General features: G+C 64.6%; 53 protein-coding genes, 1 tRNA gene and 1 pseudogene (2 of these 55 only partly in view). 26 read left to right on the top strand and 29 right to left on the bottom strand.

Annotated features, from left to right (window positions below; translation table 11 throughout):
* The 5 genes from AC1MH0_RS16755 to AC1MH0_RS16735 all read left to right on the top strand — a co-directional run.
* Positions 1-1269 carry the 3' portion of a class I adenylate-forming enzyme family protein gene (locus AC1MH0_RS16755; protein ID WP_480963701.1) on the top strand. Its footprint begins 309 nt before the window's first position, so only the last 1269 of its 1578 coding nucleotides appear in the window; its start codon lies off the left edge, out of view; its stop codon occupies positions 1267-1269.
* On the top strand, positions 1266-2042 hold the full coding sequence (locus AC1MH0_RS16750) for a thioesterase family protein (protein ID WP_480963700.1): 777 nt from the start codon (positions 1266-1268) through the stop codon (positions 2040-2042). Before AC1MH0_RS16755 ends, AC1MH0_RS16750 begins: the two co-directional genes overlap by 4 nt.
* A gap of 112 nt (positions 2043-2154) precedes the next feature.
* Positions 2155-2679 (top strand): EF-hand domain-containing protein, encoded by a 525-nt coding sequence (locus AC1MH0_RS16745; RefSeq protein WP_480963699.1) that lies wholly within the window; start codon positions 2155-2157, stop codon positions 2677-2679.
* 72 nt (positions 2680-2751) lie between these two features.
* Positions 2752-3471: a response regulator gene (locus tag AC1MH0_RS16740; protein ID WP_056062218.1), complete on the top strand. Its 720-nt coding sequence runs from the start codon at positions 2752-2754 to the stop codon at positions 3469-3471.
* A gap of 60 nt (positions 3472-3531) precedes the next feature.
* On the top strand, positions 3532-4836 hold the full coding sequence (locus AC1MH0_RS16735; protein ID WP_480965776.1) for a sensor histidine kinase: 1305 nt from the start codon (positions 3532-3534) through the stop codon (positions 4834-4836).
* A gap of 118 nt (positions 4837-4954) precedes the next feature.
* Here AC1MH0_RS16735 and AC1MH0_RS16730 read toward each other — a convergent pair whose 3' ends face one another.
* From AC1MH0_RS16730 to AC1MH0_RS16715, 4 genes are all read right to left on the bottom strand, one after another.
* Positions 4955-6250: an MFS transporter gene (locus AC1MH0_RS16730; protein ID WP_480963698.1), complete on the bottom strand. Its 1296-nt coding sequence runs from the start codon at positions 6248-6250 to the stop codon at positions 4955-4957.
* Positions 6250-8385: a M3 family metallopeptidase gene (locus AC1MH0_RS16725; RefSeq protein ID WP_480963697.1), complete on the bottom strand. Its 2136-nt coding sequence runs from the start codon at positions 8383-8385 to the stop codon at positions 6250-6252. Before AC1MH0_RS16725 ends, AC1MH0_RS16730 begins: the two co-directional genes overlap by 1 nt.
* A 103-nt stretch (positions 8386-8488) precedes the next feature.
* On the bottom strand, positions 8489-8668 hold the full coding sequence (locus AC1MH0_RS16720; protein ID WP_480963696.1) for a hypothetical protein: 180 nt from the start codon (positions 8666-8668) through the stop codon (positions 8489-8491).
* Between the two features lie 56 nt (positions 8669-8724).
* Entirely contained in the window at positions 8725-9441 is a 717-nt protein-coding gene (locus AC1MH0_RS16715; protein ID WP_480963695.1) for a Crp/Fnr family transcriptional regulator, read from the bottom strand.
* A 131-nt stretch (positions 9442-9572) separates the two neighbouring features.
* On the opposite strand from AC1MH0_RS16715, the gene gntA reads away from it, so the two are divergent.
* Together gntA and AC1MH0_RS16705 are read left to right on the top strand one after the other, a co-directional pair.
* Complete coding sequence (gene gntA, locus AC1MH0_RS16710; RefSeq protein WP_056051135.1) at positions 9573-10259, top strand: guanitoxin biosynthesis heme-dependent pre-guanitoxin N-hydroxylase GntA; 687 nt, start codon at positions 9573-9575, stop codon at positions 10257-10259.
* The gene (locus AC1MH0_RS16705) at positions 10252-10839 is read left to right on the top strand and encodes a DUF1989 domain-containing protein (protein ID WP_480963694.1); all 588 of its coding nucleotides are present in this window, start codon (positions 10252-10254) and stop codon (positions 10837-10839) included. The genes gntA and AC1MH0_RS16705 overlap by 8 nt, the downstream gene beginning before the upstream one ends.
* A gap of 8 nt (positions 10840-10847) precedes the next feature.
* On the opposite strand, the gene AC1MH0_RS16700 is transcribed toward AC1MH0_RS16705, so the two are convergent.
* The 8 genes from AC1MH0_RS16700 to AC1MH0_RS16665 form a co-directional block, all read right to left on the bottom strand.
* Complete coding sequence (locus AC1MH0_RS16700; RefSeq protein WP_480963693.1) at positions 10848-11522, bottom strand: cell wall hydrolase; 675 nt, start codon at positions 11520-11522, stop codon at positions 10848-10850.
* A 232-nt stretch (positions 11523-11754) separates the two neighbouring features.
* Positions 11755-11997 carry a helix-turn-helix transcriptional regulator gene (locus AC1MH0_RS16695; RefSeq protein ID WP_480963692.1) on the bottom strand — a complete coding sequence of 81 codons (243 nt, stop codon included), beginning with the start codon at positions 11995-11997 and terminating at the stop codon, positions 11755-11757.
* On the bottom strand, positions 11994-12383 hold the full coding sequence (locus AC1MH0_RS16690) for a hypothetical protein (RefSeq protein WP_480963691.1): 390 nt from the start codon (positions 12381-12383) through the stop codon (positions 11994-11996). The genes AC1MH0_RS16695 and AC1MH0_RS16690 overlap by 4 nt, the downstream gene beginning before the upstream one ends.
* A gap of 299 nt (positions 12384-12682) precedes the next feature.
* On the bottom strand, positions 12683-12868 hold the full coding sequence (locus tag AC1MH0_RS16685) for a hypothetical protein (RefSeq protein ID WP_480963690.1): 186 nt from the start codon (positions 12866-12868) through the stop codon (positions 12683-12685).
* Entirely contained in the window at positions 12865-13197 is a 333-nt protein-coding gene (locus AC1MH0_RS16680; RefSeq protein ID WP_480963689.1) for a hypothetical protein, read from the bottom strand. The genes AC1MH0_RS16685 and AC1MH0_RS16680 overlap by 4 nt, the downstream gene beginning before the upstream one ends.
* Entirely contained in the window at positions 13164-13355 is a 192-nt protein-coding gene (locus tag AC1MH0_RS16675) for a hypothetical protein (protein ID WP_480963688.1), read from the bottom strand. The genes AC1MH0_RS16680 and AC1MH0_RS16675 overlap by 34 nt, the downstream gene beginning before the upstream one ends.
* Positions 13356-13730: 375 nt before the next feature.
* Positions 13731-15137 carry an alkaline phosphatase gene (gene phoA, locus AC1MH0_RS16670; protein WP_480963687.1) on the bottom strand — a complete coding sequence of 469 codons (1407 nt, stop codon included), beginning with the start codon at positions 15135-15137 and terminating at the stop codon, positions 13731-13733.
* 64 nt (positions 15138-15201) lie between these two features.
* Positions 15202-17952, bottom strand: a complete 2751-nt coding sequence (locus AC1MH0_RS16665) for a TonB-dependent receptor (RefSeq protein WP_480963686.1) — start codon at positions 17950-17952, stop codon at positions 15202-15204.
* Between the two features lie 950 nt (positions 17953-18902).
* Between AC1MH0_RS16665 and AC1MH0_RS16660 the strand changes: the two are divergent.
* The 5 genes and pseudogenes from AC1MH0_RS16660 to AC1MH0_RS16640 form a co-directional block, all read left to right on the top strand.
* A pseudogene (locus AC1MH0_RS16660) lies at positions 18903-19160 on the top strand (TonB-dependent receptor plug domain-containing protein); the annotation flags it as partial.
* Between the two features lie 256 nt (positions 19161-19416).
* Complete coding sequence (locus tag AC1MH0_RS16655; protein WP_480963685.1) at positions 19417-20730, top strand: TonB-dependent receptor domain-containing protein; 1314 nt, start codon at positions 19417-19419, stop codon at positions 20728-20730.
* Positions 20721-21134 carry a TonB-dependent receptor domain-containing protein gene (locus tag AC1MH0_RS16650; protein ID WP_480963684.1) on the top strand — a complete coding sequence of 138 codons (414 nt, stop codon included), beginning with the start codon at positions 20721-20723 and terminating at the stop codon, positions 21132-21134. The genes AC1MH0_RS16655 and AC1MH0_RS16650 overlap by 10 nt, the downstream gene beginning before the upstream one ends.
* Positions 21134-22240, top strand: a complete 1107-nt coding sequence (locus AC1MH0_RS16645) for an esterase-like activity of phytase family protein (RefSeq protein ID WP_480963683.1) — start codon at positions 21134-21136, stop codon at positions 22238-22240. Before AC1MH0_RS16650 ends, AC1MH0_RS16645 begins: the two co-directional genes overlap by 1 nt.
* Positions 22241-22243: 3 nt before the next feature.
* Positions 22244-23257 carry a LacI family DNA-binding transcriptional regulator gene (locus tag AC1MH0_RS16640; RefSeq protein ID WP_480963682.1) on the top strand — a complete coding sequence of 338 codons (1014 nt, stop codon included), beginning with the start codon at positions 22244-22246 and terminating at the stop codon, positions 23255-23257.
* A 251-nt stretch (positions 23258-23508) separates the two neighbouring features.
* Here AC1MH0_RS16640 and AC1MH0_RS16635 read toward each other — a convergent pair whose 3' ends face one another.
* From AC1MH0_RS16635 to AC1MH0_RS16625, 3 genes are all read right to left on the bottom strand, one after another.
* Positions 23509-23700 (bottom strand): S1/P1 nuclease, encoded by a 192-nt coding sequence (locus AC1MH0_RS16635; RefSeq protein WP_480965775.1) that lies wholly within the window; start codon positions 23698-23700, stop codon positions 23509-23511.
* A 120-nt stretch (positions 23701-23820) separates the two neighbouring features.
* A complete protein-coding gene (locus tag AC1MH0_RS16630; protein WP_480963681.1) occupies positions 23821-23964 on the bottom strand; it encodes a S1/P1 nuclease in 144 nt (47 codons plus the stop codon).
* A gap of 151 nt (positions 23965-24115) precedes the next feature.
* Positions 24116-24652, bottom strand: a complete 537-nt coding sequence (locus AC1MH0_RS16625) for a J domain-containing protein (protein ID WP_480963680.1) — start codon at positions 24650-24652, stop codon at positions 24116-24118.
* A 427-nt stretch (positions 24653-25079) separates the two neighbouring features.
* Here AC1MH0_RS16625 and AC1MH0_RS16620 point away from each other — a divergent pair, with 427 nt between their 5' ends.
* From AC1MH0_RS16620 to AC1MH0_RS16610, 3 genes are read left to right on the top strand one after another with little or no spacing between them, the layout of a single operon-like run.
* The gene (locus AC1MH0_RS16620) at positions 25080-29048 is read left to right on the top strand and encodes a Pls/PosA family non-ribosomal peptide synthetase (RefSeq protein WP_480963679.1); all 3969 of its coding nucleotides are present in this window, start codon (positions 25080-25082) and stop codon (positions 29046-29048) included.
* Complete coding sequence (locus tag AC1MH0_RS16615) at positions 29045-29644, top strand: 4'-phosphopantetheinyl transferase family protein (protein WP_480963678.1); 600 nt, start codon at positions 29045-29047, stop codon at positions 29642-29644. Before AC1MH0_RS16620 ends, AC1MH0_RS16615 begins: the two co-directional genes overlap by 4 nt.
* Complete coding sequence (locus tag AC1MH0_RS16610; protein WP_480963677.1) at positions 29641-30159, top strand: GNAT family N-acetyltransferase; 519 nt, start codon at positions 29641-29643, stop codon at positions 30157-30159. The genes AC1MH0_RS16615 and AC1MH0_RS16610 overlap by 4 nt, the downstream gene beginning before the upstream one ends.
* A gap of 98 nt (positions 30160-30257) precedes the next feature.
* Here AC1MH0_RS16610 and AC1MH0_RS16605 read toward each other — a convergent pair whose 3' ends face one another.
* The 6 genes from AC1MH0_RS16605 to AC1MH0_RS16580 form a co-directional block, all read right to left on the bottom strand.
* Positions 30258-31355, bottom strand: coding sequence for a LacI family DNA-binding transcriptional regulator (locus tag AC1MH0_RS16605; RefSeq protein ID WP_480963676.1), 1098 nt, complete (start codon positions 31353-31355; stop codon positions 30258-30260).
* The gene (locus AC1MH0_RS16600; RefSeq protein ID WP_480963675.1) at positions 31330-32808 is read right to left on the bottom strand and encodes a tryptophan halogenase family protein; all 1479 of its coding nucleotides are present in this window, start codon (positions 32806-32808) and stop codon (positions 31330-31332) included. The genes AC1MH0_RS16605 and AC1MH0_RS16600 overlap by 26 nt, the downstream gene beginning before the upstream one ends.
* A complete protein-coding gene (locus tag AC1MH0_RS16595) occupies positions 32805-33836 on the bottom strand; it encodes a cupin-like domain-containing protein (protein ID WP_480963674.1) in 1032 nt (343 codons plus the stop codon). Before AC1MH0_RS16595 ends, AC1MH0_RS16600 begins: the two co-directional genes overlap by 4 nt.
* Entirely contained in the window at positions 33829-34551 is a 723-nt protein-coding gene (locus AC1MH0_RS16590; protein WP_480963673.1) for a SapC family protein, read from the bottom strand. The genes AC1MH0_RS16595 and AC1MH0_RS16590 overlap by 8 nt, the downstream gene beginning before the upstream one ends.
* A gap of 26 nt (positions 34552-34577) precedes the next feature.
* The gene (locus AC1MH0_RS16585) at positions 34578-36074 is read right to left on the bottom strand and encodes a tryptophan halogenase family protein (RefSeq protein WP_480963672.1); all 1497 of its coding nucleotides are present in this window, start codon (positions 36072-36074) and stop codon (positions 34578-34580) included.
* Positions 36075-36182: 108 nt separating this feature from the next.
* On the bottom strand, positions 36183-39263 hold the full coding sequence (locus AC1MH0_RS16580; protein ID WP_480963671.1) for a TonB-dependent receptor: 3081 nt from the start codon (positions 39261-39263) through the stop codon (positions 36183-36185).
* A gap of 204 nt (positions 39264-39467) precedes the next feature.
* On the opposite strand from AC1MH0_RS16580, the gene AC1MH0_RS16575 reads away from it, so the two are divergent.
* A complete protein-coding gene (locus AC1MH0_RS16575; protein ID WP_480963670.1) occupies positions 39468-41714 on the top strand; it encodes a beta-glucosidase in 2247 nt (748 codons plus the stop codon).
* Positions 41715-41772: 58 nt separating this feature from the next.
* On the opposite strand, the gene AC1MH0_RS16570 is transcribed toward AC1MH0_RS16575, so the two are convergent.
* Positions 41773-42456: a DUF6445 family protein gene (locus tag AC1MH0_RS16570; RefSeq protein WP_480963669.1), complete on the bottom strand. Its 684-nt coding sequence runs from the start codon at positions 42454-42456 to the stop codon at positions 41773-41775.
* 205 nt (positions 42457-42661) lie between these two features.
* Between AC1MH0_RS16570 and AC1MH0_RS16565 the strand changes: the two genes are divergently transcribed.
* Together AC1MH0_RS16565 and AC1MH0_RS16560 are read left to right on the top strand one after the other, a co-directional pair.
* Positions 42662-44416 (top strand): adenylyl cyclase, encoded by a 1755-nt coding sequence (locus tag AC1MH0_RS16565; protein ID WP_480963668.1) that lies wholly within the window; start codon positions 42662-42664, stop codon positions 44414-44416.
* A gap of 16 nt (positions 44417-44432) precedes the next feature.
* Positions 44433-45251, top strand: coding sequence for a glycoside hydrolase family 16 protein (locus tag AC1MH0_RS16560; protein ID WP_480963667.1), 819 nt, complete (start codon positions 44433-44435; stop codon positions 45249-45251).
* On the opposite strand, the gene AC1MH0_RS16555 is transcribed toward AC1MH0_RS16560, so the two are convergent.
* From AC1MH0_RS16555 to AC1MH0_RS16535, 5 genes are all read right to left on the bottom strand, one after another.
* Positions 45248-46471 carry an MFS transporter gene (locus AC1MH0_RS16555; RefSeq protein ID WP_480963666.1) on the bottom strand — a complete coding sequence of 408 codons (1224 nt, stop codon included), beginning with the start codon at positions 46469-46471 and terminating at the stop codon, positions 45248-45250. The two genes, AC1MH0_RS16560 and AC1MH0_RS16555, sit on opposite strands and share 4 nt — an antisense overlap.
* Positions 46472-47037: 566 nt before the next feature.
* Positions 47038-47637, bottom strand: a complete 600-nt coding sequence (locus AC1MH0_RS16550; RefSeq protein WP_480963665.1) for a hypothetical protein — start codon at positions 47635-47637, stop codon at positions 47038-47040.
* Between the two features lie 185 nt (positions 47638-47822).
* Entirely contained in the window at positions 47823-48077 is a 255-nt protein-coding gene (locus tag AC1MH0_RS16545; protein WP_480963664.1) for a hypothetical protein, read from the bottom strand.
* Positions 48078-48181: 104 nt separating this feature from the next.
* A tRNA-Leu gene (locus tag AC1MH0_RS16540) sits at positions 48182-48266 on the bottom strand.
* 66 nt (positions 48267-48332) lie between these two features.
* Complete coding sequence (locus tag AC1MH0_RS16535; protein WP_480963663.1) at positions 48333-49841, bottom strand: YifB family Mg chelatase-like AAA ATPase; 1509 nt, start codon at positions 49839-49841, stop codon at positions 48333-48335.
* 130 nt (positions 49842-49971) lie between these two features.
* Here AC1MH0_RS16535 and AC1MH0_RS16530 point away from each other — a divergent pair, with 130 nt between their 5' ends.
* The 6 genes from AC1MH0_RS16530 (at position 49972) to yihA (ending at position 53752) form a co-directional block, all read left to right on the top strand.
* On the top strand, positions 49972-50274 hold the full coding sequence (locus AC1MH0_RS16530) for a hypothetical protein (protein ID WP_480963662.1): 303 nt from the start codon (positions 49972-49974) through the stop codon (positions 50272-50274).
* Positions 50275-50361: 87 nt separating this feature from the next.
* Positions 50362-50496, top strand: a complete 135-nt coding sequence (rpmH, locus tag AC1MH0_RS16525; RefSeq protein WP_031393806.1) for a 50S ribosomal protein L34 — start codon at positions 50362-50364, stop codon at positions 50494-50496.
* A 56-nt stretch (positions 50497-50552) separates the two neighbouring features.
* On the top strand, positions 50553-50909 hold the full coding sequence (gene rnpA, locus AC1MH0_RS16520; protein ID WP_480963661.1) for a ribonuclease P protein component: 357 nt from the start codon (positions 50553-50555) through the stop codon (positions 50907-50909).
* 202 nt (positions 50910-51111) lie between these two features.
* Positions 51112-51357 (top strand): membrane protein insertion efficiency factor YidD, encoded by a 246-nt coding sequence (yidD, locus tag AC1MH0_RS16515; RefSeq protein WP_480963660.1) that lies wholly within the window; start codon positions 51112-51114, stop codon positions 51355-51357.
* Positions 51354-53063 (top strand): membrane protein insertase YidC, encoded by a 1710-nt coding sequence (yidC, locus tag AC1MH0_RS16510; protein ID WP_480963659.1) that lies wholly within the window; start codon positions 51354-51356, stop codon positions 53061-53063. The genes yidD and yidC overlap by 4 nt, the downstream gene beginning before the upstream one ends.
* A 71-nt stretch (positions 53064-53134) precedes the next feature.
* On the top strand, positions 53135-53752 hold the full coding sequence (gene yihA / locus AC1MH0_RS16505) for a ribosome biogenesis GTP-binding protein YihA/YsxC (RefSeq protein ID WP_056487036.1): 618 nt from the start codon (positions 53135-53137) through the stop codon (positions 53750-53752).
* Here the strand turns inward: yihA and AC1MH0_RS16500 are convergent.
* Complete coding sequence (locus AC1MH0_RS16500) at positions 53745-54086, bottom strand: hypothetical protein (protein WP_480965809.1); 342 nt, start codon at positions 54084-54086, stop codon at positions 53745-53747. The genes yihA and AC1MH0_RS16500 overlap by 8 nt on opposite strands.
* Between AC1MH0_RS16500 and AC1MH0_RS16495 the strand changes: the two genes are divergently transcribed.
* Positions 54076-55494, top strand: coding sequence for a S41 family peptidase (locus AC1MH0_RS16495; RefSeq protein ID WP_480965774.1), 1419 nt, complete (start codon positions 54076-54078; stop codon positions 55492-55494). The genes AC1MH0_RS16500 and AC1MH0_RS16495 overlap by 11 nt on opposite strands.
* A gap of 329 nt (positions 55495-55823) precedes the next feature.
* Here the strand turns inward: AC1MH0_RS16495 and AC1MH0_RS16490 are convergent, their stop codons facing one another.
* Complete coding sequence (locus tag AC1MH0_RS16490; protein WP_480963658.1) at positions 55824-56063, bottom strand: hypothetical protein; 240 nt, start codon at positions 56061-56063, stop codon at positions 55824-55826.
* A 234-nt stretch (positions 56064-56297) separates the two neighbouring features.
* On the opposite strand from AC1MH0_RS16490, the gene AC1MH0_RS16485 reads away from it, so the two are divergent.
* A protein-coding gene (locus AC1MH0_RS16485) for a phosphatase PAP2 family protein (protein WP_480963657.1) crosses the window boundary here: on the top strand, positions 56298-56748 show its 5' portion. Its footprint extends 563 nt past the window's final position; only the first 451 of its 1014 coding nucleotides appear in the window; the start codon lies at positions 56298-56300; its stop codon lies off the right edge, out of view.

Here is a 56748-nt window from a genome sequence, read left to right as displayed (position 1 = left end):
GCAATGATTGCCGACAGTGGCGCGCCGTTGGTGTTTCTCGATGCGGAGAATGCGCAGGTATTGGAACAGCAAACGCTTTCAGCCCGCCCCATCTTGTTCTCCCGCGAAGGCTGGAGCCCAGACTGGGCTCCAGCCTTCGCGGGAGAACAATCTTTTGATGCGTGGCTAGCTGCTCCAGAGATTAAGCCAAGTCCCGTCGCAATCGCCCCCGAAGACCCGTTCAACATCATCTACTCCTCCGGCACCACCGGCACGCCGAAGGGCATCGTCCAGAGCCACGCGATGCGCTGGGCGCATATCTCTCGTAACACCGCCGCCGGGTTCGACACTGCGGTCACGATGATCGCCACGCCGCTCTATTCGAACACCACGCTGGTCAGCTTCCTGCCGACGCTGGGCTGGGGCGGCACCGCTGTGTTGATGGGTAAGTTCGACGCGCGCGCGTATCTCGAACTCGCCGAACGCTACCGTGCAACGCACACGATGCTGGTGCCCGTCCAGTATCAGCGGATCATGGCGCTGCCCGACTTCGACGCATTCGACTTGTCGGCGTTCCGGTTCAAGACCAGCACCAGCGCGCCCTTCTCCGCTGCGCTCAAGGCCGACGTCGTCGCGCGCTGGCCGGGCGTGCTCGTCGAATTCTACGGCATGACCGAGGGCGGCGCGAGCTGTGCGCTCAACGCCACGGCCTATCCGACCAAGCTGCATACCGTCGGCCAACCGATGCCCGGCCACCAAATTCGCCTGATCGACGACGACGGCGTCGAGGTTGCGCCCGGCGAGATGGGCGAAGTCGTCGGCCGCAGCCCCGCGATGATGAACGGTTATCACGGCCGTTCCGAGGCAACGCGCGATGCCGAGTGGCATGATTCAGACGGCAACCGCTACATCCGCCACGGCGATGTCGGGCGCTTCGACGAGGACGGCTTTCTCATGCTGATGGACCGGAAGAAGGACCTGATCATCTCGGGCGGGTTCAACATCTATCCGTCGGATCTGGAGGCGGTGTTGGCGCAGCACCCCGCGGTCGCGGACTGCGCGGTGATCGGCGTCCCGTCGGAGGCCTGGGGCGAGACGCCGGTCGGCTTCTACGTGCCGCGTGACGGCGCGACCGAAGACGCGGCCGCGATCCTCGCCTGGGTGAACGACCAGCTCGGCAAGACGCAACGGCTGTCGGCGTTGCACGTCGCCGACGAACTGCCCCGCAGTGCGATCGGCAAAGTCCTCAAGCGCGAACTCCGCGACCGGCTTGCGGGCGCGATCGCATGACCAGTCTCAAACACGCGATCGACGCGCTGGAGCCGATCGACGGTGGCTGGCGCGGGACGGTGCCCGAGACCTGGCTCCAGGGCCGCACCGCCTATGGCGGCTTCTCCGCCGCGCTCGCGCTGCATGCCGCGCAGAAGTCGGACGTCGACCTGCCGCCGTTGCGGTCGGCGCAGGTGTCGTTCATCGGGCCGCTGTCGGGTGACATCACGATCCGCGCGACCCGGCTGCGACGCGGGCGCAATGCCGCCTTCGTCCAGGCGGATGTCGAGAGCGAGGCCGGACTCGGGCTGCGCGCAACGTTTGTGTTCATGGGCGCGGTCGCATCGCGTGTCGATCACCGGACCGGCAGCGCACCGGATTTCCCGATGCCCAGCTCGGATACGCAGACGTTTCGCGGGACCAGCGCGGTTGCGTTCTCGCGGAACTTCGACCTGCTAGATCGTCGGGACGAGGGCGTCGGCCCGGCGGAGTGGCTGCGCTGGGCGCGGCTGACCGAGCGCGACGGGCTCGATCCAATGGTAGAGCTTGTCGCGGTCGCGGACTGCCTGCCGCCGTCCGCGCTGAAACTGCTGGGGGGCCCTGCCCCGCTCAGCTCGATGACGTGGCTGCTCAACATCCTCGGTCCGCAGCCGGTGACGCGCGAGGGCTGGTGGTTGCTCCGCGCGACCACCGATTATGTGCGCGAGGGTAGTTCGAGCCAGCAGATGGCGATCTGGAACGCGGACGGCACGCCGGTCGCCGAACAGATGCAGAGCGTCGCGATCTTCGCCTGACCCCCGACATATCTTGCGACACATTGGCGGTACGGCGGCGAACCTCTGCGACAAGCACGGCGTAGACCGGCGTCATTCGATGCGAATTCGTCCCACACAGCCGGAGTCCGACATGCGCAAGACCGTCCTCACCCTGATGCTCGCCGCCAGCGCGATCACGTCCGCCGCCAGCAGCGCGCAAACGCCCACGCCGCCGCGCCCACCGATGCGCCAGGACGCGAACCACGACGGCGTCGCCACGCGCGCGGAAGCGATCGCGCAGGCCGACGCCCGGTTCGCGCAGATGGATACCGACCATGACGGGCGAGTGACCGGTGGCGAGATGCGTGCCTATCGTGCCGCGGTGCACGACCGGATGCTGGCGAGTGGCCGCGACGTTCCCGTGCCGCCGCCGGGTGGCCGGAAGCATGACGGCATGGCTCGCCGGATGGACCCGAACGGCGATGGCAGCGTGACGCGCGAGGAGTTCGAGGCACGCGCGCTCAAGCGGTTCGACCGGATCGATGCCAATCACGATGGCACGGTCGACGCGACCGAGCGCGCCAACGCCGCCGAGATGCGCCATGTCGACCGGCGCGAACGCCGTGAAGGGGTGACCCCGCCTACCCCGGTCCCCGCGCCTGCGCCCGCGCGCTAACTTGGAAACGGGGAAGCGTCGGGCAAACCCCGATACTTCCCCTGGACAGCCGCCATGCTAGACACTGCCCCGATGGGAGATATGCCGCACCTGCTGCTCGTCGACGACGAGCGCTCGATTCGCGAGCCACTGGCCGTGTATCTCACCAAGCAGGGGTTTCGCGTCACGCAGGCGGGCGATGCGGAGGCGGCGCGGACGCGGCTGACGGCGTATGCGATCGATCTCGTCATCCTCGACATCATGATGCCGGGCGAGGATGGGCTATCGCTATGCCGCCACATCGCCGCGACCAGCGACGTGCCGGTGATCCTCCTCACGGCGCGCGCCGAGGAGACCGACCGGATCGTCGGGCTGGAAATGGGTGCCGACGATTACGTCGTGAAGCCCTTCTCGCCGCGCGAACTGGCGACCCGCGTGAAAGTGGTGCTGCGGCGTGCGACCGCGGGTGGATCGCGGCAGCATGCGCCGGAGAGTAGCTCGTACGGGTTCGCCGGCTGGGTGCTGAAATCCGGCGAGCGCGCTCTGATCGACCGAGAAGGCGTGTCCGTGCCGCTTTCGACCGGCGAGTACAACCTGCTGCTCGCGCTGGTGACTCGCCCACGCCAGGTACTCACGCGTGACCAGTTGCTCGACCTGACCCAGGGGCGCGAGGCGGCGGCGTTCGACCGGGCGATCGACAACCAGATCAGCCGGTTGCGGCGCAAGATCGAGGCGGATGCGAAGACGCCGGAGTTGATCAAGACGGTCTGGGGCGGTGGCTACACGCTGGCGGCCGAAGTGACGCGCCTGTGATCGCCCGCCCGTGATCCTTTGCTTGTGAAACGACCTTGGCCGCGCAGCCTCGCCGGGCAGATGGCGCTGCTGATCGCGCTCGCGCTGTTCGTGGCGCAGGTCATCAACTTCGGAATGATCCTCCACGATCGGTCCGAGTTTCGCCTTGCCCAGGCGACGCGACCGGTCGCGACGCGGATCGCGGATGCGCTCGACCGCGAGGCGCATGGCGGCCGCCCGCTGACCGCCGACCGGGGCCGCGTCCGCCGTACGCCGACCAATCCGATCCCGCCCTCGGTGTTCGAGCGTCATCCCGAAGTCGCTACCGAACTACGCCGGCAATTCGCCGATCTCGGCCTGACGGTCGGGCGGATCGATACCGGCCTTCGCCCCGCGACCGACGAACCCAGCGACGCGCATCGCCGCGACGGGCTGCGACGCGGCGATCGGCAGGGCGCCACGCTGCTGATCGCGATCGAGCAGCCCGGACGCGGATGGCTCGCGATCACCGCGCCCTGGCCGCAACCCGGTTGGCGGCTGCTGCTCGCGGTGCTGACGCAGACGGCGATCCTCTACATCATCGTGCTGTTGCCCGTTCTGTGGATCGTCCGGAGGATCTCACGCCCGCTTCAGGATTTGCGGCGCGCGGCGGAGAGCTTTCGGCCGGGCGATCCGGGCGCGCCGATGCCGCCGCATGGGCCCGACGACGTCGTCGCGCTGATCGCGGCGTTCAATGCGCTCAGGCTGCGCGTGACGGGGATGCTCGACGAGAAGGACCGGATGCTCGGCGCGATCGGCCACGACCTGCGCACGCCGCTGGCGGCGCTGCGGGTCCGCATCGAGTCGGTGGAGGACGATGTCGACCGCGCGCGGATGATCGATACCGTGGCGGAGATGAACCGCACGCTCGACGACATCCTATCGCTGGCACGGCTCGGTCGGCCAAGCGAACCACTGACCGACGTCGACCTTGCGGCGCTGGTCGATGCGGTGGTCGAGGATTTTCGCGACATCGGCAGCGACGTCAGCTTCGTCGAGACGGAACGGCTGCGGATGCACCTGCGTCCCTCGCTGATCCGCCGCGCGGTCCGCAATCTGATCGAGAACGCCATCAAATACGGCGTGTCGGCGGAAGTGCGTGTCGAGGCGGGGGCGAAGACCGTGGCGATCGTCGTAGCGGATCAGGGGCCCGGTATCCCCGAGGATCGCATGGGCGACGTGTTCGACGCCTTCACGCGGCTGGAGAGTTCGCGGAACCGGGAGACGGGGGGAATTGGCCTGGGCCTCGCGCTGGCCCGAGCGATCGTCCGCGAAGCTGGCGGTGAGATCCGCTTGGTCAACCGCCCGGCCGGCGGTCTCGACGCGATCATCGAGTTGCCGCGCTAGCTAAACTGCTCCCTCTCCCCTCCGGGGAGAGGGTCGGGGTGAGGGGCAGCCAAGCAGTGCCACCCCGGAACAGCCCCTCACCCCAGCCCTCTCCCCGCAGGGGAGAGGGAGCAGCGGCTCAATCCTCGACGATCTGGCTATGCGTCCGCGTGTCCTTCATGCGGAGGTACATGATCAGCGACACGCCGATCATGGCCGTCACGTACCAATAAAAGCCGCGCTCCATGCCCTCGTTCTTGAGCCACAGCGCGACGTACTCCGCGGTCCCACCGAACATCGTGTTCGCCAGCGCGTACGGCAACGCCACGCCCAGCGCGCGGACGTGCGCGGGGAACAGTTCCGCCTTCACCACCGCGTTGATCGCGGTGTAGCCGGTGACGATGAACAGCGAGGCCACGACCAGCCCGAACGCGAGATACGGGTTGGTCGCGGTTTCGAGCACGGTGAAGATCGGCACCGTGCACAGCACGCCGGCGATGCCGAACCCGACCATCAGCGGTTTTCGCCCGATCCGGTCCGACAGCGCGCCTGCCGCCGGCTGGAACGCCGCATACAGCGCCAGCGCCGCGGTCATGATCAGCGTCGCGGACTCACGGCTGAACCCGCTCGTGTTGACCAGGAACTTCTGCATATACGTGGTGTACGCATAGAAGGCGAGCGTACCGCCCGCGGTCAGCAGCAGCACGGTGAACGCCTCGCGCGGGTATTTGCTGAACAGCAGCCAGCCGCTCGATTTGGGCGTGCCGTCAGCCTTGGCGTTCTGATAGCTCTCGGTCTCGAGCAGCCCGCGACGTATTCGGAACACGACCAGCGCTAGCACGCCGCCGATCGCGAACGGGATGCGCCAGCCCCAGGCATCGAGCTGGCCGACGCTGAGCGTCGACTGCAACAGCAGCAGCACACCAAGCGCGAGCAACTGCCCCGCGATCAACGTGACATACTGGAAGCTGGAGAAGAAACCGCGCCGCGACTTGCCCGCCATCTCTGACAGATACACCGCGCTCGCGCCGTACTCGCCGCCGACGCTGAGACCCTGCATCAGACGTGCGAGGATCAGCAACGCCGGCGCGATCCAGCCGATCGTCGCAAATCCGGGCGTGATCGCGATCAGGAACGAGCCCGCGCACATCAGCGTCACCGACAGCGTCAGCCCCGATTTGCGCCCGTGGCGATCGGCATAGATGCCCATCACCCACGCGCCGATCGGCCGCATCAGGAAGCCGACCGCGAACACCGCGGCGACGCTCATCAGCTGCGCGGTCGCATTGCCCTTCGGGAAGAACACCGGTGCGAAATACAGCCCGAACGCCGAATAGACGTACCAGTCGAACCATTCGACGAGGTTGCCCGCCGATCCGCCGAGGATCGACTTTAGCCGGTGGTTCTTTTCGGGCGGGAGTGCGCTGCTAGCCATTACTTCGTTCCCTGCGCCGCTTGAGTTGGGGCAAAACCGCGCTTCTTGAGCAGCGCATTCACGTCGGGATCACGCCCGCGGAACGCACGATACGCCTCGGCACGATCGGTCTCGTTGCCGGTCGACAACAGGATCTTCGCGAACCTGTCCGCGGTCGGCTTGTCCCACGGGCTGCCCGCCTCCTCGAACGCGGCGAAAGTGTCGGCGTCCATCGTCTCGGACCAGAGGTAGCTGTAATAGCCCGCCGAATAGCTGTCCGACGCGAACAGATGCTGGAACTGTGGCACGCGGTGGCGCATCACCAGCTGCTTCGGCATGCCGATCTCGGCGAGCGTCGCGGCCTCGAACTTGTCGGGATCGATCACGCCGTCTGGCACGGTGTGGATCTTCATGTCGACGACCGCCGACGACAGATATTCCGCGGTCTTGAAGCCTTCGTTGAACTTGCTCGACTGCTCGATCTTGTCGAGCAACGCCTGCGGCATCGCCGCCTTGGTCTGGTAATGCCGCGCATATTTGTCGAGCACGTCGCGGGTCAGCAGCCAATGCTCGTTCACCTGGCTCGGATATTCCACGAAATCGCGCGGCGTACCCGCAAGCCCCGGATAATAGACGTTCTGGAGCATCGCGTGGATCGCGTGGCCGAACTCGTGGAAAAGCGTCTGCGCATCGTCGAGGCTGATCAGGATCGGCTCGCCAGGTGCACCCTTGGCGAAATTGTTGTTGTTCGACGACAGCACGAGCTGCGCCGGCGCGAGCCCACGTTGCCCACGATAGGTGTTCGCCCACGCACCCGACCGCTTGCCGGTCCGCGCGAAATCGTCGCGGTAGAACAGCCCGACGTCCTTGCCGGTCTTGTCCGTCACGCTCCACACGCGCATGTTCGGCTCGAACACGGGAACGGTGCCGGTGATCTCCTTGAAGTTCAGCCCGTACAGCCGGTTGGCGGCGTACAGCGAACCCTGGATGATGTTGCCGAGCTCGAAATACGGCTTCAGCTGCGCCTGATCGAGGTCGTACCGGGCTTTGCGCACCTTCTCCTGGTAGAAGCGGTAATCCCACGGCTCGATCGTCAGCGAAGTGCCAGCAACCTTCTGCATGTCCGCGACTTCCTCGGCGACGCGGCCCTTGGCGGCGGGCCAGACGCGCATCATCAGGTCCATCGCGGCGGCGGGTGTCTTCGCCATCGTGTCCTGCATCCGCCAGTCGGCATGCGTCTTGAACCCGAGCAGATGCGCGCGGTCGGCGCGGAGCTTCACGATCTGCGCGATCGTCGCGTTCGTGTCGTTCGCATCGCCGTTATCGCCACGATTGACGAACGCGCGCCAGACCTTCTCGCGCAGCGCACGATCGGTGGCGTAGGTCAGCACCGGATCGACCGCCGACCGCGTGTTGACGATCGCGAAGCCCGGCAGCTTCCGCTCGGTCGCAGCGGCCTTGGCCACCGCCTTCACGCTGTCGGGCAAACCGGCGAGTTGCGCCTCGTCAGTAACCGAAATCGCTTTGCTCTCGTCAGCGAGCAGCTTCTCGCCGAACGTCGAGAACGCCGTCGCGAGCTGCTGGTTATACTGCGAAAGCTGCGTCTTCTGCGCGTCGGTCAGCTTGGCGCCCTGGCGCACATAGCTGTCGTAGATCCGAGTCACGAGCCGGATCTGCTGCGCGTTCAGCCCGCTCGAATTGCGGGTGTCGTAGATCGCCTGGATCCGCGCGAACAACGGCTTGTCGAAGGTGATCGCGTCCGACGCCGCGGAGAATCTGGGCGACCATTCGCGGTCGAGCTTCTGATACGCCGGGGTGTTCATGTTGCCGGTCATCACGCCGAACAGCGTCATCACCTGGCCGTAGCGCTTGCCGGCCAACTGCATCGGCACGATCGTGTTGGCGAAGGTCGGCTTGGCGGGATTGTCGGCGATCTTGCGGTAGTCCGCGGCGCGCTCGGCCAGCGTCGTCTCGAACGCCTGCGGGAACAGCTCGGGGCGAACCTTGTCCCACGGCGGCACCCCGCCTAGCGGCCCGGTCCAGTCGGCCAGCAAGGGGTTCGCGGCGGGTGTCGTGGATGTCGCACCAGTCTGCGCGACGATCGACGTAGACGCCATCAACGCAACGGCGCTGGCGGCGAGGTATAGAAACTGCACATGGATCTCCCGGTCAATGTACCGGGTAGCATAGTGATAAAGTTACGTAGCGGAAGGCGTAGGCATTGATCAGTGCGTAGCGCCGGTCGTACGCTCCGTAAGATCAGTCGCTGGATCGATCGTCGCGAGGCTGGTTCGCAGCGACTTCCGCAGCCGCAATAAGACGCCGGCCCGTCTCAGCGGCGGCCTCCGGCGTAAAGGTGATCGCCAAGCCATCGGGTCCGTCCAGCGTCACGAGCCCGTTCTCGGCGGCAGCAGTGCCTGCGATGGATTCTGGTGTCATCATGGTCTCGCTCTCCCGACTGGTAGTGCCATCAGGCGTCGTGCGATCGGTATCCGTCACTCGCCTCTGGAACCGTACAGATATTGTGGTTCGAACTCAGCAACGGCTGCAAGTGCTTTACGATCCAAGATATTTACTTCGCCGGCCTTGAACGTCAGCAGATTTTTCTCGCGAAGCGCTCTCAACACGCGGTTCACATGAACGCCGGTCAGCCCGCTCGCCTCGGCCAGATCGGGCTGCGTCATCGGCAACATATAGCGCCCCTCCGCCGCCATCCCGACCATCTCCAGCCGCGCGTTCAGTTCGCAGAACAGATGTGCGACCCGGCCTTCCGCGCCGAGCCGCCCCAGCCGGAAGATCCACTCGCGGTGCATCGCCGCATCGAGCAGCGTGCTGAACCACAGTTTCTGCGTCAGGTGCGGATAGCGCTCGGTGATCGACTGCAACGTACGATGTTCGAAGCACGCGATCTTCACTGGGCCCAGCGTGGCGATGTCGTGATCGAGCCGCTTCATCGGGAAGGCATGGAGATCGACGAAATCGCCCGGTACGTGCACTGCGACTAGCTGACGCTGACCCTCGCGGTCGTCCATGTAGCGACACATGAAACCCTCAAGCAGGAGCGTGCTCGTATCGATCAGGTCGCCGGCGCGAACGATCTGCTTGCGGCTGGCGACCTGCCGAACGGAGCCGATGCCGTCCTCCAGCACCTGCTTTTCTTCATTGCTCAGCTCATGGCGACCACGCCCCATGAGAAATTTTTCCGAGATCATCGACGCCCCTTCATTATCCGGCCTCGTACCGCCCTGCGCGGTAGAAGAACAGATCGGGATTCGTACTGATCAATATCAAAGGTTATGCCGGATGCGAAACATTGCCGCGGTTCGCGGGTTCCTCCCCGACCATGTATCAGCCAATCTTCCAGAACGACCACCCGCTCGCGCGCAAGTTCATCGAGACTGTGCAGGCGCCACAATTCCCCTGCGTCGGCGCGAAATCCGCGCTCGCCAAGGGACAGATGGACATTCTCGTCGCCCGCGACGTGCGATCCGCTTGGGATGACATGAGAATTTCTCCGGCGCTCGGCGAGACGGTCCGCAAATACCGCGAGGATCGCGCGATCTTCCGGACGCTCATCATATTGTTCGAAGCGCCTGCTTTGCTGTCCGAAGAAGAGTTCGAGGCACATCTTTGGGCTCGCGCTCAGTCACTTAGCGACAAGGACGAATGGCTCGGCTACCGCCCCGATCCGTCGGTGAGCAGCGATCCCGACGATCCGCATTTTTCGCTGAGCTTTGCAGGGGAAGCGTTCTTCGTGGTCGGCCTGCACCCAAATGCGAGCCGCCCTGCGCGAAAGTTCGAATCGCCCGCAATGGTGTTCAACCTGCACGACCAGTTCGAGGTGCTGCGCGACCAGCAGCGCTATGACAAGCTGCGCTCGTCCATTCTCGCGCGCGACCTCGAATATGCCGGATCGATGAACCCGATGCTGGCGCGTCACGGCGAATCGAGCGAAGCACGGCAATATAGCGGGCGGGTGGTCGACGAATCCTGGAAATGCCCGTTCAAGCGAGGTGAAGCGCGTGGGTGACATCAAGACGATCCCACCGCGGTCCGGTGCCGGGTTCACGCTCGACAAGGGCCAGACCCTGACCGTGATCGATCCCGAGGGCCGGCAGGTCTCCGACCTTCTGGCGTACAACCGCGGTGACGTGCGCGAGGCGATCTCGTCGGGGCGCACGCTCGATTATGCTAGCCGCCTGTATCTCACGACGGGCGACCTGCTCTATTCGAACCGCAGCAACGTGATGCTTGAAATCGTTTCCGACGACGTCGGGCGACACGATTTCCTGCTGACGCCGTGTTCGAAGGAGACGTTCGCGATCATCTATGGCGACACCGATCCGCATCGCGGCTGCTTCGGTAATCTCGCGGAGGCGTTGGCGCCATGGGACATCGAGCCCGACCAGATTCCGGTCGCGTTCAACTGCTTCATGAACGTGCCGATCAACGGCGAAACGGGCACGTTCACGGTCGAACCGCCGCTAAGCAAGGCCGGCGACACGATAGTGTTTCGTGCGGCGATCGACTTGGTGATCGGGATGACCGCCTGTTCCGCGCTCCAATCGAACGGCGGCAGCTTCAAGCCGATCCAGTACCGGATCGACTAGGTGCCTGATCAGCGCCGCTGATAGAAGATATGCGACTCCACCGTCGCCACCTTGACGAGAGAGCTTCGCCAATAGGGGACGAGCCAGTCGGTGTGGTAATGCGTGGCGCTGCCGACCGGTGCATAGACATAGCCGTCCATCGCCCGCCGGGCGGCGTGTCGGGCGTGCTCCCAGCCGTCATGCTCGGGCCGCCGCGTCTGCGATCCGTCGCACGTGAACGAGAACTGGCATCCGGTCTTCCGGTCCGCACCCTGATAGACGACCCCGCAGACCGTCTTGGGGAAGCCCCGCGCGCCGACCCGGTTGAGCACGACCTGAATGACGGCGCGCTGTCCGTCGCGGTCGGTACCGGCCTCGTATAAGGCGACAGTTGCGAGGCATTCGGTCGCCTGCAGGCGCGCGGCCGGACCGCCACGGAACCGGAACGGCTTCGCACGCCGGCGCTTGTCCGCGACGATCGGGACGAGCGCATTCGATGCCCTGGCCTGCGCCATCGTCAGGCGGGGCTTGCGGTGGCGGGTGGTGGTCTCGGTCGGCCAGGGACTATCCGTTAGCGTACCGATGATCGCCGCGAGCAGCACGACCGCGCCGAGCAACAGGAGCCAATGCTCGGACGACGGCTTGTGCCGCGATCGTTGGCCGCGCCGCCGCGAACTGGCAAATCGGGCGCGACGCTGCGGCATGGCGCGACCCTTACCGACGAACGGCGGACAGGGAAACAGGGTGAGGCCGTCGGGGGCCGTGCGACTGACAGGCGTGGCGATCGCCTACCGGGTCCGCGAGCGGGATTGCCGTTATGGTACGTGTGAAGATGGTGCCCCTGGCCTCTGCCAGTTCTCGCCGATCATGATATTGTTTTTTTTGCGTTTTCATAGTTGCTTGGTTTGCGACGTGCCCCCTTAAGTGCCCCCATCCTCAGAGGCGTAGGGGGCATGCTGCTAGCCGTTCGCGCATCCAATCATCGATGTCGGCCTGCCGCCAGCCGCTGGCTTGCACGGTCAGCTTCACTTGCTGAGGGAACGTACCGGCCGCGACCATGCGGTGGATCGTCGATCGACCGAGGCCCGTGGTCTTCATCACGTCAGGTACCCGCAGGAAGCGACCGCCGGAGCTGGCCGCGCCGCGTTGTCTGGCGGTAGCGAGGGCCACAGCGGTCATGCGGCGTCCTTGAGGCAATCGTGTTCAAATAGGCGGGCGAGTACGGCGCGAAGCGTACGTGCATGGGCGATGAGCCATTCGCCCCTTCCCTCGCGGGCGGCCGCTGCGGACCTGATGTCGGCATCGGACGCGCCACGCTCGCCGCTGCTTTTGTAATTGAGTGCGCGAACGGTGATGCAGAGTTCGTCTGCAAGGCGACCCTTGCCCATCAACCCCGCTGCGGTACCCAGGGCCATCATCTGCACGACCTCGATCGGGAATGCGACCTGTTCCCACTTTAAGGAACACCCAGTTGGAGTGCGGCCCTGTTCCCGAATTGGGGAACAGGCAGCTAGCTGCTTCGATGGTTCATTCACGTGGGTTTCAACGGTCGCTGCAATGCTCATTATGAATTTCCCACTGGTGGAGATTCGGCTGCCATTGCGGAGCGATCGTCGCGGCGATCACACCGATCGACACGCCGCCCCCCCCTGATGAACAGAGCGATCTCGACGCCGTGAGGGATTGGCTGCGCGATCATGCGCGGCGGTCCGATACGCGGAGCCTGTCGGTTGTCGTTGGCTGCAATGGAAGCCGCTGCGGGAGCGGCTACAGGCTTGGCGTTTATCATCGAATGCGCTCCGGCAAGGCGGTGGCGTTCTCGGAAGCGCGTTCCGAGCGATGAGGTAGGGCGGACGTGTCGAAATTAGCGGGTGCGCTTGGCCTTGGGCGGTCGCAGGCGCGGCTTACTGGTCACGCGGTACGCGTCGACCAGTAGCGTCAGCCACCAGCGGACCAACAAGATCTGGAGAACCTCACCGATCGGACGGGGCCTCGGCACCGTCTCCAACGGAGCGTAGAGGTCGGCCGGTTCGCGAGGCTCCACGATCATGCGGAAGCTCCGCCTTCTGGTGTGCGCCAGGCCGATCGTAGAACCGCGGTGACGTCGATCGCGATCATGGACTTTGCGCCATCCGTGCGCGCCAGTTTGCCTGCGTCAGGACCCCATAGGAAGCGGTAGTCGTCAGTCTCTCCAACCCGCCAGAAAAAGGTCAATTCCTCGCGGGGCGCAACGCCGTCGGGCGTATAGCTCGCCTCAGCCTGCTCGGTGATGTTCACATAGGGATCGGGGTGGCGGCGAAATTTTTCGCGCGGCATCCCTGTCCACAACTCCATGACGCGTACCGTTACCTTCTGCGCGCCGTGGATGCAGCGGTCCACGGGGCGATCTCGGCCCAAAGCTCGTCCTCCATCGAGATATTATCGGCCGCTTCTGCGGCAACCCGTGGGTTCGTCTCTGCGTCGAAGCCGGGGGCTTTAACTATGTCGCGATACCCAGCGCGCTTCACCCTGCGGGCGATCACGTTGCGCTCGATCATGTGGAGCGTCCACATGGCGTGAACTTCGTCGGGAGTCGCACCGATCGCGCCCCGCAACCTTATACCCACGGAGCTTGAAGCCGGCTCGCCCATGAATATGCTGTATCTTGTCAGAATATATTATCGATCGATCGTTATGTCAGCCAAACGTCAATGATTGGTGGATAAGCTTCAGAGCGCTTTTGGAAACGCGACCGAGAATAGTTGCCGTTCGCTAGCATCCGTTTTTCACTATGGAACCGCCGTGTCGTGGTACTAGATACCGGCAGCCAGATAGGACTCCGGCATTAAGTAGTTGTGTCGCTAAAAGAAGCCTACAGAATTATTGGACTAAAGGTCCTGCTACGCGGTCTTCGAGCGTCCAGTCTAGCCTACTCAATCTATGCTGAGTGCATGCCGGATGATGTAGTGTAGATCCGTCTGATCCAACAACCCTGAGACGTTGACCGCTTGGGGACCAAAGGCTGCGATGCGCAGCTGTGTGCCCGTATGTTCCTGCGAGCCTTGCTCGGCCGTGCCGTAACTGACCGTCATGACGCCCCCCTCGCGAGTATTGAGCGCGGCGGTTAGACCCGGGGCGCGTCCGCCGTTGCCGATGATCTGGCTGGTATGCGCGTGATCGGCGGTGACGATTACCAGCGTGTGCCCGTCGGCCTCGGCGAATTCCAGCGCGACCTGCACCGCCTCGTCGAGGTCGACCGTCTCGCCAATCTGGCCGCACGGATTGGCGGCATGGTCCTGCTTGTCGATCGACGCGCCTTCAACCTGCAGAAAGAAGCCCTTGGGTCGGTTCTTGAGCAAAGCGATCGCCTTGCGGGTCATCGCCGCCAGATTAGGGGCCGTGGCCAAGCGTTGCGGGTTGGGCTGGCAGGTGATGGCGGGCTTGTCGATGTTGCCGTGATAGCTGGCGTGCGGACCGGTCCAGCGGACCGCCATGTTACCTTCGGCGAACAGCCCGATCAGCGGCCGCGTGTCGTCGGCGCGGGAGACGGCGTCGAGCTCGGCCGCGTTGCGCACGATGCGATAGCCCCTCGCCTGTGCCTGCTCGAACAGCGTCCTGCCCTTGTACCGGCCTGCCGTTGCCGCCTCGGCGAAGCTTGCCGCGCCGCCACCTAGCACCAGGTCGGCGCGGGTATCCAGCAGCTGTTCGGTGATCGAACCGGCACCGCCATTCTCCATCGCGTTCTGTGGGCAGAGTGTGCTCGTCGCGGCCGGCGCGTAGCATTTGCGCTGCACGACATGGGCAATCTGCGCGCCCGGCGTTGCGTCTTGGATTTCCGAGGTTGTTACATCGCCAGTGGCAAGCCCGGCCGCTTTGGCGCGCTCGAGCAGTGTCTTGTGCGGCTTGCCATCGATATCGACGCCGATCGCGCCGTTGTAGCTCTTGACCCCCGAGGCCCATGCGGTCGCCGAGGCTGCGCTGTCGGTTACGTAATTAGGTTTGCCGGTCTCACGGTCGAGCGAATAATGGGTGTACTGCCCGGTAAAGGGCAGTGCATCGATGCCCTTGAAATAGCCGCCGGCGCCCTCGGCATAGTTGCGCGCGATGGTGATCTCGGAATCCCCCATGCCATCGCCGATCAACAGGATGACATTGCGCACTTCGCCTTTCGTGGCGAGCGTACGATAGGCCTCGCGCATGTCGCCGGAAAGACGACGCGCCCCGCCGGGTGTGCGCACATCGCCCCGTGCCGCGCGCGAAAGATCGGGTGCTACCCGCTGGGCGACGGCGGGCTGGACGGACGCGGAAAGCAGCACGGCAAGGGCGATATGCGAGGTCATGAGGATACTCCGGAACTGAATATTGTGTGGCAGGCCCAGCCCCCGCGGCAGGGCCTGCCGGGGATTAGAGCTGCGCGCGGATACCCAGGCTGATGCGGCTACCCGAAGCTTCGTAAGTCGTCGGGAAGGACGGATCCATCGTATAGCCGGTGGTCTTCGCGTTCCCCACGTTGATGCCCTGCAGCTCGACGCGGAAATTGCGCGTCACCTGATAGCTGGCGGCGACGTCGAACTGACCGTACGCATCGCGGTACACCGGATACATGTTACGCTCGATCCGCTCCACATAGGCGCCCTTGCGGTTGTACGAGACGCGCAGCGACAGCGGCCCCTTGTCGTAGAAAACCGTGGCATTGTAGGTCTTGTCGGCAAGACCGATCGGCGAGGTATCGATGCCAAGGTCGGATTCGCCGGTGAGCGAGCTATCGAGGAAGGTGGCGTTGGCGTTGATGCCGAAGCCGTCCGCCCAGTCCGCGACCATCCCGAAGGGGATCACCGCGTTCACCTCGATGCCGCTGACCTTGTACGATCCCTCGGCATTGACGGGCTGGTAGACATCGAACTCGTAGACGCCGTTAATGGAGCCGTTGGCGTTGTAGACCGTCACGCCAGGCACCACACCGGTCAACTGGCTCTGCACCACGCCCTTGATCTTCTTCCAGAAATAGGACGCTGCCAGAATGCCGCCGCGGGGGAGATACTTTTCGATGCCGACTTCCCACTGATCGGCAAGCGTCGGCTTCAGGCCAGGATTGCCATCGGTGTAGCGAAAGTTGCCGATGCTCGCGATCCGCTTGTAAGCAAGATCGGTCAACGCCGGACGGATCAGCGTCTGCGAGGCCGCGGCGCGCAGGAACAGGCTGTCGGTCAACTCCGCATGCGCGTTGAACGACGGCAGGAACTTTTCATATTTGCCGTCGCTGGAAACCGGCGCGGGGGTCAGCCCGATTGAGCCGTTCGGGTTCTGGACCTGCTGGAAGCCTTCCGATTGGATACTGGTGCGCAGATAGCGGCCTCCGAAATTGACGAAAACCGGCACGGTCACGTTGAATTCGAGGTCGACCATCGCATAACCGGCGATCGTCTCCTCCTGGACCTTGTAATAATTGGCGTCGCCGAACGGCGTGACAAACCCGTCGGGCCGGAAGAAATCGCGCGCATACTCGTTGGAAACCTGCGCCCAGCTGAGGTCGCGTGCCTGATAGCTCTTGCCGCCTGTAATGTCGGTCACGGTCTCGAGCGGGCTGTCGCCCAGCTTGCGGACATTGACATAAGCCGTGCTTCCACGCGTCGGACCCTGGATCTTCTCCTCGCCATACTCGCGCTCATTGCTTTTGTCGGTGTAGCGACCGCCGAAACTGAAGCGCTTGAACACCGAAGATTCGAACTGGTAGCTCAGATCGATCTGCGCGGCATATTTGTCGTCCTTGATCTGCTCGCGCGTAGTCTCATAGGCTTCGAACAGATAGGCATTCGGCGCATTGTACATGTCGATCGTGCGCGGATTGGCGCTCGGGATCGTTTCGCCGCCATTTTCGGTATAGCGTGTGCGCGAAGGGGCGTAGGCAACGTGCTTCAGGTTGGCGTAATCGAGTGACTTTTTGGCGCCGGAATAACCACCCAGCGCATTGATCTTCCAGTTGCCCGTGGTCCAGTTCATTTCACCGCCAAACTGGCGATAGTCGGTCTCGTTGATATATTCCTTACTCAGGAATTCATGCTGCGTGTTGGTGTAGGAGACATCGCGCAACACGACGATGCCACTGTCGGCCAGCGTTGTGGCGTCGAATTCGTGGATCGTCTCGAGCGTCGAGTTGCTCGATGCCGCATAGCCGGCAGCGTCATATTCGTCCTCGGTCGTGTCGTATGATCCAAGGAACGCGTCGAACGCGAGGCTGAAATTGTCACTCGGCTTGTACTGCACCGAGCCCGACAGACCGAGGCGATCCTGATCGTTCTGATAGACGCGGTCGCCGACCTTATCGAGAAACACGATCTTGTTCTTGTCGGCATTGGTGAAGGCGATGCCGGCGTCGCGCTGCAGCACGGCAATCGCCTGGTTGCGATAGACAGTGCCGGTACGATCGGTCCAGCGCGCGATCGGGCGAAAGTTGATGCCCGAGTTGGAGTCGGTGCGGTTGGTGCGCTGCTGCTTGGCGACGGAGACCAGCACGCCGAAGTCGCCGAAGGTATTGCTGGCGAGAAACGAGAAGTTGGGATCGACCTTTTCGGAGATTGAATTGTACGCACCATCGGCGCTCCCGACCAGACGCAGGCCGTCGTGGTCGAACGGCCGCGCGGTACGGATCAGCACGGAGCCGGCGATACCGCCCTCCTCATCCGCGGCCACAGGCGACTTCTGCACTGTGACCGACTGGATGAGTTCTGACGCGAAGATGTCGAACTCCACGTCACGTCCGCCCGAGCCCGACGCGGTCGCCAGCTTGTTGATCGACACGAAGGTGAATTCGCTCGGCAGGCCGCGGACGTTGACGCGCGTGCCAAGGCCCCGTTCGCGCTCGATCGTAACGCCCGGCACGCGCTGCAGCGCTTCGGAGAGGTTCTGCTCGGGGAAGTCGGCGATATCGGTAGCGATGATCGAGTCCGAAAAGCCGGTCGTCTTGCGTTTCATGTCGATCGCTTCTTCAAGGCTGCGGCGATAACCAGAGACAACGATCTCCTCTCCCGTCTCGGTCTCCTGCCCGACTGGCGCCAGTACGGTTTGGGCGACGGCCGGCGTGACGGATAGCGCTGCGATCGCGGCTCCCAGCAGAAGGGACGTCATGCGGCCGACATGCTTCAAATTGCGGATCATCTTCGGTTTCCCCCAATGCTTATATGCCAGTGACACGTCGCGAGCCGTGCTCTTGACGTGCGGCTTCGCGCCCCGAACCTCATGAGTTTGAGATTTTGGTCTATTTTATATAATTGATCGGTAGCTCGACTACGGTAATGCGTCGCCCTCAGGGCATCCACTAGCTATTAGTCGACTAGATCGAATACTGACTTAGGCCATCCCATTACGGCTTTGAAATCAGTTCTTGCGGAACTTTGCCATTCCTATCCGCGTGTTACAGTTGCGAACGCAGGCGACTACCCATGATCTAACACATTACGCCCCCGATCGCCGCTATCCCGCTGAAGGTTGGATGCGTGAAACTTATGACGTGCATGTTACGATACGGCGTTAAGCATGTGTTTTTCGGTTTGCCCCGACCGCAATGCGGGCTCTGCTGGCAAGCGTTTCAGACTTGTTCGACAGTTTATGGACTGCCTCGCGTCATGCATCAGCGCTAGGTTCGGGCTCGGCGCTCGTCAGCGGCTTCGCAGCAGCGAGACGGACGAGGCGACGTTCAGACCTGCTCCTGTGACCCTCACCTTCGGATATCCGTTCTTTCGCGCTTGTGACGGCTCGAAGGCTTTTGCTGAGGGCGCAGCATTCGATCCGAACCGCACCTCGCGCACAACGCCCGCGATAGGGCCGTCGCATTTCTATCTGCAACCGTGACTGGCTATCCGCCTCAGTCGAGCAGGGCATCGATCTCGAAAATACTGTTCAAGCAGCTTAGTGAAACGTTTCACTAAACGGTCACAACGCTGTGCGAAAGGCGTGCCCTCAGCATTCGGGGGTTTAACATGACTAACATTCCGCCTTTCACCTCTAGAACGTTTGGCTTCCTTTTCAGCACGGGGGTGGTGGCGCTCACGCTGGGTCAAGGCTGGGCTTAGACCATTCAGGCCGACGCGCCGGCGGAGGATATCGTCGTGACCGCTGCGCGCGTCGGTCACGGAGAGAGTCGCGCGGTGGCGGTGCTGGGACGCGCGGATATCGACGAACGTCCCTTTGGCGCCGATATTACCCAGAGCTTGAACAAGATCCCAGGCGTGCAAGCGACGACCGGGGATGCGCGTGGCGGCAGCTTTTCGTTCGAGTTCGCGATGCGCGGACTGAACAAGGAGCAGGTGGGCTTCACGCTGGACGGCATCCCGACGGGCGACGCCCGCTTCAACGGAGGATCACCGCCGCAGCGCTTCATCGAATCGAGCAATATCCGCCGTATTACCGTGTCGCAAAGCGCGGGCGATCTGGGGGCGCCGTCCCGCTTCGCGCTCGGCGGCTTCGTGGACTTCGCCACCGACGACCCATCGCGGACGCTAAGCGCAACGGTGGAGGCCGGCTATGGCTCCTATGATTTTTGGCGCAGCTATTTCCGCGTCGATACCGGAGAGATCGCCAAGGGCCTGCCCGCCTATGCCAGTTTCTCGACACAGGAGAACGATGTCTGGACCGGCCAACCGCCATTCGAAGCGCGACCATGCCGAACTGAAGATCGTCCAGAGTTTCGACGATGGATCGTTCCTGAAGGCCCGCGTCAGCTGGAACGACCAGAAGGACAACGACTTCAACATCATCTCGCTCGCCGAATTCCGCGCCGACAAACGATCGGACCGCGCGAGCGACGTGTTGACCGGTATTCCGGCGCGCGACCTGGATTTCGGTGGCGCGCTAGGCGGCTCGCGCAAGGACGTGATGGCCTATCTCAATGCCGGGTGGCAGCTGGATCCCAAGATACTGCTGACCGTAAATCCCTACCTCCAGACACTTCGCGGTGAATCCTTCCGCTATCAGGATCGTGCGCGATCGCTGGCCGGTGGCAATCCCTATGCCGTCACCAGCTATAACGCGAATGGGGGCGCGATCCGCCCGACGCTGGCGACGCTGCGCAACAGCGCCATCGTTGGCGGACCCGCCGATATGCGAGTCACCCCGCGCGACCGCGATCGCTATGGCGCCACCGCCGAACTGAAGCTGGACGAGGTGCTGGCCCGCAATCGCATCCGGATCGGCGGCTGGTGGGAAGGCGGGGATTCGAGTGAGGAGCGCCGCTTCTTCCGCATCCCCAATCCGGCCGCCGGTATCAGCTACGATCGTACCGCGCTGAACTATGTCGAATATCGGCGCTGGGCCGGGATCGAGACGCTGATGCTCTACGCGCAGGACTCGATCGACCTGATGCCGCGGCTGTTGCGCGTCGATGCCGGGATGAACTGGCTAAACGTGCGCTACAAGGTGCGCTCTCCGCTGGAATACAACGCCCGGCTCAGCTTCACGCAGGATTCGCCCGTCAATCCCAAGATCGGCTTCACGCTGACGCCGATGCGGGGGATCGAAGTCTATGGCGGCTATGCCAGGAATTTTGCGGGTATCCCGGAGGACGCCTTCCTGGGGTCCACCGCCGCGATAAGTCCGGGCTCGCTCGATCCGATCCAGTCGGAGAACGTCGATCTCGGCATCCGCTATACCACCGACCGGCTGGCCTTCTCGCTCCAGGCCTATTCGGTGGATTTGAAGAACAATATCGGCATCGTACCCAACGATCCGACCGTCACCGATCCTGAGGAGATCATCCGCGGCAACGTCGCCACGCGCGCGGCGAACATCGCGGGGCAGCGGACGCGCGGCATCGAAGCGACGGCGCTGGGCGAGCTGGGCGCGCTCGATTTCTATGCCAGCTACAGCTATCAGGACGCGCGGCATGATGATGCGGCCGTCGGCTCGAAGGAACGGGGTGAACTGCTTCGGTGGGCGTGATCGCCGGTGAACGGGTACGCAACATTCCGCGGCACAGCGCCTATGCCGAGATCGGCGTCAAACCGATGGAGGGCGCACGGGTTCAGGCGAATGTCCGGTATGTGGGAGACCGCGTCGGTGGGCACCTGCTCGCGGCCACCACCTTCCGCGAGATCGGGGTGGAGCATATCCCAGGCTATGCCGTGGCCAGCGCGGGCGCGAGCTATACGGTGCGCGACCTTGGCCCGCTGAGCGGTCTGACCGTGCAATTCAATGTCGATAACCTGCTCGACAAGGCGTATATTGGCTCGGTGTCCAGTTCCACCGTCACCCAGCCCGAATTCAGCCTGCCGGCGATCACGCTCGATCGCTACTTCCTGGGCGCGCCGCGCACGTACACCGTGTCTCTGCGGGCGAAGTTCTGATGGCCTATCGGGGGCGTCGGCTGATCGCCGCGGCATTGCTGGCGATCGCGGGCGCCTCCCCTGCCACGGCGCAGGCGCTGGTCGAGCGCGTCGATCAGGTAACGCTCGATCCGGCTATGTTCGACGCAGCCTTTGGCGGCATTTCGGGGATCGACTATGACCAACGCAAACGCCGCTGGGTGTTGCTGAGCGACGATCGATCGGACCATGCGCCGGCCCGCTTCTACACGGTGCGCATCGAACGCCGGGCGAGTGGTTGGCGGATCGACAAGGGGCGACGCGTGGTCCTGCGCGATGCCGGCGGCGCGACCTTTCCCAAAGGAGGCACCGGGCGGCAGGGCGTCGACCCGGAATCGATCCGTATCGCGCCGGACGGGCGATCGATGCTGTGGACGAGTGAAGGCGATGTTCGGGACGGTTTCGGCCCCGCGCTGCGCCGGAGCGATCGGCGCGGGCGGCTGCTCGACACCGTAGCCCTTCCAGCCAATCTGGTCCTCGATCCAGCCGGCAAGCACGGCATCCGCGACAATGGCACGCTGGAGGGAATGACGCATACGCCGGATGGTGCGCTGTGGCTGGCGATGGAAGCACCGCTGATCGAGGATGGCAGCCCCGCCCGCGCGGGAAATGCGCCGCTGGTACGCTTCACACGGATGGCGCCGGGCAAGGCCATGCAGCAATTCGCCTATCGGCTGGATGCCGTGCCGCTCTCGCACCACGGCGAGAACGCGGACAATGGCCTAACCGAGATACTGGCGCTCGATGATCGGCGAATGCTGGTGCTGGAGCGATCGGGCGCAAGGAATGCGGACGGCCGCTTCGCTTTTCACTGCCGGCTCTATCTTGCCGATTTCACTTCGACCAGCGATGTGGCTGGCGTCGAAAGCCTGAAGGACCAGGCGGCTGGCATCGCGAGCAAGCAATTGCTGCTCGATTTTGATACGTTGCCCGGCGATAGCCTAGGCAATCTGGAGGGGATGGCGTGGATGCCCGGCTCGCGCGATCGGATTCTGTTGGTGAACGACAATAATTTCGTAGTGGGCGAGCCGACCCGGCTGGTCATGCTGGCGCTGTCGCCCACATTGCTGACGCATAAGACGGAGTAAGGATTGCCCGATACCCCGAGCGGACGTCGCCCAACGCTGAAGGACCTTGCCCGCGAGGCCGGCGTATCGCTCGCCAGCGCATCCTATGCCGTCAACGGCAACGGATCGGTCGGTGAGCAGACGCGCGTCCATATCCTCGAAGTGGCGCAGCGCATCGGCTATCGCCAGAACGTCGCCGCGCGCGCGATGAAAACGGGGCGCACGGCGGCGCTTGCACTGATCGTGCCCGATCTGACCAACCCCTTCTTCCCCAGTCTGGCGCAGGCAATATTCCGCGCCGCGCGGGCCAGCGGCTATGCGACGTTCCTGATCGATACCGAAGGCAATGAAGCGCTGGAACAGGCAGCGCTCGCCAAGGCGGTGGATCTCGGCCTGGACGGCATCGTCTGGTTTCCGATCCGCGACAAGGATACGTCGAACGGCATATTGGTGCGTACGCCGGTGGTCGTGCTGGATCGCACCGTGCCGGGCTATCCGTCCGTGGGCGTCGACTATGTCGAGGCAGGGAGGATCGCGGCCCGGCATCTGCTGGATGCCGGGCATCGCCGGATCGGTATCATCACCGGCCCAACCGACATTGCGAGCATGCGTGATCGCTGCGATGGCGCAGAGGCGTTGATCCGGGCGGAGGGCGAACTGGTCTTTCGCGTCGGCAATGCCTTTTCCTCCGATCTCGAACCCCAAGCGCAGGCGATGCTGGATTCAGGTGGCGCGACGGCGGTGTTTGCCGCGGTCGACGTAATCGCAATCGGCGCGGTTCGTAGGATTCAAGCAAAGGGACTGCGCGTACCCGAGGACATGTCGATCCTGGGCTTCGACGACATCTCCTTGGGAGAACATTGCCTGCCGCCCCTTTCCACGATCGAACTGCCGGTGGAGGACATGGCGGAACGCGCGATCGCGATGCTCGTCGCACAGATCGCACCGCCGCAAGATCTCGCTGAGTCAACGGCGGTGGTTGTTGCCACACGGCTCGTGCTCCGTGCTTCTACGACTGTACGAAGGTCAACGGCATAGCGTACCGTTTGCCGCAGGCCGGACCCCAGAAACATGTTCCGACGGATTTCCGGGGCGACGTCAAGATTGTCCAACGGAACGTTGGCGCATGGTTCACGCTCGACCATTTGGCGACGTGAGGGCAGACGCGCGTCACGGTATCGAGCAATGCTGCGTAACGGTGCTCAGGTCACCGTAACGACATCATCGGCAACGACTCCGATCGTGCGTTCGTCATCGCCTAAAGTCACTGTCCAGGGTTCGAAGCGCCGCTACCGAACGAAGAGGCGGTCGAGATACGCCGCCAACCGCACGCCCGCCCGCGTCAGCCGATCGGCGATGACCGGCTTCTGCACGAACGCATAAGCCTTCCCCAGTTCGGTGCCGGCAGGATAGGTCGCGTGGCACAATGTCGCGCTTCCGGCGATCCACACCGCCGGATCGGCCTGGCTCCACTGCGCGATCCTCTCGGCGGATCAGTGGCGCGTCGAGCCAGTCGGCCCATTCGGTGAACGACAATTGCTCATGGTCGATCAGCGCATAGTCCCACACCGCATGCAGGTTAATCGGCGCGCCGAAGAACGTCACCTGGACGTCGCGCCGCGATGGTCCCACCCGTTGCACGCATACAGCGGCTGGTGCAGGTCGCCGACGATGTGAACGATGAAGCGCAGCGCACGCTGCCGGTCCGCCAGCGGCGCGTTCCGGTTGCGCACGGTATGGGTCAAAACGCCCTGCGCTATCGCTTCCGGCCAGACCCATAATCAGACCTCCCCGCCCCCTTTCCAGCTTCCCAACTTCGGCCGCTCGTTCATCTCCGCTTTACGACCGCTTTTGGCGCCTGACCTGCGAACTCGAATGTCCTGACTGGGCGATAGTTTAAGAAGCAGGCTGTCCCAGTCCGAGTTTTGTGCCCGATGAGCTGCGGACGGCTTTTGCGGGGGGCTCAGGCACGGGATGAGCGGCGACGCTATGTCGAACCGTGGGTGCCAATCCGGATTCCTCATTCCACAGAACCAGGATTGTAGCGATCGGTGCGGCGGTGAGGATCAGCAGGAAAAGGCCCATCAGCCATTCGTTGGTCTCTAGCGGCTGCGAGAGGCTGCGGCTGGGCTGCATCGACGGGCTAGGTCGCATCGGGCGCCTGCCGGCTTTCCTGGGGTGAAACGGGCGGTCCGCGGTCGCTCGGTGGGCAGACGGCTTGATCTGCGACCGATCATAGGCGGCGCGTGCTTCCTTCTTTCCCAAAACGGAATACGCCTCGTTGATCTCTTTCGCACGAGCAGAGACATCCACACCATGGTTGGCATCGGGGTGATATTGACGGAGCAGCGTTTTCCACGCGGCGTGGATAGTCTCGCGACTTGCCGTCGAGGGAACACCTAGAACTGAATAATAGTCGGGTGAGAGAGCCATTTAGCCGTTATTTGCGGCGAAAACGCGAAAAAGGAAAGTCCGCCTGGCGCGTGATTGTAAATGGGCCCTCTCGGTGATCCAAAGGGCGGCTTTAGGCGCCAACGGTCAGATGGCTACCCAACTTCAGACACTCATTCATCGCTGCGCTGACCGCTTTCTTCCGCTGCATCAATGGAACCACGGATTGCCATTGGATGGATCGGGATTGTCCTGCGGATCGTCGCCCGCGTAGCGCGGACGTTCTAGCGCATTGCCGACGGCGCGCCTGCACCAAAAAGGCACAGAAGTGCGCAGTTCAATTGCTACTCGAAACATCATGGTGATGACACGTAGGTAGCAAAGTGCGCAATGGGTCGGCTAAGGCCGCTGCATGCAGCGCGACACTTCGGCAAGCCCCTCGAATCATACTCTTTTCCCAAAGCAAGGCGTGGCGTCGATCGCCCCCGCGCCGGCGTTACGGGCAGCCGAGCCTTACGCCCGCAACGAGTTGCTCTACGAGATCTTTGATGCGACCCGCTTGACTTATCCCGACGCGACCGCATTGCGGCTGATTGGCGCGGACGAGGAATACGACCGCAAGACCCGCTGGACCTATACCGACCTCGCGACACGCAGCCTCGCGCTCGCGCACCGCCTGCGCGCGATGGGGATCGGCCGCGGCGACCGCGTCGTGCTGTGCCTGCAGCGCGGGCTCGACCAGTATATGGCGATCCTCGGCGTGCTGCGCGCCGGCGCTGCCTATGTGCCGGTCGACTGGGGCTATCCGCAGGACCGCATCGACTTCATCGTCGAGGACAGCGAGGCCGCACTGACGATCACCGTCGCCAGCCGCGTCGCCAACCTCAAGGGGATAACCCTCGCGCTCGACGCCGCGTTGGGCGATCTCGCGGCTGAGCCATCCGAACCGATCGGCCGCGACGTCACGCAGGCCACCCCGCAGGACCTCGCCTATATCATCTACACCTCGGGCACGACGGGGCGCCCCAAGGGCGTGATGATCTCGCACGGCAATGCGTGCCACCTGGTCCGCTCCGAAAGCGCAATCCTCGATCTCACCCCTGCCGACGTCGTGTTCGGCGGGTTCAGCCTCGCGTTCGACATGTCGGTCGAGACGATGTGGAGCGCGTTCTTCGTCGGTGCGGTGGTGCTCGTCGCGACCGAGGCGCTGGCGACCAGCGGCCCCGACGTGGCGATCGCGCTCGCCGAAGCGAACACGACGATCTGGCACGTCGTCCCCTCGCTGATCGCGCTGGTCGAGCATCCGGTGCCGACGCTGCGCCTGCTCAACATGGGCGGCGAAGCGTGCCCGGCAGACCTGCCACGCCGGCTCGCGCGTCCGGGTCTCCGCCTGCTCAACACCTACGGCCCGACCGAGACGTCGGTCACCGCGACCTGGACCGAGGTGTTCCCCGGCCAGCGCATCACGATCGGCAAGCCGCTCCCCGGCTACACCGCCTGGGTGGTCGACGAGCATATGCAGCCGGTCCCCGACGGCCAGGAAGGCGAACTCGTCATCGGCGGTCCAGGCGTCGGCGTCGGCTACGTCAACCGCCCCGACCTGACCGCCGAAAAATTCATCATGACGCCGTTCGATGGGCCTTCCGGTGCCCCGGAACGGATCTACCGGTCGGGCGATCTGGTGAAGCTCGACGCGGCGGGCGACATCGATTTCGTCGGGCGCATCGACACGCAGGTGAAGATCCGCGGCTTCCGCGTCGAGCTCGCCGAGATCGAGGCGGTGATCGGCGAATGGCCGGGCGTCGCGCAGACCGTCGTTCAGTTGTTCACCGACGGCGATGGCTCCGAGTTCCTCGCGGCGTTCCTGATCGCGCGTCCGGCCGAGGAGATCGACATGGTCGGCCTCAAGGCCCGCGTCGCCGAGCGGCTCCCCAATTACATGCGCCCTGCCGGCTACCAGCTGCTGTCGCACATGCCGACGCTGCCCGCCTCGGGGAAGGTCGACCGCAAGGCGCTGGTCAAGCCCGAGATCACCGTGACGTCGGACCGCGAGATGGTCGCGCCCGCCACGCCGATGGAGGAAAGCCTGCACCGCGTCTGGGCCGAGGCGTTCGCGCCGCAGCCGGTATCGGTGCTCGACGACCTGTTCGAGGATCTCGGTGGCCATTCGCTGAAGGTCGCACGGTTGGTTTCGGCGGCGCGAAAAGTGCGCGGCCTCGAAGGGCTGTCGCTCGAGGACGTCTATGCCGCGCCCACCATCCGCGCGCTCGCGCTGCGGATCGGTGGCACCACGCCCGTCGCGATCCTCGACGAGACCAGCTTCCATCATATCGCACCGTGGAAGCGCCGGCTGTGCATCGCCGCGCAGACGCTCGCGCTGCTGCCGATCTACACGCTGGCGGGGCTCCAATGGTTCTCGCCCTATCTCGCCTACACGCATCTCGCGGGCGACATGCCGCGGGTCGACGCGCTGATCCTCAGCGGGCTGTTCTTCACGGTCGTGCCGATCGCGTCGATGGTCCTCTCGATCGCGCTGAAATGGCTGATCGTCGGGCGCTTCAAGGCGGGCGAATACCCGCTCTGGGGCAGCTATTATTTCCGCTGGTGGCTGGTCCGCCGGATCATTGGCGTCACCGCGACGCCGTATCTCGCTGGCACGCCGATGATCCGCGGTTATTACCGGATGATGGGCGCGAAGATCGGCGAGCGTGTCCATATCGGCACCGGGATCATCGACACTGCCGACCTGCTCCACGCCGACGACGATGCGATCATCAGCGACCAGTCGGTGCTGTCGACCAGCTCGGTCGAGCGCGGCTTGCTCCGCCTCGGCACGGTAAAGCTCGGCAAGGGCGCGTTCGTCGGATCGATGGCAGTGGTCGGCCGCAACGCCGCGCTTGGCGACGATGCGATGCTCGACGATCTGTCCGCGCTGCCGGCGGATACCACGATCCCCGCCGGCCAGCGCTGGGCAGGTTCGCCCGCCGCGCATGACGGCGATTCGCCCCGCCGCCCGGCCACCGCAACCCCGCGCAATGCCGGCCCGGCGATCGGCCTGTTCCTGTGCGCACTGATCTTGCCGCTGGTCGCGATCCTGCCGATCGCCCCCGGGCTGATCGCGCTGATCGAGCTCGACTGGGCGACCAGCGGCTATGCCTATGTCGCGGTCGCGCCGCTGCTCGCGGTCACCTATGTCGTGATGATGTGCGTGCTGACGGTGGCCGCCAAGCGCCTGATCCTCGGCCGCGTCGCCCCTGCGATCTATGCGCTCAATAGCGGGTTCTACGTCCGCTACTGGTTCGTCCAGCAGATCAACGACCTTGCATTGCGCCTGCTCCACCCGATCTTCGCGACGCTGTACGTGGTGCAGTGGTATCGCGCGCTCGGTGTGAAGGTCGGCCGTCGCGCGGAAATCTCGACCGCCAGCGCGATCGTGCCCGACCTCGTCGAGATCGGCGAGGAGAGCTTCATCGCGGACTCGGTGATCTTCGGCGCCGCGCGGATCGGCCACGGTACGATCGAGCTCGCGCACACGAAGATCGGCCGCCGCAGCTTCATCGGCAATTCCGCGCTGCTGCCGAGCGGCACGCAGATCGGCGACGAAGTGCTCGTCGGCGTGCTCTCGAAGCCGCCGAGCGACCCCGCGCTAGCGACCGAGGCGGGCAGCACGTGGTTCGGTTCGCCCGCGATCAAGCTGCCGGTGCGACAGGTCAACACGATGTTCGACGAGGGCGCGCGGTTCAATCCGTCGCGCGCGCTGATCGCCACGCGCCTGTCGATCGAGGCGGTCCGCACCACCTTGTCGCTGACTGCGTTCCTGGTCTTCTTCAGCCTGTTGCTGTCGGTGGTCGGTGATCTCGACGATCTCGACAATGGTGGACTGATCGTCGCGGCGACCTTCCCGTTCCTCTATGTCGGCTTCTGCCTTGCCTGCGGAATCTTCGTGCTTGCGCTCAAATGGCTGGTCGTCGGCCGCTACAAGGTCACCACCGCACCGCTGTGGAGCCCGTTCGTCTGGCGCACCGAACTCGTCACCGCGACCTACGAGAACCTCGCGGTAGCCAACCTGCTTGAGCCACTCCGCGGAACGCCGTGGATCGCATCGTACCTCCGCCTGATGGGCGCGCGGATCGGCAAGCGCTGCTACATCGACACCACCGACCTGACCGAGCACGATCTGGTCGACATCGGCGACGACGTCGCGCTCAACGACTTCGCGGGCCTGCAGACGCACCTGTTCGAGGACCGCGTGATGAAGGTCGGCGCGATCCGCGTCGGCGACCGCGCGACGATCGGCTCACTCGCGATCGTGCTGTACGACGCGGAGATCGGCGCGGACGCACAGCTCGGCGACCTGTCGGTGGTGATGAAGGGCGAGACCTTGCCCGACGGCACGAGCTGGGACGGGAGCCCGGCGCGGATCGCCGTGGCGACGTGACGCAGATCTGGCACGACGGTCCGCTCTCCGACCTTGCTTGGGACGGGCAGTCGCCAGTCGCGTGGAGTGTTGCCGAGATCGGACCGTACGCCGCCGGCCTGCAAGGCGATGGGCGCGCGATCCGACACGGTCTGGCCTCCGCCCTGATCCGCAAACTCGCCGGCGACTCAGCCGATGTTCGACTGACACGCAGCCCGGCCGGCGCGCCAATCGTATCCGCCCCCAGCGGCTGGTATCTCAGCCTCTCCAGCCGCGGCGCACATGCCCTGATCGCAGTCGCGCGCGAACCGATCGCGGTCGACCGGGAGATCGTCGACGATCACGCTCCCCTTTGGGACATGATCACCCCGACCGAAGCCGACGTGCTCCGCCGCCTGCCCGTCCCCGCCCAGCAGTACGCCTGGCTTCGTCTCTGGACGATCAAGGAAGCGCACGCCAAGCTCGTCGGCGAACCCCGTCGCATCCGCCCCGAGACGATCGAAACCGTCGTGGCCGATCCGACCCATGCGACTGCGACTTTCGAAGGCACTTCACGCTGCTGGACCCGTTCGACCAGTGACGCGATCGAAACCATCGCGCAGTGGAGCTCGCAATGAGCAGAATCCAGACCCGTCGCTACGAGGAGAAGGACCGCAATGCCGTCCTCGCGATCTTCGACTCCAATCTCCCCGAGTATTTCGGCACCGGCGACCGCGAATGGCTGGAAGAAACGCTGGACGAGCCCGACGGCCCGGCATTCGTGGTCGACGTCGACGGCGTCCCTGGCGCATTCGGCGGCTACGAGATCTGGGAGCATTACAACAAGGCGCTGCTCTTCTGGGGCATGGCCGCGCGCGCATATCATGGCGCCGGCCTGGGCAAGCTGTTGCTGTTCGAACGCCTGCTCCACGTCGCCACCTCAGCCGAACCGCCCACGCGCTACGTCACGGTCGACACCTCGCCGCAAGTCTCGCCATTCTTCCAGCATTGCGGCTTCGAACTCACCAGCGTCTGGCCGGGTGGCTACCGCTCAGGCATGGACATGCACGAACTACGCTTTGACCTTACCGGTGACCCGATTCCTATACTTCTGCAAAGACGTGACAAAGCTCTGACAGAAGTGCAGCTCTAAACCTTGCGGAAGCTATTGGGACCCAAATGCGGCCCCTCAAAGCCGTGGGCGGTCATCCCTAAACCTGCCGTTCGTTCATATCATTATCCAATGATAGGTTAGGTAGCTTGTGATGCTGGTTGGCATCGCGCGGTCGAGTAGCGAAGCACGAGTTTCGCAGGGACGACGACCGGTTGTTCCGGCTTCTCCGCGCCCGCAATATCCGCGATGATCAATTCCACAGCGCGCGCTGCCACTTCCGCGATCGGCTGATCGATCGCGGTGAGTGGCGGGTGCGTGAACCGCACGATCGGCGTGTTGTCGAAACTGACGAGCGACACGTCGCGCGGGACATCGATCCCGCGATCGCGACAGGTTTCGAGCGTGGCGAGCGCCATCTGATCGTTGCTGGCGATGATGGCAGTCGGCGGATCGGCGAGGTCGAGCAACGCGATCGCCGCGGCACGTCCCGACGCATAACCGAAATCGCCTCGCACGAGCAGGCCGTCGATCCCGAACCCCGCCGTCGCCATCGCCTCGCGCCAGCCCGTCACGCGCCAGTCGCTGAGCGCATAGTCGGACGGCCCCGCGATGAAACCGATCCGCTGGTGGCCCAACTCAAGCAGATGCTCGGTCGCGAGGCGAGCGGCGCGCTCGTCATCCATCGTCAGTGCGAAGCCCGCGCCCTCGTGTACCGAGCCGATCCGCGCAAAGCTGATATGCTGCGCCTCGAGCAGCCGGATGATCAGCGGGTTTTCCGAATGCGGCGGGGTGAGCAGCACGCCGTCGGGCTGGAGCGCCGCGACCGCCGCCATCAGTTCGCGCACGACATGGTCGCTGTGCGTGTCGACCAGCTCGACGATCATCCGATAGCCGTGTTCGGCGCAGGTCAGCATGCTGCCGAGCAGCATCTGGTCGATCCAGTCGGTACCTTGCCGCGCCTGCCAGTCCGCGATCGTCCGCTCCCGGTCGTTGAGCGCAACGATCAGGTAGGAGCGTGACCCGCGCATCCGCTGCGCCGCGATCGACGGGACATAGCCGAGGCGGTCGATCGCCGCCTGCACCCGCGCGATCATCTCGGGCCGGACGCCCGTCTCCCGGTTGATCACGCGACTGACGGTTTGCAGCGACACGCCGGCATCGGCCGCGACGTGACGGATCGTCACGGCCTGTCGTCGACGCGCCACGCCGTCAGCCGCCACAATAGTGCGCGACATAGTCGGCGTGGCGGGGCAGCCCCGCGACAGTGCGCGTGACGTTCTCCCGCAGCGTCGACAGGAACCGCGTCAGCTCCTCGTCGCCCAGCTTGTCGGCGATCGGGTGATGCGCACGCGGGACGATACCCTGCCCCATCATCACCTGGACCCAGCTGTTCTCCGCGAACAGTTCCTCGTTGCGGCGGAACACGCGACCGGTCTCGCGGAACAACTCGATCTTCTGCGCCAGGCTATCGGGGATCGCCATGGCCGCACATTGTCGCCAGAACGGCGAGTCGCGCCGGTCGGTCGCCTTGTAGTGCAGGATCAGGAAGTCGCGGATCTGCTCCATGTCGGCGAATTGCTGATCGTTGAACTCGGCGACGTCGCGCGGCGAGATCGCGCCTTGCGGCATCATCCGGATCAGCCGCAGGATCGCACGCTGGATCAGGTGGATGCTCGTCGACTCGAGCGGCTCCATGAACCCGCCCGAGAGGCCGATCGCGATCACGTTGCGATGCCATTGCCGACGCCGCGCGCCGGTCACGAAGCGAATGTGATTGGGCTCGGTCAACACCTCGCCCTCGAGGTTGCCGAGCAGCCGTTCGAGTGCGGCGTCGCGGTCCATATAGCGGCTGCACCAGACGATGCCGTTGCCGGTGCGGTGCTGGAGCGGGATACGCCACTGCCACCCCGCATCATGCGCCATCGCGCGGGTATAGGGCACCGGCGGGCGGACGTTCTCGGTCTGCACCGCGATCGCGGAATCGCAGGGCAACCAGTGCGTCCAGTCGTCGAAACCGGCATGCAGCGCCTGCTCGATCAGCAGCGCACGGAAGCCCGTGCAGTCGAGGAACAGATCGCCCTCGACCACGGCTCCGGACTCGAGATGGAGCGCGGCTACATCGCCGTTTTCGCCGTCGAGTTCGACGCGCGCGATGCGCCCCTCGATGCGAGTCGTGCCGTCCTTCTCCGCCATGCCCCGGAGAAACTTCGCGTAAAGCGTCGAATCGAGCTGATACGCATAGTTCATGCCCTCGTCGGGAAGGTGCGCGAACTTGCCCTCCATCGCAGCGGCCAGTTCCAGGCAATAGGCATCGTAGGACTCGTTGTGTCCCCGCGCGCGTCCGTTCAGCCAGAAATGCTGGAAGCCGGCGGACCAATGGTCCTTGCCCGTCGTCCCGAACGAATGGAAATAGCGGTCCCTGCCGTCCTTCCAGCCGTCGAACAGGATGCCCAGCTTGAACGTTGCCTGCGTCGCCCGCATGAAGTCGGCTTCGCTGATCCCGAGCAGCCGGTTGTAGGTGACGAGCGGCGGGATCGTGGACTCGCCGACGCCGACGGTGCCGATCGCATCGGATTCGATGAGCGTCACCGCCGCCGTGCCGCCCATCGTCCGCGCGATCGCAGCCGCCGCCATCCAGCCTGCGGTACCGCCTCCCGCGACGACGATCCGACGTGGTGCGATGGTCATTGGCTGAGATTCCTGAGCAGGAACGCACGGATGCGCCCGGCGCTTTCCGGATCGAGCGGGGCCAGCACGCTGCGGCCCTCCTCGGGGATATGGGCGGTCACGTCGTCGGTGTTGGCGAACACGTAATAGTCGAACAGGTCGCGCCAATGCGCCTTCTGATCCTCGGGCAGGTCTCGGATCGCCAGCATCGCATGGTTGAGCGCATCTTGTGGCGACCCCAGCCAGCGCGGCGTCTCGCGCCACCAGTAGTTTACCAGGATGTTGAAGTCGGCCAGCCCCTCGACATGGTGCCACCACATTGCGGGAATGTAGAGCGCGTCGCCCGCCTCCAGTTCGGCGACCTGCGCGTGCGCGAGCGCATCGGGGAAACGCGGGTGTCGCTCCAGATCGGGCGCATGGAAATCGACCATGCTGATCGCGCGTCCGGCGGGCGTGTTGTCGATCGGCCCCAGATGCAGGTTGCGGAACTGTTCGCGCGGGAACAGCGTAAAGCGGCGCCGCCCCGCTGCCACGCAGGCGAGATTGTTCGGCAGGTCGTTATGCGCGGCGATCCGCGTCTTGGTGCCGATCCAGATGCTGGCGAGGCAGGTCCGGTCGCCGAGATCGACATGGTTCGCTTCGTACAGCCCGGCGAAGAACTGGTGCATGTCGATCGACGCGAGATAGACCGGCGGGGCGCCCGCCTGCCCCTCGATCGAGTCGATCCGCTGGAAGATGTCGGGCAGCGATGCGCGCAGCGTGCGGAAGTTCATCGCCATCGCCGCATCGTAGAACAACCGCCCATCGCTGCCTTGCTGGCCGACCGAGACGGTGAAGGCGAGATCGCGGTGATGCTGCAGGAGATATGCGCGGGCGTCGCGCGGCGATCGGCGGCCGGCTTCGACGAGCGGCCAGTCCTTGACCAGCCCCCGCACGATGAACGGCGTCGTCGCAGCGCGCAGCCGGGCGTCGAGATCGGCGGCATCCGCGACCTCGATCTCGGGCACCTGCGCGAGCGTTGCAAAGATGCCGGGATCGGCCTCAGCCATGCGCCACGCCCCGCCGGTTCTTGCGCGCGATCAGCTTGGTGACATTGGCGAGCGACGCCATCGCCATGAACACCGGCAGCAGATGACCGTCCGCATGCAACGAACCCAGCGCGCTCGCGTCGAGTTGGTGGAGGCGTTCCTCCGCGATGCCGTGATAGCCGACCAGTCGGTTGGTCGAGCCGTCGTCGAGCGTAATCTCAAGCGTCAGCGGCTCGAGCAATTCGTGGCGTGTCAGCGCCGCGAAGAAGCCGTCGGTCTGCTGCCAACCCGCATCGAGTTCGCCCAATTGCTCGGCCATCCCCTCCAGATACGGGGTCGGACGACCGAGATCGTCGAACACGCGCACGCCCTCGCCGTCGGTCGCAACGCGCGGGCTGTCGAGATCGAGGTGGATCTGCTTGTCGCCGCCTTCGACGGCGGGGTGACCGATCAGGAAGGGCTGGATCTGCATCGCGAGCGGGCGATAGGGCGCGTCCCAGCGATCACCGTCGAGGAACAGATTCTCGCCCGGTTCGAACCCGAACATTGCCAGCGCCTGGAACCGATCGCGCTGCGGGGTGAGCCGGAACAGGATCGGATAGTCGTTCTGCACGCGGCGGAATTCGTTCGGCACAACGAGCGACGACATCACCGCATCGCCCAGTTCCGCGTCACGCGCCGTGGCAATGCGCAGCGTGCGATGTTCCTCGCCAGTGAGGATAACGTGGTTGGCCATCAGGAAAGCTGCTCCAGAGCGGTCGGTCAATAGGTCATACGGCAGGCGTCGAGATATGCACGGATCGTGGGTAGTGCGCTGGTCAGACCGCGGGTGCGCTGCGCGATCGGTGCGAACGCGGGCGACGCGCCCGGTTTCAACGGTCCCGCCTCGGGAAGGTGTCCGCCCATGCCGTACAGGACGTACTGATAGCTTGCGGCGGGAAACACCTCGTCCACCATGGGAAAATCGGCGCGCGTCGGCGGCCGATGCTTCCAGAGCGCGAGGAGTTCGACAAGCCGCGGCGGCACCGATGCCGGATCGCGGTGGTCACGCCAATACGCCCCCTCCCGCCGGCTCAGCACATAATGGAGCTTGAGGAACTCGACGATCCGGTCCCAGCGATAGCGGAACAGCGTGTTGAACCGCGTGGCCACCAGCGCCATCGTCTCGCGCGTCGGCCAGTCGTCGAGCAGCGCATCGAGCGATAGCTCGATCGTGACGATCGCCGACGCTTCCAGCGGCTCGAGGAAGCCGGCGGACAGCCCGATCGCCAGGCAATTGCCGTTCCAGAACCGCGCGCGGTGGCCGGAGCGGAAGGTCAACCGCCGTGGCGAGATCGGCTCCGAGGTGCCGAGATACTTGGCCAGCATCGCGGCCGCGTCGTCGTCGCTCATGTGCGCGGAGGAATAGACGCAACCGACGCCGCGCCGCGTCGGCAGGCCGATGTCCCAGATCCATCCCGCAGCATGCGCGGTGGCATCGGTCTGCGCGGCGATCGGGCTGTCGGGCGCGACCGGCACCTGCACCGCGAGCGCGCGATCGTTGAACAGCACGTCGCTGCGGTCGATGAACGGCACATCGCCGACCAGCAGCGCGGCATGCCCGGTGCAATCGAGGAACAGGTCGCCGGTCACTGCGCCGCTCTCCCGTGTTTGGACGGCGGTCACGATGCCGTCGGCCGTCCGCTCTACGTCGACCACATGGTCGCGGACATGCCGGACACCCAGTCGCGTAACGGCATGCCGGGCGAGCAAGGCGGCGAGCTTGCCGGCATCGAGATGATAGCCGTAGTTCAACGCACCCGCGAAGTCGGGCATCGATCGCTGTCGCGGGGCAAGCCCCTGCCGGGCGACATGGGGTTGCGGCGTGACGACGTCGGCGAACGCGGAGCCGGGATCACCGGCTTGCCAGCCAGCGACAAGCGCCCGTGCGTCCGCATCGACCGGCGGCGTGAACGGATGAAAATAGGAGGCGTCGGCGGCGTCGCTCGCCCAGCCGACGAAGCGCGAACCGTGCTTGAACGAGGCGTCGCAGGCGAGTAGGAACTCGGCCTCGCCGATGCCGATACGTTCCAGCGTCGCGCGCATGGTCGGCCAGGTGCCTTCGCCCACGCCGATCGTCGGCACGTCGGGCGATTCAACCAATGTCACCGTGATCGGATGCGCCGCCGCCGGCCGCGCGGCCGCAGCGATCCGACAGGCGGCGAGCCAGCCTGCAGTACCACCGCCGACGACGACGACATGAGAGATGGCCGTATCCACGTGGCCCGTCCTATCTGCTGCCCTTGCCGGGCTGTGTTCGACGTCTCTTTGCCGGTCGAGGGCGCGAAAGGCCATCCTCGAACGCGAGAATGGCCTTCCTTTGCGGACCTAGAAAGTGATCCGCGCGCCTGCCGAGTAGCGCGGGTCCTGCTTCGTGACGAACGTGATGTTGTTGTCCGAACGCAGGTGCCCGCCGCGATCCTCGCTGTTGACGTTGATGCCCTCCACGAAGATCGCGATGTTCTTCGTGATCGCATAGCTCGCGCTGACGTCGAACTGTCCATAGGTATTAATGTACGTCGGGTTCACGCCAGCACCCGCGAGATACCCCTTGCGATAGTTGTAGGCGACACGCGCCTGCAGGCCATTCTTGTCATAGAACAGCACCGCATTGGCGCTGTCCGAAAGCCCCGTGATCGCGAACTGCGAAACACTCGCGGGCAGTCGGTTGTCATAGTTCCGGTTGCCGTTGACGATCGTGTAGTTGAGGATCGTTCCGAAGCCGGTCTGCCAGAAATTATGCTGGATCGCGAACTCGAAGCCGTCGACATTGGCGGTCTGGTCGCTGTTGAACGGCGTCTGGATGACGAAATTCACGGACGGGTCGTTAGGCTGCGCGATGATGGTGCCGTTGACGACGCCACCCGGGAAGTTGGTGCCGATATAATCGCGGATCTGTGCGAAGGTGGCATTCGCACCCAATGCGTTGACGGCCGCCTGATACCGCGGGCCGTTCTGCGTCACGCCGTTGAACGTCGTCGTCGGCGAAGTGATGCCGGCAATGTTGGTGTTGACGACCGTGTTGCCGATGTAGTTCGCGACGTTCTTGTGGAAATAGCCGACCGAGATGTAGCTCTCGTTGCCGTAATACCATTCCGCCGACAGATCGATGTTCTTCGACTTGTACGGGATGAGGTTCGGGTTGCCGACCGATCCGGTGCCACCACCGACACGGAACAGCGTGTCGAGCCGCTGGCCGCCCTGCAGGCTGCCATAGTCCGCACGCGTGATGGTGTGGCTATAGGATGCACGCAGCTTCACGCTTTCCAGCGGTTCGACGTCGAAGTCGACCGAAGGAAGCCAGTTCTGGTACTGCCCTCGGAACGACGTGAACCCCGTGCCCGAGAAAAGGATGTTGAACTCGTTCTGCGAGTTCTGGCGTGCGCTGGACGGGGTTGGTACGAGCGCGGACGCGGTGACGTTGGTCGTCTCGTAACGGATGCCCCCGATGATGTGGCCCGGCACCGATGCCACCTCGAACTTGCCATTGAACTGGAAGTAAGGCGCAATCGTCTTTTCCCGAACCCGCGAGTCGGTGGTGTACGGAATCAGGCACTGCCCGTTGCCACCGCAGATCTTGTACGCCTGATCTAGCAGCTTGACGACGCTTGGCAGGTCGAACGTATAGAACGACTTGACGATGTTCGGGTCGTTGGCGCCGCTGAGTCCCTTGAACTTGTCCGGGATGCTGGTGAGACTGAAAAGGTTGTCCGGCAGCAGCGCCGCCGCCGCCGCGCGCTGTGCCGCGCTGTCGCCGCCAGTTCCACCCCAGGTGTCGTTCTGCAGCACGCTGTACGCCGACCGCACTTTGTTGTCGGTGTACTGAACGCCCCAGTCGAGGCTGTCGAGGAAGCCGTCCTCGTGGTCGTAATGCCCCTTCACCTGGATCTGGTTGATCTCGTCGCGGAAGTAGGAATTGCGGAACGCATTGCCGGTCGGGACGATGTTCGCAGCGTTGAGCGGATCGATCCCCGTATAGGTGTTGAAAGAGATAACCGGCAGCTTGTTCTCGAAATTGATCGTCTGGCTTTGAATGCCAAAGACGGCGGTGCCGACCGAGTTGCTGTTGCCATACGGGCTGTTCGGCTTAGATTCCGCGGTCGAGTGATTGACGTCGAGCACCATGGTGACGCCGCCCGGCGCCTTCCAGGTCAGATTGCCGCCAAGCGCCTTGTTCTCGCTGCGTGCCGAAGTCTGCGAGGCGGAATAGGCGAGATCCTTGGTCTCGCCCGCGCCGAACCGCTCCGAATAGAAGACCGGGCCGGCGATCGGACCATCTGTCCAGGCGCTCGACGTATCGTTGTGATTGTACCAGATACCCACGCTGTTATCGCGGATGTCGATCGTGTTGCGTGAGTAGGTATAGTCGACCGTCGCAGTCAGCGAGTCGGTCGGTTTGAACTGCAGCACGGCCTGCCCGTTGATGCGCTGGCGCTTGCCGTTGATCACGTCGTAGCCGGCATTCTGCGGCACCTGATAGACGTCGGTCGGATCGGGACGGTTGGTGATGTTGGCCGCGCGCGGATCGCCGGGCTGCGCGAGCGAACCCCAGTTGTTTTCCGAGCCGAGATAACCGTCGCGGAAGCCGACATTGGCCTGGTTCGCGCTGAAGTGCCGCTCCTGGAACGAGCCGAGCAACAGGATGCCGATCCGGTTGTCGGCGAACGTGTCGGAGATGATCCCCGACACTTCCGGCGTAATGTCGTTCTTGCCGTTCTGCGACGTGTCCATCACGCCGCGCGCCGACAGCGATCCACGCAGGCCCATCTTGTCGAACGGCCGCGGGGTGCGGATGTTGATCGTCGAACCAATGCCGCCCGATGGCACGCTTGCACGGCCCGATTTGTAGACTTCGAGCGCCGCAACGCCCTCCGACGCAAGGTTGGCAAAGTCGAACGAACGCGACACCGGCGCGCTGTTGCCGTCGCCGATGATCGAGGTCGCGAGCTGGCGACCGTTCAGCGTGACGAGATTGTATTCGGGGCCGAAGCCGCGGACGGTGACGAACTGCCCTTCGCCGTTCGAGCGGTCGATCGACACGCCGGTGATACGCTGCAGCGATTCAGCAAGGTTGGTATCGGGAAACTTGCCGATATCCTCGGCCGAGATCGCATCGACGATACCTTGCGCATCGCGCTTCAGATCGATCGACTTGCGAAGGCTCGCGCGGATACCGGTAACGACGATTTCGCCACCGCTCGCATCGGTACCATCAGCGACACCCGTGCTCTGCGTCTTCGTCGCGTCGGTGGTCGCAGGACTGTCCTGAATCGTCGACGGACCAGGATTGCCCATGGTCGAGGACGTATCCTGCGCTGCCGCGATCATCGGATAGCCCGCAAGTGCGAGCATCGACGCGCCGAGTGCGAGTCGCGTAGCCAAACGGGTGCTGGAGCGCCCCATCATCATCCTCCCTGTGTCGGCGCAGTTTCCCCCGCGCCGTTCTTTAATTGAGAACGTTCCCCTCTGCCAAAGTCGAAAATATGTCAAGCCTGCAACGCGCTGTAATCGCCCAGTTGTGAACGTTCACCGAATGTGCTGTCTAGCGCCGATAAATAGGTATGACGCCGGAAGCACCGGCTGCGACCGCAAAACACAGGGGAGGATCCGGGAATGGCAAGGACGATGCGGAGCATGTTGCTGGGCGCCACGCTTCTATGTGGAATGAGCAGCGCCACGGTAGCGCGTGAAGCCACCCCGAGGGCCGCGGCTCAGGACGCACGTCTGCGTGCCATAGCGATCGTCGCGAAGATGACGCTCGACGAGAAGATCGCGCTTGTCCACGGCCTCTTCCCGCCCTTCGCCAAGGGCAAGACGCCGAACGAGCTGATCCCGTCGGCGGGGCACATCGACGGTATTCCCCGTCTCGGCGTTCCGCTGATCCGCGAAAGCGATGCCTCGCTCGGCGTCGCCAACCAGGTCGAGCAGCGCAAGGGCGACGTGGCGACCGCCCTTCCCTCCGGCCTCGCCACTGCGGCGACGTTCGATCCGTCGATCGCCCGCGCGGGCGGGGCGATGATCGGCGCCGAGGCCCGAGCAAAACGCTTCGACGTGCTGCTGGCAGGCGGCGTCAACCTGACGCGCGATCCCTGGAACGGACGCAACTTCGAATATCTCGGCGAGGATCCGCTGCTGGCCGGCACGATGGCGGGCGCGCACATCGCCGGTGTCCAGTCGAACCGGATCGTCTCGACGGTCAAGCACTTCGCGCTGAACTCGCAGGAGACCGGGCGCACCGTGGTCGACGCGCGGATCGGCGAGGCTGCGCTGCGGATGAGCGACCTGCTCGCGTTCGAGATCGCGATCGAGACCGGCAAGCCGGGCTCGGTCATGTGCGCCTACAACAAGGTGAACGGCGACTTGGCGTGCGAGAATGCGCACCTGCTGAACGACGTGCTGAAGCGCGACTGGGGTTATCACGGCTGGGTGATGAGCGATTGGGGCGCGGTGCATTCGACCGCCAAGGCTGCCAACGCCGGGCTCGACCAGGAATCGGGCCAGGAGCTGGACCGGCAGATCTACTTCGCGGAGGCGCTCAAGGCCGATGTCCAGGCCGGCCGCGTACCCGTGGCGCGCCTCGACGACATGGTGACGCGCTACCTGACCGGGCTGATCGAGACCGGTGCCTATGACGCGCCGGCAAGCGTGCCGCAGGCTATCCCGTATGCGGCGCATGCCGAGGTCGCGCAGCGTGCGGCGGAAGCCGGCATCGTCCTGCTGAAGAACGAGGGCAACGTCCTGCCGCTCGCTCGCACTGCCAAGCGCGTCGTGTTGATCGGCGGTCGCGCCGATGTCGGCGTGCTGTCGGGCGGCGGTTCGAGCCAGGTGCGGTCGGTGGGTGGCGCTCCCGTCGAGATTCCCCTGACGACCGGCGCCGCGATGTCGTTCGCGCGCGTCACATGGCACGCGTCCTCGCCACTCCTGGCTATCCGCGCCGCGATGCCGCAGGCAAAGGTCACCTGGATCGACGGTCGCGATCCGGTGGCCGCCGCCGCCGCCGCCAAGGCCGCGGACGTCGCGATCATCTTCGCGACGCAGTGGACCACCGAGGCGCAGGACGTCGCCGACCTCTCGCTGCCCGACCATCAGGACGACCTGATCGCGGCAGTCGCGGCGGCACAGCCCAGGACCGTGGCGGTGATGGAAACGGGTGGCCCGGTATTGATGCCATGGCTGTCGGCGGTACCCGCCGTCGTGCAGGCCTGGTATCCCGGCCAGCGCGGCGGACCGGCGATCGCCAACATCCTGACCGGACGGGTCAATCCCTCGGGCCGGTTGCCGATCACCTTCCCGGCCGCTGCGTCGCAGGCGCCTCGATCCGCACCGGTCGGACTGGACAGGCTGAGTACAGCCGAGGCCCAGGCCGCCGCCGATCCCGGCCATGCCAGCGAGCATCAGCTACCGAGCTTTCCGGTAGACTATGTCGAGGGCGCAGACGTCGGCTATCGCTGGTACGAGAAAACGCGTGCCACGCCTCTGTTCCCGTTCGGTTACGGCCTCAGCTACACCGGCTTTTCCTACCGCAACCCGGTCGTCACCGGGGGTGCCACGCTCAGCGTCAGCTTCGATGTCATCAACACCGGCCGCACTGCGGGCGCCGACGTGCCGCAGATGTACGTGATGCGCGAAGGCTCAAACGCGCCGATGCGGCTTGCCGGGTTCCGGCGGGTGACGCTGAAACCCGGCCAATCGACCCGCGTGACGCTCGTCGCTGAGCCGCGCATCCTCGCGGACTACGACACCAAGCTGCCCGGCTGGCGCGTCGCCGGCGGCCGGTACCGCGTAGCCCTCGCCCGAGACGCGAGCGACCGCAGCATAGTATCGACCGCGACGGTCACGGCTGCGACGATCAAGCCTTGACGATCGCACCCCCGCGCTGCGCCGGGCGGCGCGGGGTTCGGTGCGGATCGACCGGACTCTACGCGCTGCCCACCGACAGGAACGCGGTGACCGTCAGCCGCCCCTTGGCCGGATCGGATGCGAGTATGGCATCCGGCCTGATCGCGCCGCTGTGCAAAAGATAGCTCGGATAGACGAGCGCACGGTTGTATCGTGCCTCCACCGTCAGGGTGCGCTCGAACAACGGCGTGTCGTCGAAGACATAGGCGGGCGGCGGTACGCTCCCCAGGCGCATCTCGGCTTCGAGCTGTCCGAAGAAGATGGGCGCGCGGTTCTCGTCCACGGTCTCGAACCCGGTCGACCGATGGCGGACGAATGCGGTGCCGTCGCCGTCGTCCAGCGAGAGGTAATGGACCAGCGCGATCCGCTCCGTACCGAACGCGTCGCAGTGCGGAAGGCGCTGGCGGACATCGAGGTCACCGGGGGGCGTGGTCACGATCGAGAAGCTCGCATCGATCACGTCGACCGGGCCCGTCCGTCCGAACATCGGCCCGAGGATCTCCGCCAGCACCGCGGACTGCCGGTCGACATAGGTTGCGGGCAGCGCACCCCGGATCCCCGGATAATGATGCGCGGCAGGCTCGAACGGCGCCCGCAGCGCAGCGGTACGCAACGCATCGGGATCGGCTGCGAACCCGTCGATCACCACCACCGGCTGCGCCTCGCGTCCGACGCAGTGCAACGTGAATACCGGTTCGATCATCGTGTCCGTCCTGCAAGCGAAGTTCCCGTACCCGCGCCATGTAGCGCGCGCGGCCGTTCTTCACCAAGCCGATGCGCACCGCGAGAGGCCGCAGTCGAATGAGGGCATTGAGGTGCACCGATGCTTGGCCTAGTCCGCTCGTCGTTACCGAAACGGGCCTCGCGATGCGGCGACAGGGTCGGGGCAAAAGGAAGGGAGGCCTAGCTTGAAGCATGATCCGACGCGCCGATCCGTTCTGGAAGGATTGGCAGTTACGGGCCTCGCTGCAGCGTTGCCGAACGCTGCAGCCGCGAAAGCCGTAGCCCCGCCGGATTTCGGCCCCAACGTCTTCGTCGTCGATTCTTCGATGCCCCGCGACCAAGTCCAGGCTCGGCTCGACGCCATCTTCGCCGCGCAGGAGCGCGCACACTTCACCGACGCGCGCCACGCGATCCTGTTCAAACCGGGCCGTTACGCAGCTGATGTGAACGTCGGTTTCTTCACCCAGGTCGCCGGGCTCGGGCGCTTGCCCGGCGACGTCGTCATCGACGGGCATGTCCATGCCGAAGCCGATTGGGCGAAGGGCATGGCGCTCGTCAATTTCTGGCGCGGCGTCGAGAATCTGGCGGTACGGCCAGCCGATGGCGCGGATCGCTGGGCGGTGTCGCAGGCCGCACCCTATCGCCGCATCCACCTGCAAGGTGACCTGGCGCTCGACGATGCCGGCTGGTCCAGTGGCGGGTTCATGGCGGATTGCCGGATCGACGGGACGGTGCGGTCCGGCACGCAGCAGCAATGGTTCACCCGCAACAGTCATATCGGCGGGTGGCGCGGATCGAACTGGAACATGATGTTCGCCGGCGTCGAGGGCGCCCCGGAGACGAGCTTCCCCGAGCCGCCCTACACCAGCCTGCCGTCCGTATCGGTGGTCCGCGAGAAACCCTTCCTGCACGTCACGCCGACAGGCAGCTGGGCGGTCTTCGTTCCCGCCGCCCGCCGCGACTCCCGGGACACGAGCTGGACCAAGGATGCACCTGCGGGGTCGTCGATTCCACTGTCGCGGTTCCTGATCGCCCACCCCGATACGCCGATTGCCACGATCAACGCGGCACTGGCGGCGGGTAAGCATCTTCTGCTCACCCCCGGCATCTACCGTATCCGCGAACCCCTGCGGATCGACCATGCCGGCACGGTCGTACTCGGCCTGGGGCTGGCGACGCTACTCGCCGAAAACGGCTCGGCCGCGATCGTCGTCGCGGACGTTCCGGGTGTTGCGATCGCCGGCCTGTTGATCGACGCCGGACCGATCGAAACGCCGATCCTCGTCCAGGTCGGCCCGCGCGGCGCCAGGCGCGATCACAGCCGCAACCCGACCCTGCTCGCCGACCTGTTCTTCCGTGTCGGCGGCGCGACCGCCGGCAAGGTGCAGACCTGCCTTGAGATCAACAGCCACCATGTGATCGGCGATCATCTCTGGATCTGGCGCGCCGACCACGGCGATCGCGAGACCGGCCGCGTCCATGTCGGCTGGACCGAGAGCACCGCCGACCAGGGCCTGGTCGTCAACGGCGACGACGTCACCCTCCACGGCCTGTTCGTCGAGCATTTCCAGAAATATCAGGTGACGTGGAACGGCGAGCGCGGCCGGACCAATTTCTACCAGTGCGAACTCCCCTACGATCCCCCCAGCCAGCGCGCGTATATGGCGGGCACGACGCGAGGCTGGGCCGCGTACAAGGTCGCCGATACCGTCACGGCGCATGACGCGACCGGGCTGGGGATCTACGCCAACTTCACCGCCGATCCGACGATCGTACTGGAGAGCGCGATCGAGGCACCACGCCGACCGGGCGTTCGCTTCGCAAGCATCACGACCATCTCGCTCGGCACCGGCCAAGGGACGATCGCGCATCTGGTCAACGACGCAGGCGCCGCAGCGCGAACGGGTGCCGTCCGCCAGACGCTGGTCCGCTATCCATGAGCACTAGGGGCATTCGATGATCCTGCTGATATTAGCGGCGCAAGCTGCCACCCTGGGTGCGACAAACTACAGCGTGAGCGGGCCGATGCCCGCGCCGAAGGGCAGGCCGAGCTTCGCCGACGAGTTCGACGGCAAGGCAATCAACCAGACCAAATGGCGCTTCGACGTCTCGCGGAATGCCGAAGGCTGGTACAATCACGAGCGTCAATATTACGCCAAGGACCGCGCCGAGAACGCCCGGATCGAGCACGGCGCGCTGGTGATCGAGGCGCGCCGCGAGACGTTGGACAAGACGCGGTTCGCGGACTGGGGTGGTCAGGGCTATACGTCGGCCAAGCTCGTCTCGCGCGAACCACGTGGCTATGGCTTTTACGAGATCCGCGCGAAACTGCCCTGCGGTCGTGGCAGCTGGCCGGCGGTCTGGCTGCTCCCGTCCGGCGGCACATGGCCCGACGAAGGCGAGATCGACGTGATGGAGATGGTCGGCTGGGACGCCGGCATCGTTCACGCGACGGTCCACAGTGGCGCCTTCAATCACGTCAAGGGTACGCAGCGCGGCGGCCAGGCCCAGATCACGACGGCATGCACCGCGTATCATCGCTATCAACTCGATTGGCGTGCCGATGTTATCACGATCGGTATCGATGGCCGTGCGATCATGCGCGTCGCAAACGACCAGCCCGGCGGCAAGGCGGCATGGCCGTTCACGCGTCCCTACAACGTGATCCTGAACCTCGCGGTCGGCGGCGACTGGGGCGGCCAGAAGGGCATCGACGATGGCGCCTTTCCGCAGCGGATGACGGTGGATTACGTCCGCTACTGGCGCTCCCGCTAACGTCGGCCGCGTGCGGCGAGGATGATCAGCCCGCCGCACAGCGTCAGCGCGGCGAGGACCAGCATCACTACATGAAAGTCCCTCGGGGTTGCGAGTGTCCATGTGAGCGCGGGGCCAAGCAGCCCCGGCAACGTGTTGGTCAGGTTCAGAACCCCCAGATCGCGCCCGCGATGACGAGGATCGGGCAGCAACTGCATGGCGAACGACGCGTGAAGCGCGAGGAAGACCGACGCGCCGGCGGTATAGACGCAGAACGCGACGGCACCGCTGGTGAAGTCGTGCGCGACGGCCATACCGACCAGTCCCGCGGCAGCGATAATCGCCGCAGCGAAAAGGAACGGCTTGGTTCGACCGGACCGATCCGCGAACCGACCGACCAGCACCGCGACTGGCAGAGGCACGGTGTACGCGACGATCATCACCGTCCCCATCCGCGCCGCGATCGTGACCGGCGCGATCGTCGGCGCGATGCTTTCGAAATAATATAAGAGATAGACGAACAACGCGCTGCCGGCGATCTGGACGAGCAGGCGTGCGGTCCATGCCAGCGCCAGATCGTGGTCCAGGACGGCCTTCATCGGTACGGTCTGACTGCCATCTGGCTCGACCGGTTGCGCGCGAGTACAGAGCAGAGGTATCGTACAGGCAACCACCACGATCAGAATGATCGCCAAGCGCGCCGCATCAGTCAGGGCGGCCGCCGCCATGAGCGCCGCCGCCAGTGCCGATGCAACCGGATTTGCCATCGCGAGCAAACCTCCCGCCATGCCCTTCTGCGCATCTGGCACTTCGTCCGCCATGATTGCCAGCATAGGCGCAAGCAGCGCGTTCACCGCGACCTGGAACGCAGAAATGGACAAGATCACGCCAGTGGGCGACGTCGCCATAGTGATTGCGGCGTAGGACAGCGCCGTAGCAGCGACCCCCGTGCCAACCCACGCCCTCCGCCCGCCGCCGCGTGTCACCGATCGGTCGCTAAGCCAGCCGAACGCAATGTTAGACAGGCTAGCTGACACCCCCCCTAAGACAACGATCGCAGCGAGGACACCGAGTCGCCCTGCGCCCGCGACTGCGTCAACCCTCACAGGCAGCAACAGCGTTAGTAACGGCAGGTAACCAACGACACCACCGATATAGGCTAACGCTAAGATCAGCAGGAAGCCGGTTAAGCTGCGATCGTTGGCTTGCGCCGTATTTAGGAGAGCGGGTCGGCGGGCCATCGTCCCGCTCTAGGCTGACGGCAACTAGGCAAGCAACTGGCTGTAATCAAATGGGTTGCACTAGACGAAGCGATTCCAAAGACTAGACCAAGGTAGTGGACAAAACCTTCCGAACGCTCAGCGCCAAGGACCCAAAGTCAGTCATTTGGCAGCGTCTTGCCGCAATCGACGCAAGCAAAACGGCCATGCCGCTCACGAATAGAAACCTGCTAACACGCCCCTACCCCATCAACTGAACGAACGGCCGGTTACCGCGATCGCCGCCCGAAAGCGGCCGGGCCGCTTTCCACCAAAGTGGGGTCCAAGTTGCATACCCGAATACGACGCAAGAACTCCCGCCTCGCCCGCGAGCTTTCTGTATGGCTTTTGATGCAATCTACGGACGTGTTGCAGACCCGCCCAAGAATTTGGCTTCGGGGGGACGGTATCCGGCGCTAGTGGCAGATGCAGATTGATGCACCCAGATGGACATATCTGTTCGACGCGGTTTGCCGTTACCGGTCCCTTCACAGCCATGGCGCGCAACGCTGAGATCGCCTTCCATAAAGCGATAGGAATCGGCATTCTTAATCGTCCTTATCGAAGTCTCCCAGCGATTGGATCACTAGGGCGTTGGTGACCTCATTCCTCACAGCATCCATTTTCGCCGACGACTCAGCAGAAAAGTATTTGGCTAGCCCGGCCGCGGCTTCAAACGTTTCAGCTCGCGACGCCACCGTACTCATTTGCCGGAGGGCAGAATGATGGCGATCATGGTCGCCGGCACGCACCATCTGCGGCAGCATTTCGATTACCGGGAGCGAAGGGCCATCGCCGGCAGCAGCCCTATGGGAGACGATCTGTCCAAGGACACCGCATAGAAAGCCAATGTCTGGGGCGATCCGTATCACAAACCGGCGCGCGCGTTGCGCCGTCGACGAGCGGCTTGCCTTCTGCGTGACCTTCCCTTCGTGCTTCCAGACATAGGCGAGCAACCAGTTCTCGATCTCGACTAACGTATGGCCGCCACACCACATCGATATCAAGTGCTGGAGGGCCTTGATAATGCGCTCGGCCGTAGCCTTTGGCCTAGTCGTGTTTGTGTAAGCCCGGCCGAACACGGATTCGAGCGCAGCCTCCCTGACTAAGATGCCAAGGTCTAGCGGGTGCTCGGCGACAACGCTCAAGAGCTAATTGATCCAGTCTTCCGTTGCTCCACTGTCGACCGGCGCCTCGTTCGCAAACTCCGCGAGTCTTTCGACAAGCCTTGGAGGCACGCCATTGCAGACTGCGATTTCCCGCTGCCAGTCCAAGACGGGGGATCTTCCAATGCCTTCTCAGCAGCATCAAGCGCGACACACCGACGCCGGAGTCACTGATCCGCCGCATGGACATTGAGTTCCTTGCGCCGGAAGAAGCCTAGGGAGCGCCCAACAATGTCGTCGAACCCGCTTTCCCCGGCTGCTGTGACAGCTGACAAGCGCCGTATAATCGACTGGGCTTTGGCATCTAAGCTGGCGGAAGCTTCGATCCCGTCGAGCAGTTGCTCGATAGGGTCATAGATTTCCTCGCAGGCGTCCTGCTCGGAAAAAACGGTGCCCCCACCCAAAGAAATTGGTACCCCCAAAATGCCCCCAGATGATAGTCGCTGAGTGGGACACCGCACAACCCTGTAACAGCACCACAAACCGCCCCTTGCGGGACGGTTTGGGATGCGTTGGAATTCGTGGTTGGTGCCCCTGGCCGGAATCGAACCAGCATGCCTTGCGGCAACCGATTTTGAGTCGGTCGCGTCTACCAATTTCGCCACAGGGGCAGCGGCGGGTTGGCTAGACGAAGCTTTCGTCCGCCGCAAGCCACTTGGTGTCGCAATCGCGCTTCTTCAGTTTCTCGGTGGCTGGCGACGATAGCTGAGCGCCTCGGCGACGTGGATGCGGCCGACGGTCTCGCTACCGGCCAGGTCGGCGATCGTGCGGCTGACGCGCAGGATCCGGGTATAGCCGCGCGCGGTCAGGCGCATCGCCTCGGCGGCTTGGGCGAGTAGCCGGCGCCCCGCCTCGTCCGGCGTGGCGACGGCGTCGAGCAACGCGCCGTCCGCCTCCGCGTTGGTACGAACCGGGTGGTCGCGGTAGCGGCTTGCCTGGATCGACCGGGCCGCGAGAACGCGCGCCGCGACTTCCGCGGACCCTTCGGTCGGTGGCGGCAGGATCAGGTCGGCGGCGCTGACCGCCTGGACGTCGATGTGGAGGTCGATGCGATCGAGTAGCGGGCCCGAAACCTTCGCCTGATAATCCGCCGCGCATTTGGGCGCTCTCGCACAGGCCAGGCTGGCGTCGCCAAGATGCCCGCAGCGGCACGGGTTCATCGCGGCGATCAACTGGACCCGCGCCGGGAAGGTGACGTGCGCGTTGGCCCGCGCGACGCTGACCGTACCTGTCTCCAACGGCTGTCGAAGCGAATCGAGCACGGCACGCTGGAACTCCGGGAGTTCGTCGAGAAACAGCACGCCGAGATGCGCAAGGCTGACCTCGCCGGGTTTCACCTTCAGCCCGCCGCCCGTCAGCGCAGCCATCGAGGCGGAATGGTGCGGTGCTCTAAACGGCCGGGTGCGGGTCACGCGGCCGCCGGAGAGCGTGCCGGCCACCGATTGGACCATCGACACTTCGAGTGCTTCGGCAGGGTCGAGCGGAGGCAGGATGCCGGGCAGGCACGAGGCCATCAGCGACTTGCCCGAGCCGGGCGGTCCTACCATCAGCAGATTATGCGATCCGGCGGCGGCGATCTCGAGCGCACGCTTGGCCGTCTCCTGTCCTTTGACCTGCCGCAGGTCAGGACCGTGATCGGCCGTCTCGGCAATGCCCGGCTTTGGCGGGCTGAGCAGGCCGTGTCCCTTGAAGTGGTTGAGCAACGACAAAAGGTCCGGCGCGGCGATCACCTCGATCTCGCCTGCCCACGCCGCCTCCGACCCTTGCGCGGCCGGGCAGACGAGCCCCTTCCCCAACTCCGACGCATGCAACGCTGCGAGCAAAACGCCCGGCGAAGCGGTGATCCGCGCGTCGAGCCCGAGTTCGCCGACGATCACGTAATCCGCCAACGCCTCGGCATCGACCACGCCCATCGCCGCCAGCAGCGCGAGCGCGATCGGTAGATCGAAATGCGATCCTTCTTTCGGCAGATCGGCGGGCGACAGGTTCACCGCGATGCGCTTCGGCGGCAGCGACAACCCCATCCCGGCGATCGCGCCGCGCACCCGCTCCCGACTTTCGCCGACCGCCTTGTCCGCCAATCCGACCACGTTGAACGCGGGAAGTCCTGGAATCAGTTGGACTTGCACCTCGACCGCGCGGGCCTCAAGCCCCAGATACGCCACCGTCGCCACGATCGCCGCCATGCCCGCTCCCCCGCGACACGACGTCACGCCTTATTCATACCCGATTTGCCATGTCTGCAAGGACGTGCGGCCCGAACGCCTTCGGCCGCGCCGTCTTGCGAACCTAATACACCGGACCCACATGCCTCCCGTGAAAGCAGTCCGCTCCCCTATCCTCCGCGTCGGCCAGTTGGTGCTCGGGGTGCTGTTGATCGTCGCCGCGCCGCTGCTCGCCCCCCTGCCGGGACCCGCGGGCATCTTTCTGTTCGCAGGAGGTATGGTCCTCGTCCTGCGCAATTCGCGGTGGGCGCGGCTGAGATGGGCGCGGCTGAAGCGGCGCTGGCCACGGACTGGGCATTTCGTCGACCGGATGATGCGGCGACAGAGCGCGATGCGTCGGCACGAGCGGGCCAAGGCCGCCAAAAACACGACCGTTACGACGGGTGCGAATTGACTTACCGCCGCCCTTTCCGTAAGCGCCCAGCCATCAAGGCCGTCCCCGTGGCGGCCGTTTTCTATTTGATGACCTAGGGAATGACCAATGAAGCGGACCTTTCAGCCGAGCAACCTGGTACGCGCACGCCGTCACGGCTTCCGCGCACGGATGGCGACGGTCGGCGGCCGGGCAGTGATTCACGCACGCCGCGCCCGCGGTCGCAAGAAGCTGTCGGCCTAACCATACTCGACAAGCGCCGCGATTTTCTCGCGGCGAATGCGGGGAAGCGCGCACCGATGCCGGGATTCGTCCTGCTCATGCGCCCCCGCGATGACGGTGACGAGACGATGCGAATCGGCTTCACCGTCACCAAGAAGATCGGCAACGCCGTCGTCCGGAACCGCATGAAACGGCGGTTGCGTGCGTTGGCGCGTGAGCTGTTGGCGGAGCGCGGCGTTGCCGGGGCCGATCATGTGCTGATCGGGCGTAATGGCGGCGTCGAGCGCGATTTCGCGCTGTTGCGGACGGAGCTCGGTAAGGCGTTTCGCAAGGTCACGCCTCAATTGCCTGCTACCTCGGTAGCGAACACCACTAGTGCTGCGAACCCCTCCACCCCGGCGAAGGCCGGGGCCCAGGTGGGAAAGCGGCCGTGATGCAGCACCGCCCTTCGTCAGCTACGTTCCCCAACTGGGCCCCGGCCTTCGCCGGGGTGGTAGCAAGCGTGGGACAACGCGGTTGCGAGTTCCAACTTACCGTTATCCCCCGCCCCTTGTTCTCCCGCGAAGGCGGGAGCCCAGGCTGGGTCCCCGCCTTCGCGGGGAAACAATCTGAGGGTCTCCGAGGCTCGGCGACATCATGCTAGCGCGCCTCGTCATCCTCATCGCCCGCGCATGGCAACTCGGGCCCTCGCTCGTCCTGCCGTCGAGTTGCCGCTACGATCCTTCGTGTTCCGCCTATGCAATCGAGGCCGTTGGGCGCTATGGCGCGCTCAAGGGGGGCTGGTTGGCGGCGAAGCGTATCGCGCGTTGCCATCCGTGGGGCGGGTACGGCCCCGATCCGGTCCCAGACATCGACAAGAAACTGAAAGACGCCGCCCTGTGAAAGACGACAAGCAGAATTTCGTGCTGTTCGCGGTGATCGCGGCGCTGATCCTGTTCGGATGGCCGCTGATCCAGGGCAAGTTCTTCCCGACCGCGAATCCGCCGGTCACGAAGATCGAAGGCGGCAAGACCAAGGCCATCGCCAACCCCGCCGCCGATCCGGCCGCGGACGGCGCCGCCGCGATCGGCGACCGCAACGCCGTGATCGCCAGCACCCCGCGTATCCGCATCGAGACGCCGCGCGTGTCCGGCTCGATCAACCTCAAGGGCGCGCGGATCGACGATCTCGTGCTCAAGGGCTATGACGAGACCGTCGCGAAGAACTCGCCGCCGATCCGCCTGCTGTCGCCCGCCGGCGCACCCGACGCCTATTTCGCAAGCTTCGGCTGGCGCGCGCAGGGCCTGACCCCACCTGCTGCCGATGCCGTCTGGACGCCATCCGGCGCGACCACGCTGACCCCGACCACGCCGGTCACGCTCGACGCGACCAACGCCACCGGCCAGCGCTTCCGCATCCAGATCGCGGTCGACCAGGATTACATGTTCACGGTCCGCCAGACCGTCCTCAATGCCGGCACTGCGCCCGTCCCCGTCGCGCCCTACGGCCTCGTCAACCGCGTCGGCATCTCGAAGGATCCGTCGTCGATGACGATCCATGTCGGACCGATGTCGGTCGACAATGGCGGCGCGCATTACCGTCCGAACTACAAGGACATCGACGAAGCCGCGCAGAAGTTCACCACGACCGGCGGCTGGCTCGGCTTCACCGATAAATACTGGCTGACCGCGCTCGTGCCCGACCAGAGCCAGGCGTTCGACGGCCAGTTCCGCGCCGGCGCCAACAAGGCGTACCAGGCCGACTACGCGCTCCAGCCCAAGCAGGTCGCCCCCGGCCAGTCGATCACGCAAGTTTCGCGGTTCTTCGCCGGCGCCAAGGAAGTCCGCCTTCTCGATCGCTATACCGATCAGGCCGGCGGTGTCGCCAAGCTCGACTATGCGATCGACTGGGGCTGGTTCCGGATCGTCGAGAAGCCGATCTTCTATTACCTCGACTGGCTGTACCGGACGGTCGGCAATTTCGGTCTGGCGATCATCCTGCTGACCGTGACGATCCGCGGCCTGCTGTTCCCGATCGCACAGCGCCAGTTCAAGTCGATGGCCGCGATGCGCGCCGTCCAGCCGAAAATGAAGCTGCTGCAGGAGAAGTATAAGGACGACAAGGTCCGCATGCAGCAGGAAGTGATGGCGCTGTACAAGGCGGAGAAGGTCAATCCGCTCGCGGGTTGCGCGCCGACGCTGCTCCAGATCCCGATCATGTACGCGCTGTACAAGGTGCTGATGCTGACGATCGAGATGCGTCACCAGCCGTTCGTCGCGTGGATCAAGGATCTGTCCGCACCCGATCCACTGACGCCGCTCAACCTGTTCGGCCTGCTGCCGTTCACGCCGCCGCACATGATCGCGATCGGCGTCGTGCCGATCATCCTCGGCATCAGCATGTACTTCCAGTTCAAGCTGAACCCGACGCCGATGGACGACACGCAGAAGCAGGTCTTCAAGCTGCTGCCATGGGTGCTGATGTTCGTGATGGCGCCGTTCGCGGTCGGCCTCCAGGTGTACTGGATCACGTCGAACTGCCTGACGATCATCCAGCAGAAGCTGTTGTACGCCCGCCATCCGGGCCTGAAAGCGCCGGTGACCAAGTGAACGACGTTCCTACCCCCGGTTCGGATCTAGGCCCCGACCTCGAGCAGACCGACGCGCCGTTCACGCCGGAGATGCTCGAGCATGCGCGCAAGCTTTTCGCGGGGCATGTGGGCTTCCTGAAGTCGGCGCCGACGCTCGAGTTCCTGCCCGACGCGTCGGTGCCGGAAGTGGCGTTCGCCGGTCGCTCGAACGTCGGCAAGTCGTCGCTGTTGAACGCGCTCACCGGGCGCAACTCGATGGCGCGCACGTCGAACACGCCGGGCCGCACGCAGGAGCTGAACTTCTTCGACGTCGGCGCCCCGCTCGCGTTCCGCCTGGTCGACATGCCCGGCTACGGGTTCGCCAAGGCGCCCAAGGACGTGGTCAAGAAATGGCGCTTCCTGATCAACGACTTCCTGCGCGGCCGTGACGTTCTCAAGCGCGCGCTCGTACTGATCGACTCGCGCCACGGCATCAAGGACGTCGACCGCGAGATCCTCGAGATGCTCGACAAGGCCGCGGTCAGCTACCGCATGGTCCTGACCAAGGCGGACAAGATCAAGGCGTCCGAGCTGGTCGAGGTCACCGAACGCACCGCGGCCGAGGCGCGCAAGCGTCCCGCCGCGCATCCCGACATCCTCGTCACGTCGAGCGAATACGGCATGGGTATTCCCGAACTTCGTGCGGCGGTCGTTGAAGCGGTCAGCTGAACGAAACGATGCGCGCGCCGGAAGCGATAGCACCTAGATCGGTGGCTGCGGCGGACCGGTTGCGATGAATCCGAGGCCCCGCCTGGGCGATGGCTGGGGGCCAGTTCAACGCGTTGTAAAATCGGTCGTTGTTTAACCAGTAACGCCCCCGATTGGCCCGTTCCGCCACCCGGAAGGGGCATTTGGGACCAACGCGAACGCTGATCCCCTCGCGAATGTGCCGACATCGGGTCAAAGTTCGATTTCCTGCTGGCATCGCCGCATGAATTCCGTAGCCTGTTAAAAAGGTGGGAGTTTGCGTGATGCGGGTACGGTTCGGGGCGATGTTGGCCATGGCTGCGATTCTGTCCGGCTGCGGAGGCGGCGACGGCGGTACGAATGTGACCGGCGGTGGTACCGCGACGACGCCGACGCCGACCCCCACGGCCAGCGCAGGCTGTTCGTTGCGCGAGCGCCAGGACTGGGCCGCCGCTCAACTTCGCGAATGGTATCTGTTCCCCGATACGCTGCCGGCGACCTTGAGCCCCGCGGGCTACACCACGGTCGACGCCTATATCGATGCGCTGACCGCCACCGCCCGCGCACAGCGGAAGGATCGGTTTTTCACCTATCTGACGTCGATCAAGGAAGAGAACGCCTATTACGCGTCGGGATCGAGTGCAGGCTTCGGCTTGCGGTTCGCGCTCGACCAGACCGGCCAGCGGCTGTTCGCCACCGAGTCTTTCGAGAGCGCACCCGCGTTGGCCGCCGGTATCGACCGTGGCGCGGAAATCCTCGCGATCGGTACGACGTCGGGCAACCTGCGCACCGTGAGCGCAATCATCGCCGCCGAAGGTACCGCCGGGCTCACCACCGCATTCGGTCCCGACACGCCCGGCACAGCGCGCGTGTTCCGCGTCTCGGACGCTGCCGGTACGCGGGACGTGACCGTCGCCAAGGCCGATTTCACCCTGCAACCGGTCTCGTCACGCTATGGCGCGAAGATCATCGACGATAGCGGGCAGCGCGTCGGCTACATCAACCTGCGTACGTTCATCTCCACGGCCGAACCCGCACTGAAGACGGCGTTCGCGAATTTCCGTGCGCAGGGCGTGACCAAGATCATCGTCGATCTGCGCTATAATGGCGGCGGTCTCGTCGCGACGGCGGAGTATCTCGGCGACCTGCTTGGTGGAGGGCGATCGACCTCCGAAGTGTTCGACTACACGACGTTCCGCACGGAGAAGGCATCGAACAACCAGACGCGGTTCTTCGCCCCGCAACCCGAGTCGATCACCCCGACACGGATCGCGTTCATCGGCAGCGGCGGTACCGCCTCGGCAAGCGAACTCGTGATCAACGCCTTCACGCCGTATCTCCACGGCAATTCCGCGCTGATCGGGACGAACACCTACGGCAAGCCCGTCGGTCAGATCCCGCTCGACAAGCCGGCATGCGACGATCGCCTCCGCGTGATCGCGTTCGCGACGCAGAACGCCGCCCGCAACGGCAATTACTACGACGGGCTCGCGTCGACCGTCGAGGCAAGCTGTCGCGCGTCGGACGATATCGGCTTCCCGCTCGGAGACGCAAGCGAGGCCTCTACCCGCCGCGCGCTCGATTTCCTGGCAGGGCGCAGTTGCTCGGCGCTCACCAGCGATGCCAGCGCACAGTCCGCACGGACGACCGCGAGCACGCGTCAGGACCTGCTGATCCCGGTCGCTCCGACCACCGCGCAGCGGATGGTGCCCGGCTCGTTCTAGCGCGATACCGCCCGGGGAAGGATCCGTAGGGCGGTTATTATGGCTAAGGCTGGCCCCGATACGAACGTGCGCAGTGATTGAGTGCGGTCCTAAGTTAGCGACGTCCCCCAATTGGGCCCCGGCCTTCGCCGGTTTGGTGTGGTTGGTGGTTGGGGGTGGTGGTTGCCGATTGCTGATTGGTGGATGGCGATCGCACTCCCTTCTCGCTCCCCTCCCTGGCAGGGAGGGGTTGGGGTGGGTCGGCCAGCTTGCGCCACCCCCATTCGAATAGGCGGAAGCCAACCCACCCCCTGCCCCTCCCTTCCAGGGAGGGGAAACCTGCTCGCCTTTTACCAAGCCGTCGCTAGTGCCACCGTGGCGGAGATCACTCGCGGAAAATTGGCTGCGACGATCGGCCAGTCCGGCTCATCCTCGGAAACCCGTTGAAACGCGGAGTCCACCATCGTCGCAAGCGACTGGACCACCGATCCCTCCGGCCCCACGAGGTTCGGCAGGACCGACTCGATATACGACAGGACCGGTGGGATCGCCGTCATGGTGACGACGCAGCCCGAGCGCGGGTCCAGCACAGCATGGGCCTGCCCAGCGCGAGCCCAGCCAGAACCCCGTTTATCACGAGAATGTCGCATTCGTTCAAGTCTCCGCTCCTGTCGCGAGCGCCCCCGACGCGACGACGGCGCCTCCCCGGCAACCGACTCCGCCCCGACTTCGAAAGAGCTTCGTTCGATACCGTTCAGCCACCCGAAAGTCGGTACGGCCGAGGGTCGTTTGTTCCTCCGGATGTGATACGCGTTCGCCCGCCCATGACTGACGTTTCGATTACAGCCTCGCGACCACGCGCCGACGCGTATCGCGGGACACTCTCCGAAAGCGCGACCCTGCCCGATTATGGATGGTGGATCGGCGGGGGGATGATCGTCAGCATCGCGGCGCTGACCATCTTGTTGCGCAGCGCCAGTCTGACGATCGATCCCGCCGACGCCGACAACCGGCCGTTCTACGTCAGTGGGGTCGTGTTGCTGGCGTTGCGGTTCGGCCTGCGCGACCGCCCCTGGCGTCATGCCCGCGCGGTCGCCGACTGCGCCGAATATTACGGCGTCTTCACCACGCTGGCATTGATGGGCGCGGTGGCGAGCTATCCGGTCGCCGCCTCGACGCACGGGTTCCACGATGCGGCGCTCCAGCGGATCGATGCGATGCTCCATTTCGACTGGCTCGCCTGGTATCGGCTGGTCGCCGCGACGCCGGTGCTGC

It is taken from the genome of Sphingomonas sp. AP28 (assembly GCF_056680455.1).
Note: the sequence above shows the minus strand (reverse complement) of the source record. Positions and strands in the feature narration are given on the sequence as shown.

Bases quoted from the DNA above. Each gene is read 5' to 3' on its own strand.
- AC1MH0_RS16750 (WP_480963700.1), top strand. From the start codon at position 1,266: ATGACCAGTCTCAAACACGCGATCGACGCGCTGGAGCCGATCGACGGT.
- AC1MH0_RS16745 (WP_480963699.1), top strand. From the start codon at position 2,155: ATGCGCAAGACCGTCCTCACCCTGATGCTCGCCGCCAGCGCGATCACG.
- AC1MH0_RS16740 (WP_056062218.1), top strand. From the start codon at position 2,752: ATGGGAGATATGCCGCACCTGCTGCTCGTCGACGACGAGCGCTCGATT.
- AC1MH0_RS16735 (WP_480965776.1), top strand. From the start codon at position 3,532: ATGGCGCTGCTGATCGCGCTCGCGCTGTTCGTGGCGCAGGTCATCAAC.
- AC1MH0_RS16730 (WP_480963698.1), bottom strand. From the start codon at position 6,250: ATGGCTAGCAGCGCACTCCCGCCCGAAAAGAACCACCGGCTAAAGTCG.
- AC1MH0_RS16720 (WP_480963696.1), bottom strand. From the start codon at position 8,668: ATGACACCAGAATCCATCGCAGGCACTGCTGCCGCCGAGAACGGGCTC.
- AC1MH0_RS16715 (WP_480963695.1), bottom strand. From the start codon at position 9,441: ATGATCTCGGAAAAATTTCTCATGGGGCGTGGTCGCCATGAGCTGAGC.
- gntA (WP_056051135.1), top strand. From the start codon at position 9,573: ATGTATCAGCCAATCTTCCAGAACGACCACCCGCTCGCGCGCAAGTTC.
- AC1MH0_RS16700 (WP_480963693.1), bottom strand. From the start codon at position 11,522: ATGCCGCAGCGTCGCGCCCGATTTGCCAGTTCGCGGCGGCGCGGCCAA.
- AC1MH0_RS16695 (WP_480963692.1), bottom strand. From the start codon at position 11,997: ATGACCGCTGTGGCCCTCGCTACCGCCAGACAACGCGGCGCGGCCAGC.
- AC1MH0_RS16690 (WP_480963691.1), bottom strand. From the start codon at position 12,383: ATGAGCATTGCAGCGACCGTTGAAACCCACGTGAATGAACCATCGAAG.
- AC1MH0_RS16685 (WP_480963690.1), bottom strand. From the start codon at position 12,868: ATGATCGTGGAGCCTCGCGAACCGGCCGACCTCTACGCTCCGTTGGAG.
- AC1MH0_RS16675 (WP_480963688.1), bottom strand. From the start codon at position 13,355: ATGATCGAGCGCAACGTGATCGCCCGCAGGGTGAAGCGCGCTGGGTAT.
- phoA (WP_480963687.1), bottom strand. From the start codon at position 15,137: ATGACCTCGCATATCGCCCTTGCCGTGCTGCTTTCCGCGTCCGTCCAG.
- AC1MH0_RS16665 (WP_480963686.1), bottom strand. From the start codon at position 17,952: ATGATCCGCAATTTGAAGCATGTCGGCCGCATGACGTCCCTTCTGCTG.
- AC1MH0_RS16655 (WP_480963685.1), top strand. From the start codon at position 19,417: ATGTCTGGACCGGCCAACCGCCATTCGAAGCGCGACCATGCCGAACTG.
- AC1MH0_RS16645 (WP_480963683.1), top strand. From the start codon at position 21,134: ATGGCCTATCGGGGGCGTCGGCTGATCGCCGCGGCATTGCTGGCGATC.
- AC1MH0_RS16625 (WP_480963680.1), bottom strand. From the start codon at position 24,652: ATGGCTCTCTCACCCGACTATTATTCAGTTCTAGGTGTTCCCTCGACG.
- AC1MH0_RS16610 (WP_480963677.1), top strand. From the start codon at position 29,641: ATGAGCAGAATCCAGACCCGTCGCTACGAGGAGAAGGACCGCAATGCC.
- AC1MH0_RS16605 (WP_480963676.1), bottom strand. From the start codon at position 31,355: ATGTCGCGCACTATTGTGGCGGCTGACGGCGTGGCGCGTCGACGACAG.
- AC1MH0_RS16600 (WP_480963675.1), bottom strand. From the start codon at position 32,808: ATGACCATCGCACCACGTCGGATCGTCGTCGCGGGAGGCGGTACCGCA.
- AC1MH0_RS16595 (WP_480963674.1), bottom strand. From the start codon at position 33,836: ATGGCTGAGGCCGATCCCGGCATCTTTGCAACGCTCGCGCAGGTGCCC.
- AC1MH0_RS16590 (WP_480963673.1), bottom strand. From the start codon at position 34,551: ATGGCCAACCACGTTATCCTCACTGGCGAGGAACATCGCACGCTGCGC.
- AC1MH0_RS16580 (WP_480963671.1), bottom strand. From the start codon at position 39,263: ATGATGATGGGGCGCTCCAGCACCCGTTTGGCTACGCGACTCGCACTC.
- AC1MH0_RS16575 (WP_480963670.1), top strand. From the start codon at position 39,468: ATGGCAAGGACGATGCGGAGCATGTTGCTGGGCGCCACGCTTCTATGT.
- AC1MH0_RS16570 (WP_480963669.1), bottom strand. From the start codon at position 42,456: ATGATCGAACCGGTATTCACGTTGCACTGCGTCGGACGCGAGGCGCAG.
- AC1MH0_RS16560 (WP_480963667.1), top strand. From the start codon at position 44,433: ATGATCCTGCTGATATTAGCGGCGCAAGCTGCCACCCTGGGTGCGACA.
- AC1MH0_RS16555 (WP_480963666.1), bottom strand. From the start codon at position 46,471: ATGGCCCGCCGACCCGCTCTCCTAAATACGGCGCAAGCCAACGATCGC.
- AC1MH0_RS16535 (WP_480963663.1), bottom strand. From the start codon at position 49,841: ATGGCGGCGATCGTGGCGACGGTGGCGTATCTGGGGCTTGAGGCCCGC.
- rpmH (WP_031393806.1), top strand. From the start codon at position 50,362: ATGAAGCGGACCTTTCAGCCGAGCAACCTGGTACGCGCACGCCGTCAC.
- rnpA (WP_480963661.1), top strand. From the start codon at position 50,553: ATGCCGGGATTCGTCCTGCTCATGCGCCCCCGCGATGACGGTGACGAG.
- yidD (WP_480963660.1), top strand. From the start codon at position 51,112: ATGCTAGCGCGCCTCGTCATCCTCATCGCCCGCGCATGGCAACTCGGG.
- yihA (WP_056487036.1), top strand. From the start codon at position 53,135: ATGCTCGAGCATGCGCGCAAGCTTTTCGCGGGGCATGTGGGCTTCCTG.
- AC1MH0_RS16495 (WP_480965774.1), top strand. From the start codon at position 54,076: ATGTTGGCCATGGCTGCGATTCTGTCCGGCTGCGGAGGCGGCGACGGC.
- AC1MH0_RS16500 (WP_480965809.1), bottom strand. From the start codon at position 54,086: ATGGCCAACATCGCCCCGAACCGTACCCGCATCACGCAAACTCCCACC.